This is a genomic window from Pseudomonas sp. Irchel s3b6 (assembly GCF_900187415.1).
Taxonomy (GTDB): Bacteria; Pseudomonadota; Gammaproteobacteria; order Pseudomonadales; family Pseudomonadaceae; genus Aquipseudomonas.
On record NZ_FYDM01000010.1, the window covers coordinates 57,672 to 113,796 of the forward strand.

A 56,125-nucleotide genomic window follows, 5' to 3' on the forward strand; every position below is an offset into this window, starting at 1 on the left:
GAGCCAGGCCAGAACGTCGGTGTGCTGCAACGACTTATTGGCAAAGTCATCGACAAACTGCTGCTGAATCAGTTGCCGTGAAAGCGCTGCCGAACAGGGGCAAGTGGACGAATAGGTCACCTCAATGTTCAGTTCCACGTGGAACACTTGGTTTTCCAACCGAGCCTCAATGCTGATCGGATAGCTTTTCCAGCCGGCCAACGGGCTGATCAAGGCAGGACGTTTGAGCAGTAGATCGGCGTGAATGCGCAGGTAAGCCGAAGTGGATAAGCCCGCATGGCTGTCGAGAAACCGTTGTAGTACACCTCGCATTAGCGCCGGAGTGAGGCGCTCTTGCTCAAGCATGTCCAGCGCCAGATATAGGCGCGACATATGAATGCCACGGGCTTCGTCGTTATCAAGACTGACACCCGCATCGGCTTTTGCGCTCACGCGCTGGCCATCGAGCACCACAGGAAGAGCAATGCCGCACATGCCCACCCAGTCGAGTGGCAAGGCTTGGCGTGAGGCCTGCGCGGCGATATCCGGCAGAGTCAGCGCATTCATGGGCAGGTCCATCGTTGGAAATTATTGGGTATGTTATATAATAACATTAAAGGCGACGATAGTTTTTTCGAGCTCCCAAGAACCCGATCTAGCAGCCCGTGAGCCGGCTGCAGGTAAATTTGCCGCTGGATCCGCCGGAGCTGGAAAACCGATTAAGGGTGGTCCAGCCAACGCGGCGGCTGTAGCCGACCCAGGCTTCGCCGTCGGACGCCAGCCCGGTGAAGAAGGTCAGTTGCCCGTAGCGGCTGCTGGTCTGCACCCAATAGCGTTTACCGCTGACTTCAAACCCCCGCATATAGGTCGTGTTGCCCGCCGTGGCGACGCTGTAGGCATTACCGTCCCGGTCCATACAGGCCAGCAGATTGGCGCTGCGTGTGCAGGTGGCCAGGTTAGGGGCCTGGGCGAAGGCGCTGGCCGTGAGCATGAGGGCAAGACTCATCAGTGAGTATTTAAGGGCGATGTACATCGGGTTTCTCTTGGGGGCAAGGGGGATTGGCGCATTGGTATTGTTATACTATAACATTGTCAGTTCGTTCGACTGGCCGCTCCTGATGAGGAACACCTGATGCCCAACCGTCTCCCCGTTACCGTACTCTCCGGCTTTCTCGGTGCCGGAAAAAGCACCCTGCTGAACTACGTTTTGCGTAACCGCGACAACCTTCGGGTGGCGGTGATCGTCAATGACATGAGTGAAATCAACATCGACGGCAGTGAGGTTCAGCGGGATGTCAGCCTGAATCGTGCCGAAGAAAAACTGGTCGAGATGAGTAACGGCTGCATCTGTTGCACGCTTCGCGAAGACTTGCTCGAAGAGGTTGGCAAGCTGGCCCGGGATGGTCGCTTTGATTACTTGCTGATCGAGTCAACCGGCATTTCCGAGCCGTTGCCGGTGGCGGAAACCTTCACCTTTCGTGATGACCAGGGTCAAAGCCTGGCCGACATCGCACGACTCGACACCATGGTCACTGTGGTCGATGGCATGAACTTCCTGGTCGACTACCAGGCGGCCGAAAGCCTGGCCTCGCGCGGGGAAACCCTAGGTGACGAGGATGAGCGTTCGATCACCGATTTGCTGATCGAACAGATCGAATTCGCCGACGTGCTGCTGATCAGCAAGATCGATCTGATCAGCAGCGCCGACCGGGAGGAGTTGATGGCGATCCTCGAACGCCTCAACTCACAGGCGCAGATTATCCCGATGGTGATGGGCGAGGTGCCGCTGAACAAGATCCTCAACACGGGCCGCTTCGACTTTGAACGGGCCGCTCAGGCACCAGGCTGGTTGACGGAACTGCGCGGCGAACATGTGCCGGAAACCACCGAATACGGCATCGCCTCAATGGCATACCGGACACGCCGGCCTTTTCACCCCCAGCGATTTTTCAGTTTCATCAACCGCCCTTGGGTGAACGGAAAACTGCTGCGCTCCAAGGGTTTTTTCTGGCTGGCCAGCAAACACCAGGACGCCGGTAGCTGGTCCCAGGCCGGTGGTTTGATGCGTCACGGGTTCGCCGGCCGCTGGTGGCGGTTTGTGCCGAAAACCCAGTGGCCACAGGATCAGGAGAGCACCGCAGCGATCATGGCGAACTGGACGGTTGCCACCGGAGATTGCCGTCAGGAACTGGTGTTCATCGGTCAGAATGTCGATTTCCCCCGGCTCACTGCAGACCTTGATGAGTGCCTGCTCAGCGATGACGAAATGGCGCTGGGCGTTGAGGGGTGGCGGCTGATGGCCGACCCGTTCGGTCCCTGGTTCGACGAGGAGGCCGCGTGATGCTGGCGTCGATGGCCGAGGCATACCCGATGATCCGTCAGGTCGCGGGCCAATCCCCTGAGGTCTTGGCGCAAATACTCGAAGACGGTACCAACCTTGCCCTTTGGCAGCGCCGGTTGCCGGTCCATATCGCTGATTTCGGCGCACTGGTGGTGTCCCGGAACCCACCTCTGGCCGAGTCGCTGGTGGTGGAGTTGGCGACGGACGAGGAGGAACCTGACCTGCGCAGTCTGGCGGCCTGCTTCAGTGATCTTGAGGGCTACACAGGCTTTATCGCCGATGTCTCATGGCTGATCAGCGCGTTTGCCTGTTTGCTCGGGGCCCGACGCATCGGGGTGCGTGTGCGGGTGCTGGATAAAGCCATGTGCCCGCGCTTCCACGTCGATCACGTGCCGGTTCGGCTGATCACCACATACGCCGGCATCGGCAGCCAGTGGCTCAAGGAGGACGTGATGAGTCGCCAGCAACTGGGGCACGCCCAAGCCGAGCCCGAGGCTTACCAGCAAATGCTGTGTGGCGAAGTGGCGTTGCTCAAGGGTGAGAAGTGGCAGGGCAATGAAGGTTTTGGGCTGATCCACCGGTCGCCACAACCGGCTCCCGGTGAGCGCCGCTTGATCCTGACGCTCGACTGGCTCGCCTGAGCCAGGGTGTGAGCGAGGACTTGATAGTGAATCGCCAAGGGCTCAGGCATATTGGTGTCATTCTCTTGTGACGCTCCCTCTGCTGTGAAAACGCTAACCATGCTGCAGAACATTCCCACTCATGTCATTGCCGGTCCCTTGGGGGCTGGCAAGACCAGCCTGATCAAGCACCTGCTGGCACAGCGACCGGAAACAGAGCGCTGGGCGGTGCTGATCAATGAGTTCGGCCAGATTGGACTCGATGCCGCGCTGTTGAGCACGGGCGCCGACGGTATCGCCTTGGGTGAAGTGGCCGGCGGCTGCTTGTGTTGTGTCAACGGTGCGCCGTTCCAGATCGGCCTTGGGCGGTTGTTGCGTCAGTCACGGCCAGATCGCTTGTTTATCGAACCCTCCGGACTGGGGCACCCGGCGCAGTTGCTCAGGCAGTTGAGCCAAGCGCCGTGGCAGGGTGTACTGGCGGTCCAGCCATGCATCCTGGTGCTCGATGCCCAGGCGCTGGCCGCTGGCAAGCCATTGCCACCCTCGCAACAGGATGCACTGCCAAGCGTTGGATTGTTGCTGTTGAACAAGGCGGAGTCACTCAGCCAAGGCGATCGCCAACGGATCGTCGACCAGTTGCCGCAGCGCCCGTTGCTGTGGACGCAGCAGGGGCAGTTGGCGTTGAGTGAGCTGCCGGGTGTGGGGAGCCGGGCGACTACCAGTGTGGATAACATCCCTGTACCCAACGGCCTGGGGCAGATGCCGGCGGTCTGGACGGATCCGGCACAGCCGATTTGCCTGAGCCAGCAGCAGGACGGTGGCTGGAGCATCGGCTGGCGCTGGCATCCGGGCCAGACGTTCGATCTCGAACGGGTCCAGGCATGCCTGCAGACATGGAATTGGCGTCGGGCCAAGCTGGTTATCCACAGTGACGAGGGCTGGGTTTCAGCCAATGCACTGGATAACGCGGCACTGCTGTGGAAGCCCAGTGAATGGCGTCAGGATTCGCGGCTCGAGTTGATTTTCGAGGCCCCGCAGGACGTCAACGACCTGCAGGAGAGCTTGGCCAGCTGTCGGGTGAGCCCCGAGTAAGGCTGTGCAGGCGTCAGTCACGCCACTTGTTGTGGTCCTGGCGCCACTGGCTCAGCTCGATGACCTCGGCACGGATGGGTGGCTCCGGTTTTTCTTCGAACGGAACCGGGTAGGGCGCCAGTTCGATTTGCGCGCTATGGGCACCGAACTGGGTGATGGTGCCGCAATGGCGGGTTTCACCCGTTACGGTGAACTCAAAGTTGTACACCCGGGCCAGGCGTCGTCGGCCATTGGCATCCTTGACCAAACCAATCTTTTTCAACGCAACATTGTCATCGAGCAATTCGATGTCGAGTTTGGTGCAATGTCTCTTGACCCGCTCCAGGGCCCGTTCGCGCAAGCCGTGGTTGTGCCACAGCCACGCGGCACCGGTCGCCAGCAGCATCAGCACGAAGATATTTCCCAGGGTCAGCATCAACAGAACTCCACTAATTAGCGTCAGCTTAACTGCGACATTGGTCTGTCGTACAGGCTGCGTTTAGTCGCATACTGCGCGGCTCGAATTTCAATCGGTTTACGGAAATCCCGCATGAAACGTACACCTCATCTGCTCGCCATCCAGTCCCATGTGGTTTTTGGCCACGCCGGTAATAGCGCCGCGGTATTCCCGATGCAGCGGGTCGGGGTGAATGTCTGGCCGCTCAACACGGTGCAGTTCTCCAATCACACCCAGTATGGCCAGTGGACCGGTGAAATACTGGCGCCACATCAGATTCCGGAACTGGTGGAGGGGATTGCCGCCATTGGTGAGCTGGGCAACTGCGATGGGGTTTTGTCGGGCTACCTGGGCAGCGCGGCACAAGGGCGGGCGATTCTCAGCGGTGTGGCGCGGATCAAGGCCACCAACCCCCATGCGTTGTACCTGTGCGATCCGGTGATGGGGCATGCGGAGAAGGGCTGCAGCGTGCCCGCCGAGGTCAGCGACTTCCTGTTGGATGAAGCAGCCGCCGTGGCGGACTTCATGTGCCCGAACCAGCTTGAGCTGGACAGTTTTTCCGGGCGCAAACCACAGTCGTTGTTCGATTGCCTGGCGATGGCGCGTGCACTGCTGGCCCGTGGCCCGAAGGCGGTGCTGGTCAAGCATCTGGACTACCCCGGCAAGTTGCCGGACAGCTTCGAGATGTTGCTGGTGTCTGCCGAAGGCAGTTGGCACCTGCGCCGCCCGTTGTTGGCGTTTCCGAGGCAGCCGGTGGGCGTGGGTGACCTGACGTCGGGTCTGTTCCTGGCCCGTGTACTGTTGGGCGACAGCCTGGTCGCCGCGTTTGAGTTCGCGGCGTCCGCGGTGCATGAAGTGCTGCTGGAAACCCAGGCCTGCGCCAGCTACGAGCTGGAGCTGGTGCGGGCTCAGGACCGCATTGCCCACCCTCGGGTGAAGTTCGAGGCGACAGCGATCAGCCTTTAACGGCGCCCCTGGGAAAACCCGCTTCCCTAGGATTTCTATGATGTACACCTGTGTACATCACAGAAATCCACAGTCGGAGCGGGTTTTCCCGCGAAGACTGCCTGAAGAGCGACGTTATTCTGAAGATGCGGCTAAAGCGTCGGCTTTTATTTCTCGATAACGCAGTTCCATCTCTTGTCGTATCTGGCGGCGCTGCCTGCCCTGGACAAACCGGCGTTTGTCTTCACTGTTTTGCGGTTGCAGGGGCGGCACTTGCGCGGGTTTGCGCTGATCGTCGACCGCCACCATGGTGAAGAAACAGCTGTTGGTGTGGCGTACCGAGCGTTCGCGGATGTTTTCGGTCACCACTTTGATGCCCACCTCCATCGAGGTATTGCCGGTGTAGTTGACCGATGCCAGAAAGGTCACCAGTTCACCGACATGGATAGGCTCGCGGAAGATCACCTGATCCACCGACAGGGTCACCACGTAACGGCCGGCATAGCGGCTGGCACAGGCATAAGCGACTTCATCGAGGTATTTGAGCAGGGTGCCACCGTGGACATTGCCAGAGAAGTTGGCCATGTCGGGGGTCATCAATACCGTCATCGACAGTTGGGCGGTTCCGGGTTCCATAGCACACTCACGGTTCTAGGCAGGGATTACGGGAGCGCCTCTACGGGCACTTGAACAGTTTTCAAACCATCCTTAACGGGACGCCGCGCCAGTGCTGGCCGTCACGCCCAAATCCATCTGTTTCCATATATTGCACCGCCTTTTTGCCAGAAGTCGCGGTGTTACGCTGCAAAAGCCCGCTCAAAGGGCCTTTTCTCGCGATCCGGTCATCACGAAACGGCTTTAGTAGCCCGTCATCAAGGAGCCTTCGCCATGCATGCCGTCAGTTTCATTCAGGATTTGGCAGTGATCATGTTGGTGGCGGGCGTGGTGACCGTGCTGTTTCATCGGCTCAAACAACCGGTGGTTCTGGGCTATATCGTCGCGGGTTTCATCATCGGTCCGCACACTCCGCCGTTCGGGTTCATTCACGACGAAGACACCATCAAGACCCTGGCCGAGCTCGGGGTGATTTTCCTGATGTTCTGCCTTGGCCTGGAGTTCAGCCTGCGCAAGCTGTTCAAGGTCGGCGCGACCGCGTTCATTGCAGCGTTCCTGGAAATCGTGCTGATGATCTGGATCGGTTACGAAATCGGCCGCTGGTTCGACTGGAGCACCATGGATTCGCTGTTCCTCGGCGCGATTCTGGCGATTTCCTCGACCACCATCATCGTCAAGGCGCTGAATGACCTGAAGATGAAAAACCAGCGCTTTGCCCAGCTGATTTTTGGTGTGCTGATCGTCGAGGACATACTCGGCATCGGCATCATTGCCTTGTTATCGAGCATCGCGGTCAGTGGCACCGTGAGTTCGGGCGAGGTGTTTTCCACCGTCGGCAAGCTCTCGTTGTTCATGGTCGTGGCCTTGGTGATCGGGATTCTGCTGGTGCCGCGCCTGCTGGCTTACGTGGCCAGGTTCGATAGCAATGAAATGCTACTGATTACCGTACTGGGCCTGTGCTTTGGTTTCTGCCTGCTGGTGGTCAAGCTCGAATACAGCATGGTGCTCGGTGCGTTCTTGATTGGCGCGATCATGGCCGAGTCCCGGCAGTTGCTGAAAATCGAACGGCTGATCGAGCCGGTTCGCGACCTGTTCAGTGCGATCTTCTTTGTTGCCATCGGCCTCATGCTCGACCCGGTCATCCTCCTGCAATATGCCTGGCCGATTGCGGTGATCACCGTGGCGGTTGTGCTCGGCAAGATACTGTCCTGTGGCCTTGGGGCCTTTATCGCCGGTAATGACGGACGCACTTCACTGCGGGTCGGCATGGGCCTGTCACAAATTGGCGAGTTCTCGTTCATCATCGCGGCGCTGGGCATGACCCTGCAGGTGACCAGTCACTTTCTCTACCCGGTGGCCGTTGCCGTTTCGGTGATCACTACGTTGATGACGCCCTACCTGATTCGAGCGGCCGACCCGTTGTCGATCAGGCTCGCAGCCGTCATACCGCAGCGTCTGAGCCGTGTGCTGGGGATGTATGGCGAATGGTTGCGCAGTATCCAGCCCCAGGGCGAGGGTGCGCTGCTGGCATCGATGATCCGGCGGATTCTGTTGCAGGTGGGGGTCAATCTGGCGCTGGTGGTGGCGATCTTTTTGTCAGGGGCCTTTTTCGCCGAGCGTATGTCCGCTTACCTGCAAGACTGGATCAGCGATCCGAGCTGGCAGAAAGCGTTGATCTGGGGGGGCGCGTTGCTGTTGTCGCTGCCGTTCCTGATTGCGGCATACCGCAAGCTCAAGGCGCTCTCGATGATGCTGGCGGAAATGGGGGTGAAGCCGGAGATGGCCGGCCGCCACACTCAGCGAGTGCGTCGGGTGATCGCCGAAGTGATCCCGATTCTCTCGCTGCTGGTGATCTTCCTGCTGCTGGCAGCCTTGTCGGCCAGTATTTTGCCGACCAACAAGTTGCTGGTGCTGGTTGCTGTCGTGGCAGCTGCGGTGGCCGCGTTGCTGTGGCGTTGGTTCATCCGTGTGCACACACGGATGCAGATCGCCCTGCTGGAAACCCTGGACAACCACAAGGATTCGTCCGGGCATTGATCAAGCAGGGCGTCCGGCCAATCAGCTCTCCAGCCAGACGTCCCGCGCCCAGTGCCACACCGATTCCCAGGTTTCTTCGGCGAGCAGTTCTTCTTCGGCCAGCCACAGCACTACGGTGCCGTCTTCTTCGACGCAGTAGTAGTTGTCGCCATCCTGGCAGATCGGGATCAGGCTGCGCTCCACGCCCGCGTCCCAGGCGTTGGCGGCAACGTCCGGCAGGTAGGTGTGGGATTGCGGGTCGGTGACGGTCACCGGCTCCAGGCTGCCGTAAACCACGTCACTGACCGTCAGCAGGAATTCTCTGAAGACAAACGGGATGTCGATGAACAGTTGTTCTTCGATTTCCACCAGCAGGTCTTCGTCAGGCAACTCCAAGGGCACCGGTACCGGTTCGTTGGCTTCACGCAGTTGTTCGATGATTTCTTCCACGTCCGGGATCCTCTTGCTCATTGGCGCGGTTTGGTTGGGCCGGTTTATACAGTAGCTTGCTATAGATGCAACCGCGAAATAGAAAACCCCAGCCGAGGCTGGGGTTTTATGTGCTGCAGGCAACCGCGGGAGCGGTATTAGCCGTTCTGGCGGATACCGGCCACCAGCCAAGGCTGGTTCTCGCCTTGCGGACGTTCCATGTTCCAGCTTTCGCTGAACACTTCGCCCTGGTCGAAACGCGAGGTTTTCGACACGCCGCTGAATGTCAGGGTGGCGATGGTCTTGTCGGCACGATCATCCACGCCGTCCAGCTGAACGGTGAGGTTGTCGATGTAGGTCGACTGGAAGCCGTCACCCAGGTCGGCACGTTCTCGCTTGAGGAACTCCAGCAATTGCGGGGTCACGAACTCGCTGATCTTGTCCATTTCGTTGGCGTCCCAGTGCTGTTGCAGGGACTGGAAGTGGCTGCGCGCCGCTTCAATGAAGCGCTCTTCGTTGAACCAGGCCGGAGCATTGATCACCGGACGAGCGGCAGCGGGGGCTGCTGAGCCACCGAAGATCGACCCCATGGATGGCTTCTGTTCGAAAGCTTCACGCTGCATTGGCGCGTGGCCGGCAGGGGCCATGTGCGCTTGTTGCTTGCGGCGACGAGCGGCGATGAAACGGAAGATAACGAAGGCCAGGACGGCCATGATCAGGATGTCGAGGATCTGCATGCCCTCGAAGCCACCGCCCATGAACATGGAGGCCAGCAGGCCACCTGCCGCGATACCGGCCAGAGGGCCGAGCCAGCGCGAAGCACCACCGGCCTTGGCGGCAGCGCCAGCGGCACCGGCGGCGCCGGCAGTCGCGGCGGCGCCGCCCATGCCAGGAGAAGAAGGGGCCATTTGGCTAGTCTGGTGCGTCGGCGCAGCGCCGGAGCTTTTGCCGCCACCAAAGCGCTTGGCGTTGGCGTCCAGGCTCATCGTCAGGCCGATGCACAACGCCATGGCGATGCTAAGAAAACGTTTCATAAAGGGAATTCCCATTTGTGGATGGCACGCGCGCCATGTTGCACAGGTGAAGTGTTACTGGCTAGCGGCAGAGTGTTTCGGGCTTTTGCCTGACAGGCTGTATTCAGCTCGATCGGCACAAGACGGGTATGTACTTTTGTCCATAGGACAATTGGATTGGCTCAGCGGGAAAGTCGCTTGGCGTCGTAACACCAACAGGATCACGCCTGTCGTGATCAGGCCGATTGCACCCCATTGGCGCAGGTCGAGCTTCTCGCCCAGCAGGATCACGCCCAGTACCGCCACCAGCACGACGCTGAGCTTGTCCACCGGGGCTACCAGCGCGGCGGGTCCGAGTTTCAGCGCCCGGAAGTAGCATATCCACGAAGCACCGGTTGCCAGCCCGGACAGCAGGAGAAACAGGTAACTTTTGGTGGATATCGATCCCAGGGACTGATATTGGCCCGTGGCGTACAAAATCAAGGCCAGGCTGACCAGGACCACCACGGTGCGCAGTAGTGTCGCGAAGTCGGAGTTGACGTTCTCGATGCCTACTTTGGCGAAAATCGCGGTCAGGGCGGCAAACACCGCCGATAACAGAGCCCAGAATGTCCAGGAAGAAAAGAAGCCCGAGCCCATGTCTTGTGCCTTCTACTGGGGTTGACCGTTCCCGGCCAGAGCGCGGGAACGATCAGCCATGCAGGACTAGACCGCTTCCAGCTTGGCGTAGCCGAGCATCAGCCATTTGCTGCCTTCGCTGAAGTTCACTTGCACTCGGGCCTGCGCGCCGGCGCCTTCAAAGTTGAGAATAACCCCTTCGCCGAAGACCGCATGCTGGACTTGCTGGCCGAGGCTGAACGCGGTTTCCGGAATTTCCGTACCCGCGAACAGGCTGCTCGAATTCTGCTTCTGGCCACCGCCAAACGGACGGCTGACGCTGTTGGACAGCCGCACTTCCTGGATCAGGCCCTTCGGCACTTCGCGGACGAAGCGCGACACCTTGTTGTAGGTCTCGCTGCCGTACAAGCGTCGGGTCTCAGCGTAGGTCATCACCAGATTTTGCATGGCACGGGTGATGCCCACGTAGGCCAGGCGACGCTCTTCTTCAAGACGGCCGGGCTCTTCCAGGCTCATCTTGTGCGGGAACAGGCCTTCTTCCATGCCCACCAGGAACACATAAGGGAACTCCAGGCCCTTGGCGCTGTGCAAGGTCATCAGTTGGATGCTGTCTTCATGCTCGTCGGCCTGGGTGTCGCCGGCCTCCAGTGAGGCGTGGCCGAGGAAGGCGACCAATGGCGTCAGGTCTTCGTCTTCTTCGGCGCTTTCAAAGTTGCGCGCCGCGCTGACCAGTTCCTCAAGGTTTTCTACCCGTGCCTGGCCTTTCTCGCCTTTTTCCGCTTCGTGGTAGGCAATCAGGCCGGACTGCTCAATGACCGTTTGGGTCATCAGGTGCAGGGGCATCTCGGTGGTCTTGGCCGCCAGGTTCTCGATCAACTCGATGAACGCGCCCAAGGCACCGGCCGCGCGACCGGTGAGGCCTTTGTTGGCGATCAGTTGGCGCATGGCTTCCCACATCGACACATCGCTGTGGCGGGCGTGGTCACGGATGGCCTCGACGGTTTTTTCGCCAATGCCACGGGCCGGAACGTTGATCACCCGCTCCAGTGCCGCATCATTGCCGCGCCCTTCGAGCAAGCGCAGGTAGGCCATGGCGTTCTTGATCTCCGCCCGCTCGAAGAAGCGTTGGCCACCATAGATACGGTACGGAATGCGCTCGCGCAGCAGCGCTTCTTCCAAAACTCGTGATTGGGCGTTGGAGCGGTACAAAATCGCGATATCGCTGCGGGCTATGCCGGTTTTCAGCGCGCTTTCGATGGTTTCCACCACGTAGCGTGCTTCGTCATGTTCGTTGAACGCGGCGTAGAGATTGATGGCCTCGCCTTCGCCACCATCGGTCCATAGCTCTTTGCCCAGGCGTCCGGTGTTATTGGCAATCAAGGCGTTGGCGGCCTTGAGAATCCCGGCGGTGGAGCGGTAGTTCTGTTCCAGGCGGATGACTTCCGCGTCCGGGAAGTCGGCCGAATACTGATGAATGTTCTCGATTTTCGCGCCGCGCCAGCCGTAGATCGACTGGTCGTCGTCACCCACTACCATCAGGCTGTCGCCGCCTTTGGCCAGCAGTCGCAACCAGGCGTACTGCACGGCGTTGGTGTCCTGGAACTCGTCGACCAGAACGTGGCGGAAGCGCTTTTGATAATGCGCCAACAGGCCTGGGTGGTCGCGCCACAGGTCGAGGGCGCGCAGCAGCAGTTCGGAGAAGTCGATGACGCCCGCGCGCAGGCACGCGGCCTCGTAGGCCTCGTAGATGCTGCGCATGGTGGCCAGGTACAGATCGCCGCTGGCTTGAATGTGTTGTGGGCGCAGACCTTCGTCTTTCTGCCCGTTGATGAACCACTGGGCCTGACGGGCCGGCCAGCGTTGCTCGTCCAGTCCCAGTTCGCGGATCACCCGTTTGACCAGGCGTTGCTGGTCGTCGCTGTCGAGGATCTGGAAGGTCTGGCTCAGGCCGGCTTCCTGCCAGTGTGCCCGCAACAGGCGGTGCGCCAGGCCGTGGAAAGTGCCGACCCACATGCCGGCCGGGTTGATACCCATCAACTGCTCGATGCGGTGACGCATCTCGGCAGCGGCCTTGTTGGTGAAGGTCACCGACAGGATCGAGTGTGGCGAGGCGTTTTCGACCTGGATCAACCAGGCGATACGGTGCACCAGCACACGGGTTTTACCGGAACCAGCACCGGCCAGGACCAACTGACGACCCACGGAGGCAGCTACGGCCTGACGTTGGGCATCGTTGAGGGAGTTCAGCAGAAGGGAGAGATCATCGCGCATCAGCGCATTCTAGGGTGCTGCGTCACACCGGGCAAACCGAGCGTTGCATTAACCGATGAAAGATACGCCAAGGGCGACCGGCCGGTCACTCGTCAGCAGCCCTGACAGGCCGTGGCTCTGGGGTTTCGAGCGGTTTCGCAAGCCCATTGGTTTCGTCGATTTTGTGCGTTGGATCAGTTTGGTCCGGGGCATAGCTTGTGTATGCTCCGTCGACGTTTCGGGCCTGCACGCCCACCCTCATAAAAACAAGAATATTGCCTATGACCCTCAGCTCCAGTCTGCCGGGGCCCATTGTGGAACCGCAGGTTATCCGCAAGCAGTACGCCATGGAGATGGCGGTCGAACGCACACGTCTGCTGTATCAGGGCTCGTTGCTGCCCACGTTGTTCATGTTGATCAATGGGCTGGTCTGCGCCGGATTGCTCTGGAGTCCGCAGCGCTATTGGCTGGTGAGCGTCTGGCTGGTGTGGTTGCTGGCGCTGGTGGCGTTGCGGGTGATTCAGGTTGCCGCATTCGATTCGGCGATACCCGGTCGCCAGGCGCAACCCATCTGGCACCGCATGTTTTTGCTGGGCTCGGCCGTGAGCGGCCTGACCCTGGCTGCCGCCGGTATCGCCCTGGTGCCCACCGACAGTTTCTTGCAACAAGCCTGGGTATTCGGCCTGATTGGCGCCGCCACACTGTCGGCCAGCGTCGCCTATGCGGTCAGCCTCCCGGCTTTCCTGTCCTTTACCTTGCCATGTCTGTTACCCGCCATTGGCTATCTGTTCTGGGGCGGTGATGAGCGGCAGCAGGGCTGGGGCTGGCTCGGGCTCATTCTGTTGGGCTCCCTGAGCGTGGTGGCCTGGCAGGTCAACCGGTTGATCCAGCGTGGCATGATGCGGCGCTTCCAGAATCAGGCGCTGATCGAGCATCTGCAGCAGGCGCAAAGTCGCAGTGAACGGCTTAATCAGGCGCTGGCGCGGGAAGTCGAGCAGCGCCGCCAGGCCGAAGAAGAGCTGCGGGAGGCCCAGGTCGGTCTTGAAAACCGCGTGGCTCAACGCAGCCTTGATCTGGATGCCGCCAATCAGGCCTTGAGCAAGAGCGAGGCGCGGCTGGCGCTGGCGTTGAAGGCCAGTGAGCTGGGGCTCTGGGACTGGAACCTGCAGACCGACGAAGTGCATCACACCCAGCTCAAGGAACTGTTCGGGCTGGAGCCGGAATTCATCACGGCCATGCTCCGGCACCTGAAACCGCGTCTGCACCCCAAGGACCTGCCCGCGCTACGACGGGCGCTGGTGGAACATTTGAAGGGGCGCACCGAGGATTATCAGATCGAATACCGTGTGCGTCATGGTGATGGCCACTGGGTGTGGATCGAAGACCGTGGGCGAGCCGTGGAGCGCAGCGCCAGCGGGCGGGTCCTGCGAATGGTCGGCACTCGGCGCGACATCAGCGCCAGCAAGGACCTGGAAGAGCAACGGCAATTGGCGGCGACGGTGTTTGAGGCGGCCAGTGAAGGGATCGTGATTTTTGACCCCGATTACGCGCTGATCGCGGTCAATCAGGCGTTCAGCCGGGTGACCGGCTATCAGATCGAGGACCTGCTGGGGCGCAATGTGGTCGAGTTGCCGTGCAGCCGCGATGCGCGCCGGCACTACCCGATCATTCATCAGGCACTGGAAGCCCAGGGTACCTGGCAGGGCGAGTTGGTGGAGGCGCGCAAGAACGGCGAGCTCTATCCACAATGGCTACAGCTGAACGTGGTGCGCGATTCTCGAGGAAACGTCAGTCATATCGTGGGCTTCTTCGCTGATCTGTCTGCCCGCCGCGAATCCGAAGAGCGGATGCGCAACCTGACCCACTACGACGAGTTGACGGGGCTCGCCAATCGCGCCTTGTTCCGCGAGCGGCTCCATGAAGCTCACCAACGGGTCAGGCGGGGTGGGCGCAGCCTGGCATTGCTGCACATCAATCTGGACCGTTTCAAATTGCTCAACGACAGCTTGGGCCATGACGTGGCTGACCAGTTGTTGCAGAAAATGGCGCGACGCCTGGTCAACGCATTGCCGGAAGCGAACACCATCGCGCGTCTGTCGGGCGATGAGTTTGCGGTGCTGTTTGATGCCTACGGCAACCTGTCGAGCCTGGCGCGCGTGGCGACCCGGTTGTCGACCAAGCTGCGCTTGCCACTGACCGTCGAAGGTCATGAACTGGTGGTTAGTGCATCAATGGGTATCAGCCTGCTGCCGGACAACGCCCGGGAGATCTCGGCGCTGATTAACCAATCGAACATGGCCATGCAGCATGCCAAGCACCTGGGCGGGAACAATTTTCAGTTTTACACCGACAGCCTGCAGACCAGCACGTTTGAGCGCCTGCAGTTGGAAAATCAGCTGCGCAAGGCCATCGAAGAGCATCAGTTGAAGGTGTTCTACCAACCCAAGCGCTGTCTCGCCACTGGCCGGCTGAATGCCGCCGAGGCGCTGGTGCGCTGGGACCATCCGACCATGGGCTGGGTGCTACCGGGAGCGTTCATTGGCCTGGCGGAAGAAACAGGCCTGATCGGGCCGATTGGCGAGTTCGTGCTGCGCCAGGCCTGCTGGCAGGCGTGCGAGTGGCAACGCCAGGGACTGGAACCGATTCGAGTCTCGGTCAATCTGTCGGTGCACCAGTTGCGGCGGGGTACGCTGGTCAGCCTGGTGCGTCAGGTGCTGGAAGAAACCGGCCTGGCGCCGCACTACCTGGAATTGGAACTGACGGAAAGCCAGTTGCTCGACAGCGTCGAACACATCATCGCCACCTTTGAGCAACTGCGTGACCTGGGGGTGAAGCTGGCCATCGATGACTTTGGCACCGGTTACTCGTCGCTGAGTTACCTCAAGCGCATTCCCGTGGACTACGTGAAGATTGATCAGGCATTTATCCGCGGGCTGGGCGAGGGCGGTGCCGACGCGGCGATCACCCGGGCGATCATTGCCATGGCTCATGGATTGTCGCTCAAGGTGGTGGCCGAAGGCGTTGAGCACGAGGAGCAGTTGGCGTTTCTCAAGGCCGAGCGGTGTGATGAGGTGCAAGGCTACCTGATCAGCCGGCCGGTGGAGGCCGACAGATTTGCCGGCCTGCTGCGCGACCAGGATGCTGGGCCCTAGAGCTGGAGTTCGGTGCAATGGCTGCCGGATCGTCAAGCGATCCGACAGCAGGAAAGGCAGAGTGCGTGCTTAATGGGTTTCCACGACTTCATCAATCTGCTGCAGCAGTTTGCATTCGTGGTAGATGCTGACTCCGGTGGCATCCGCATGGGTCGTATTGGTGAAGGTAACGACTTTGTCTGTCACCACCTGCGCAAAAATGCCATCGGCGCTCTCAAGTGTCAGCTCCAGCCATAGATCACATGCCTTGGCGCCGTCGGTCTTATCGATATGTTTCACTGAAATCAGTCGCAGCCTAGGAGTAATGCCCGGGTGGGCAACACTGACGGTGGCATTGACTCGAAAGGAAGGGGTGGCGCCCGGCATCAGGTCCCTGTGGGCTGTCCAGTCACGTGTTGTAATGCTCATGGTTGTTGACTCCTGTCATCAATAGTTGGTGTCCTGCACGCTCAATATCCGCTTGGTGGGCGAGAGGAGCGCGATACATAAGTAATGCGTTTGTAAGGCGCTGTGTTTGAGGAGGGAGGGACCGGACTGTTGATAGGGTCAGTCATTGTCGGTGGGGTGGGTGGTTGACTGCATTGGAGGTTTTTTGACCGCCAAGGGCTTGAGTGGTGGCTTTGAGTGCTACATCAGGCGCGCAGGGCGCAGGGTGGGGACATGGAGTTACGCATTGGGCAGGCAAAAAGCGGATTCTTGTAGTATAACTACAAGCTTGCTACATCTCCGGCGCCAGCCCATAACAATGAGTCCTGCCCTTTGAACCTGTTGCAACATATCGCCCAGTCTCGCCACCTGTTACGCAAATCGGAACTCAAGGTTGCCGACCACGTGCTGCTTGACCCTGCGGCAGTGATGCACAGCTCCATGGCCGATCTTGCCCACAGCGTTGGTATCAGCGAACCGACCATCGTGCGCTTTTGTCGCGCCATCGGCTGTTCGGGTTTCCAGGACTTGAAGCTGAAGCTGGCGCAAAGCCTGGCGGCGGGTGCGAGCTTCGGCCAGTTCGCGATCCATGAAGACGACTCGGTCGCCGACTACAGCCTGAAAATCTTCGACACCACCCTGCACACCCTGATGGAGGTTCGCGAGAAGCTCGATCCGGTGGAGTTGCAGCGGGCGGTGACGCTCATGTCGCAGGCTCAGCGCGTCGAGTTCTATGGTTTTGGCGCCTCTGGTGCCGTGGCTGCGGATGCCCAGCATAAATTCTTTCGGTTGCTGCTGACGGCAGCGGCCTATTCCGACCCGCACATGCAGGCGATGTCGGCGGTCACGCTCAAACCCTCCGACGTGGCGATCTGCATCTCCCAGTCCGGGCGTTCCAAGGACCTGTTGATCACCGCCAACCTGGTGCGCGAAAGCGGCGCGTCGTTGATCACCTTGTGCCCGAGCCAGACCCCCCTGGCCGAGCTGTCGACCGTCAACCTGGCGATCGATGTGCACGAAGACACCGAAATCTATACGCCGCTGACCTCGCGTATCGCGCACCTGGTGGTGATCGATGTCTTGGCCATGGGCGTGGCCATGGCGCGTGGCCCGAGCCTGGTGAACCACCTCAAGAGCGTCAAGCGCAGCCTTCGCAGCCTGCGCCTGTCGCCCAAGTCGGTGAAAGCGCTGGACGATTGACCTTGCCGTGCAGCTTTTGTGGCGAGGGGTCTTGCCCCTGTCGGCCAGTCCGCGCTCGGGCGCAGCAGTCGCAACCCCGGCTGACACGACCCTCCTGAGTCACCGCGTCGCATGATTTTGGGGCCGCTTCGCTGCCCAATGGGGGCAAGCTTCCTCGCCACAGGTTCGGTGTCACCCTGTGGATTTCATCAGTCTGTAACCCGCCCGCCGCCAAACCGTCATCCCCCGCGCCTATCTTGAAACTCCCGTACTCGCCTTGGGAGACTCGAAATGGCCCAGCCCTACGAAGAACGCAACAGCGCCGTCAAAACCCGTCGTCAGCAGGAAGACCAGCGCCGCATGGAGTTTCGCCGTGCGATCGAAGATCGCTGCGAACGCCGGCAGCTTCTGGCCGAGATCGGCGATTTTCCCGACAGTGGTGAGCTCAATTACTGGCAGGCAACACCGGCAGCTTCGCGTCGAAGCGCTCAACCAGCGCGCTGATCTGCACGCGTTCGCTGCGGATAAATCCCAGGAACGCATGCGCGACCGGTGACAGGCGCTTGGCTTTGGCCTGCACCACGCACCAGCTGCGAAACAGCGGCAGCTCCTCGACCGGCAGCTCCTTGAGTCCGCCGGTCGCCAGCTCCAGGTTCAGGGCGTGGCGCGTCAACAGGGCCACGCCCAGACCCGCCACCACGCATTCGCGCTGGGCTTCGGCTGACGAGACTTCCTGGGTCTGGTTGAAGTGCACGCGCTTCTCTTTGAAGTACTCCTCGCATGCCAGGCGCGTCCCGGAGCCGGGTTCGCGCAGCAGCAGGGTGTAAGGCTCAAGGTCCTGCAGGCGCAGTGGGCCCATGTGGCACAGTGGATGATCCGGTGGCGCCACGGCAACGATCGGATTGTTGAGGAACGGCAAAAACTCCAGCCCCATGTCCTGGGGCACCATGGACATGATCACCAGATCGTCACGATTATCGGACAGGCGTCGGATCACCTGCCCACGGTTGACCACCGTCAGTTGCAGGTTCACTTCCGGGTGTTGGCGCTTGAATGCGGCAAACAAGTGCGGTACGAAATACTTGGCGCTGGATTCCACCGCCAGTTTCAGTTGGCCTTGCAAGGACCCTTGCATGTCCGAGAGTTGCATATCGAGGTTTTCGAGGCGCCCGAAAATGTCTCGACTGGCACGCTGTAACGCTTCAGCGGCCTCGGTCATGTAGAGTTTTTTGCCGACGTAATCGAACAAAGGTTGACCAATCAGCTCTTCCAGCTGACGCATCTGTAGGCTAACAGCCGGTTGTGTGAGCGACATTTCGTCGGCTGCACGGCTGTAAGAACGCAAATCACAGACCTCATTGAAGATCTGAAGCTGACGTAATGTCATACGCATCAAGGACTTACGCATTTTATGCTGACTCTGGCCGGAGGCTGGTGGTTCAACTATAAGTCTTTGCTTATGCCTGACCCAATTATTATTGATTTTTGTTAATCCCTTGAGCGGGATAGTGTGACTGTGCGACTGGCATGAAACATTTAGTCACGCGCCGACCCAGTCTAGGGGTCGTGGGTAGCAACCGGCTCAAGGGAAACTCCAAGTGATAACAAAGATCCTGATCGCCAACCGTGGTGAAATTGCCGTACGAATCGTACGTGCCTGCGCCGAGATGGGCATTCGTTCGGTCGCGATCTATTCCGACGCCGATCGCCATGCGTTGCACGTCAAGCGCGCCGATGAAGCCCACAGTATTGGTGCCGAGCCACTGGCCGGCTACCTGAACCCGCGCAAGCTGGTGAACCTGGCCGTGGAAACCGGTTGCGATGCGTTGCACCCAGGCTATGGCTTTCTGTCGGAAAACGCCGAACTGGCCGATATCTGCGCCGAGCGCGGAATCAAGTTCATTGGTCCATCGGCCGAAGTCATCCGCCGCATGGGCGACAAGACCGAAGCCCGTCGCAGCATGATCAAGGCCGGCGTGCCGGTCACGCCGGGCACCGAAGGCAACGTCGCGGGCATCGAAGAAGCCTTGGTCGAAGGCGATCGCATCGGCTATCCGGTGATGCTCAAGGCCACCTCCGGTGGTGGCGGCCGTGGCATTCGTCGCTGCAACAGCCGTGAAGAACTGGAGCAGGCATTCCCGCGGGTGATTTCCGAAGCCACCAAGGCCTTTGGTTCGGCGGAAGTCTTCCTGGAAAAATGCATCGTCAACCCCAAGCACATCGAAGCGCAGATCCTCGGCGACAGCTTCGGCAACGTGGTGCACCTGTTCGAGCGTGACTGCTCGATCCAGCGTCGCAACCAGAAGCTGATCGAGATCGCGCCAAGCCCGCAACTGACCCCTGAACAGCGCGCCTACATCGGCGACCTGTCGGTGCGTGCGGCCAAGGCCGTGGGTTACGAGAACGCCGGTACCGTGGAGTTCCTGCTCGCCGAGGGCGAGGTGTACTTCATGGAGATGAACACCCGGGTGCAGGTGGAACACACCATCACCGAAGAAATCACCGGCATCGACATTGTCCGTGAGCAGATCCGCATCGCGTCCGGCCTGCCCCTGTCGGTCAAGCAGGAAGACATCCAGCATCGCGGTTTCGCGCTGCAGTTCCGGATCAACGCCGAAGACCCGAAAAACAACTTCCTGCCCAGCTTCGGCAAGATTACCCGTTACTACGCGCCCGGCGGTCCCGGCGTGCGCACCGACACGGCGATCTATACCGGCTACACCATTCCGCCGTTCTACGACTCCATGTGCCTTAAGCTCGTGGTGTGGGCGCTGACGTGGGAAGAGGCGATGGACCGTGGCTTGCGAGCCCTGGACGACATGCGTCTGCAAGGGGTCAAGACCACGGCCGCGTACTACCAGGAAATCCTGCGTAACCCGGAATTTCGTAGCGGCCAGTTCAATACCAGCTTCGTTGAAAGCCACCCTGAGCTGACCAACTACTCGATCAAGCGCAAACCCGAAGAGCTGGCCCTGGCCATCGCCGCCGCCATCGCCGCCCACGCAGGCCTGTGAGGAATATTCCAATGTCCAAGAAAATTCATGTAACTGACACTATCCTGCGCGACGCTCACCAATCGCTGCTCGCGACCCGCATGCGCACTGACGACATGTTGCCGATCTGCGACAAGCTCGACAAGGTCGGCTACTGGTCGCTGGAGTGCTGGGGTGGCGCGACGTTCGACGCCTGCGTGCGCTTCCTCAAGGAAGACCCGTGGGAGCGTCTGCGCAAACTGCGCGCGGCGCTGCCTAATACTCGCCTGCAAATGCTCCTGCGCGGCCAGAACCTGCTGGGCTACCGCCACTACAGCGACGACGTGGTCAAAGCCTTCGTCGCCAAGGCTGCGGTCAACGGCATCGACGTGTTCCGCATCTTCGACGCCATGAACGACGTGCGTAACCTGCGGGTGGCCATTGAAGCGGTAAAAGCCGCCGGCAAGCACGCCCAAGGCACCATTGCCTACACCACCAGCCCGGTGCACACCATCGACGCCTTCGTGGCCCAGGCCAAGCAAATGGAAGCCATGGGTTGCGACTCGGTGGCGATCAAGGACATGGCCGGCCTGCTGACGCCGTACGCCACTGGCGAGCTGGTCAAGGCGCTGAAAGCCGAGCAATCGCTGCCGGTCTTCATCCACAGTCACGACACTGCCGGCCTGGCTGCAATGTGCCAGCTCAAGGCCATCGAAAACGGTGCCGACCACATCGACACCGCGATCTCCAGCTTTGCCTGGGGCACCAGCCACCCGGGTACCGAATCGATGGTTGCCGCCCTCAAGGGCAGCGAGTTCGATACCGGCCTGAACCTGGAACTGCTGCAAGAGATCGGCCTGTACTTCTACGCTGTGCGCAAGAAGTACCACCAGTTCGAAAGCGAATTCACGGCGGTCGATACCCGGGTGCAAGTCAACCAGGTGCCGGGCGGGATGATTTCCAACCTGGCCAACCAGTTGAAAGAGCAGGGCGCCCTGAACCGCATGAGCGAAGTGCTCGCGGAAATCCCGCGGGTTCGCGAAGACCTTGGCTACCCACCGCTGGTGACTCCGACTTCGCAGATCGTCGGCACCCAGGCGTTCTTCAACGTACTGGCCGGCGAGCGCTACAAGACCATCACCAACGAAGTGAAGCTGTACCTGCAGGGCGGCTACGGCAAGGCGCCGGGTACCGTCGACGAAAAACTGCGCCGCCAGGCCATCGGCAGCGAAGAAGTGATCGACGTGCGTCCTGCTGACCTGCTCAAGCCGGAAATGACCAAGCTGCGCGGTGAAATCGGCGCGTTGGCCAAATCCGAAGAAGACGTACTGACCTATGCGATGTTCCCGGACATCGGGCGCAAGTTCCTCGAAGAGCGCGAAGCCGGCACCCTGACCCCCGAAGTGCTGCTGCCGATTCCTGAAGCCGGCGGCGTTGTCTCGGCCGGTGGCGAAGGTGTACCGACCGAGTTCGTCATTGACGTGCACGGCGAAACCTACCGGGTCGACATCACGGGTGTCGGCGTCAAGGCTGAAGGCAAGCGTCACTTCTACCTGTCCATCGACGGCATGCCGGAAGAAGTGGTGTTCGAACCGCTCAACGAATTTGTCGGCGGTGGCAGCAGCAAACGCAAGCAGGCCAGCGCGCCGGGCCATGTCAGCACCACCATGCCGGGCAACATCGTCGATGTGCTGGTCAAGGAGGGTGACACCGTGAAAGCCGGCCAGGCCGTGCTGATCACCGAAGCGATGAAGATGGAAACCGAAGTTCAATCGGCCATCGCCGGCAAGGTCACCGCCATTCACGTGGCCAAGGGCGACCGGGTCAACCCGGGCGAGATCCTGATCGAGATCGAAGGCTGATACAACGCCTTCATCTGCAACGTTTTACCTCGGGGGGGCATGTGCTCCCCTTTTTTTTGCCTGCATTTTAATGCGCTTCTTTTTATCGGTCGTCACTAAAACTGCATTTTAATGCGTTTATTGATGAGCGAATGTAGCGAATCTGCACTATATTGCAAGTTCAGAGCGAGCCCATGCGCAGTAGATGCATTAAAATGCAGGTTTGAAAATGTATACCCTGACCCTCCAGATATATGCCGCCGGAAATTGGCTAGACGCCATGACCCTGGTTTTTGCCGAGCCGCAAAAAGGTTTCGAAGGCCCGTGCCGGTTCGCGTACAAACGGGATTACATCACCGGGAACGTCGACTGTATCCAGTCGCCCTTCGCAAGCGCTGTCAGCGCCAGGTTGCCATTGGATTGGGACAGCGTGTCGCTGAAAAAAGCCCCTGCCTTCCTGCATGACATCGCACCAGCCGGGGCAGCCAAGCGATTCCTGATGGCGCGTATGGGTCAGGAAAAGCCTGAAGAGGTGAGTGCCGATCTGTTTTTGTTGGGTCGAAGCACTCCGGCACCTATTGGCAACATGCGTATCAAGGAGTCGGCTGACGCGCTGGATAGCCGTCCACCGATGGGGTTTCGACGGGAAGAAGTGATTGCCCGTGATAACAGCTTCCTCGAATACGCCTATGAGCAAGGCGCGGCTATTGGTGGAGCGACGGGGGCGGGTGGGGAAGCCCCGAAACTGTTGATGAGCGAAAATCCTGAGGGGTTGCTGTACCCGGACGCGGTGTTGGATGACGCAAGAACAGTGCGCCATTGGTTCGTGAAGTTCGCCCGTCACAAGGCAGGCCAGACAGATCAGGACATTCTCAGAAGCGAATTCCATTACTACAAAGCCTTGCAAGCCCTGGGAATAGAGACCATTGCGGCAGAGGGCCTGGCACTGGAGGAGGCGAACAAACCCAGTTTGTGGATGCAGCGCTTTGACCGAAAAGTAACCGGGCAGGGCGTTGAGCGTCTGGCTGTTGAGTCGATTTACTCACTGGCCGGTGTTACAACCCCCGGCAGCTATATGAACCATCTGGAGGTGATTCAGCTCCTTGCCAATCTATGGACGCAAGCTGGTCAAGCAGGGCAGATCCCGGACCTGATGGCGGATTATCTGCGACGTGATTTGATCAACAAGATCCTTGGCAACTCGGATAATCATGGGCGCAACACGGCGATCATCCGCGATGTGGATTCCTTTCGGCTTGCGCCGATCTATGACCTGGCGCCTATGGTGATGGACGAGGACGGTGTGACGCGTACGACCAAATGGCCGAAGGAACTGGAAGTTGCCGGGGAGATTGATTGGCGGGGGGTATGTGAAGCGGTGGAAGGCATCGCCAACTCTCGGCACGTGTACGAGCGTCTTCGACAAGATGCTGACCATTTACGGGCTTTGCCGGATATTCTGGCAGCCAGCGGCTTGCCTGACGTCACCCTGAATCACCCGAGTATCGCCTTGAAAAACCTTGAACAACGCTTGAAAAGCTGGGGCTTGAAATGACGCTCACCATAGACGCTCGGGCCCTGTTGATTGAGAGCATTGAGCAAGGACTTGCCGAAGGCATTCTGGAAATAGGTGAGGCCGTTCGACGCTTGCGGGTTGAGGTCACGGGGTTGCATCAGAGTCAGTTTGCAAAGATGTGCAAGATTTCAGTGCGCACGTTGGTGCATATCGAACATGGAGAAGGAAACCAGACGCTCAAATCACTCAACGCTGTGTTCCGCCCGTTCGGGCTGCAAATGGGCGTGGTGAGGATTCGCCGAACGATTAGCTGACTGATGTCAGCCAGCAAGAAGCAACATCACGGGCAAGCGACACTCTCGCCGATAAAAGTGGAGCTGCCCGTGTTTACAGAGAGATAGGCTGATCATTCAGGTGCTGGTGCAACCTGTAATCAGGGTTAGCCTCGGCACTCCACCAGCGTTTCCACCTGCCCCGAGCTCGTCTGATTTTCATCTGACAACCACTTCTCGAACCCCGCGCCAATCACCGACCACTCCGAATCCAGGATCGAATACCACGCCGTGTCGCGGTTCTGACCCTTGACCACCATGTGCTGGCGGAACACGCCCTCGAAGCTGAAACCCAGGCGTTCGGCGGCGTATTTGGAGCGGGCGTTAGCGTTATTGCACTTCCATTCCAGTCGACGATAGCCCAGGGCGAACGACTCCTTGGCCAGCAGGTAAACCGCTTCGGTACTTTTCGGCGAGCGTTGCATGGGTGCGCCGAAGGTGACGTGGCCGATTTCGATGCGGCCCTGGGCCGGGACGATCGACATCAGGCTGAGCATGCCCTGGACGTCGCCGCTGGCGCGGTCGATAACGCAGAAGAAATACGGGTCGCTGTTGGCCGCATGGTTGTTCAGCCAGTCATTGAAGGCGCTACGCTGCGGGAATGGACCGTAAGGCAGGTAGTCCCAGAGTTTTGGGTCGGCGCCAGGGCCTTGCAGGGCATTGAACAAACCTTCGGCGTGACGCGCCGGGTCGAGCTTTTCCAGGCGGATGAAACGCCCTTCGAGCGATTGGGCCGAGGGTGGCGGGACGCCTTTCCAGTCGGCGAGTGAAATCGACATGCTGTTCTCCTTGAACGTTAGAGGCTTTTGCGAAACTGGATGAAACCCGGACGTTCGGCAATGCGCTCGTAGAGCTGGATCGCTGTCGCGTTGGTCTCGTGGGTCAGCCAATGCACCTTGCAGCAGCCGTCGACCTTGGCGGTGCTGTAGACGAACTCGATCAGCTTGCGGCCGACACCGGTGCCACGGGTCTCGGGCGTCACCAGCAGGTCTTGCAGGTAGCAGGAGTTTTCGACGCTCCAATTCGAGCGATGGTAGATGAAATGCACCATGCCCACCGCTTTACCGTCAGCCCAGGCGAGGGCGGCGTGGGTCGGTTCACTGGGGTCGAGAAAGCGTTGCCAGGTGCTGCGGGTGACCGCCTCTGGCAGTTCTGTGTTGTAGAAGCGCAGATAGGCTTGCCATAACGGCAGCCAGGCGGCCTGGTCGTCGGTGGTGACGCGACGTATCTCGATCTGACTCATGTTCATTCCTTGGGCATCAAGTGTGCGAGCGCCTGGTCATGCGGGTCGGGGCTGGCGGCCAACCCCTCGCGTACGCCGGCGATGTCTGCGGTACTGCGGTTCTGGCTGAGCTTGCGCTTGCCTTCCAGACGCTGGATGGGCAATGCGAAACCGACGATGGCCTTGAGCATGCCGTCGATGTAATGAGCGGGTGCGTCGTCGACTTTCCAGGGTTGGGCACGACCATTTTCGTGGCGATCGGTCAGGGCACTGACCAGATCACGCAAGCGCTGGGCGTCGCTGAACACTTCGGCGCAGCCATAGGCATGCACGGCGATGTAGTTCCAGGTCGGTACGACTTTGCCGTGTTCGGCTTTGGTGGGGTAGAAGGACGGGCTGACGTAAGCCTCGGCCCCCGGGAATACCACCAGCGCCTCGGCACCGCCTTCCAGTTCCCGCCATTGTGGGTTGGCGCGGGCCAGGTGGCCGTAGAGCGTGCCATTGGGGCCTTGCTCGGGGCTCAGCAACAGGGGCAGATGACTCGCTTGCAATCCGTTGTCGCCATGGGTAACGAGCATGGCCAGGCGTGTGTCGAGGATCTGCCGATGCAGGGTGGTGAGGTCGTCGATGGCAAAAGCGCTGGGGGTATACATGGAAATTTTCCTTGGCGAATGCCTGCATCCTAGGCAGGCTATTGGTCTGTTGTAAGAGCCATTAATAGCTAATTTCATAGGTCCATTGCCAGGGTGTCGCGCCATGAGCAACCCGTCACTGTCGCTGTCGTTCAATCCCGCCGGCATCGAGCTTGATCGCCGTCAGGGCCTGAGTCGCCAGCTTTATCAGGCATTGCGCCTGCGTGTGCTCGACGGTCGACTGGCCAGTGGCACCCGTTTACCGGCCAGCCGCGATCTGGCGGCAGCGTTATCGATTTCGCGCAACAGCGTGGTGCGTGCCTACGACCAACTCTACGCCGAAGGCTTCATCGAGGGGCGGGTGGGCGATGGCACCTATGTGGCGCAATTACCGGCAAACACCTTGCCGGCGGAAAAACTATCCACAAAAGTATCCACAGGGTTTTCAACAGGCTTACCCACAGGGTTATCCACAAAATGCCTGGATTTACCTGTGGTTTCATCCAGTAAAGTTATCCACAGTGATGCGCTTCAACGAGTCGAGAAGCACCATTTGCCCAAGCCGCCGAGTGGGCCGCCGAGGGCGTTTCGGGTGGGGGTACCAGCGTTTGACCTGTTCCCGTTCGAGGTCTGGGCCAAGCTGAATGCGGCTTTCTGGCGCAAGCCTGATTTACAGCAATTGTGTTATGGCGCGCCGGAGGGGGATGCGCGTTTGCGCGGGATGATCGCGGCCTATTTGCGCAGTTCCCGAGGCATGCAGTGCAGCGCTGAGCAAATTGTGATCACCAGTGGCGCGCAACAGGGGATTAGCCTTTGTGCACAGCTGTTGGTGGCGCCTGATGACGGAGTGGCTGTGGAAAACCCCGGTTACCGTGCGGCCGGTCATGCGTTCGCGTTGGCAGGCGCTAAGTTGCACGGTGTTTCGGTGGACAGCGATGGTATCGATTGCGCTGAACTGGCCGGTCTAAGCGACTGCCGACTGGCCTATGTCACACCATCACATCAATACCCGACCGGCGTGATCATGAGCCTGGCCCGGCGCCTGGAGTTGCTGGCGTGGGCCGAGCGGACAGACGGCTGGATCATCGAGGACGACTACGACGGCGAGTACCGCTACAGCGGTGCCCCGTTGGCCCCCTTGGCGGCGTTGGACCGGCAGGGGCGGGTGCTCTATGTCGGCACGTTCGGCAAGGTGGCGTTTCCGGCATTGCGTCTGGGCTACCTGGTGCTGCCCGTCGGCCTGGTGGAAGCGTTCGCCCAGCGTCGTGCCGTGGATGTGCGTCATTCCGAGGTGAGCACCCAGGCGGTAATGGCCGAGTTCATGGCGGCCGGGCATTTCCAGCGGCATATACGGCGCATGCGCCGCGCCGCCCTGAGTCGACGCAACAGGTTACTGGCAGGCTGGCCTGCAGATATCCCCGGGGTGGGCAGCCTGCCGAGCGTCATGGCCGGGCTGCATATGACGGTGCCGGTGCAAAGCCTGGCCCGTGAGCGTGAACTGGTGGCAATGGCTGCCAGCGTGGGGGTGGAGATCAACGGACTGAGCAGCTACTGGCTACCGGACTCAACGACCCCCGAAGACCAGCGTGCAGGCCTGGTACTGGGGTTTGCGGCGGTGCCTGAAGCGGCCATCGACGCCGCCCTCGCGCGGCTGAATGAGGTATGGCGCAAGGGCTGAGGCGGGCAGGCCAGTTGGCCCGCCCGCTATCCGGGTGACGGATCAAGCGAAGGTGCGATCAGGTCCCGGACTTGATCTTGGTCCAGGCGCGTGTGCGTGCCCGCTCGGCATCCCGCGGCAACGGTTGCAGGGTGTACAGCGTGCCCATCGCCGTCTCGGTCGGGTACAGGTTGGGGTTGTTGCGAATGGCTGGATCGACCAACTCGGTGGCGTCCTTGTTCGGGTTCGGGTAACCGACAAAGTCACTGACAGGTGCGATCACCTGCGGTTGCAGCAGGTAGTTGATGAAGGTGTAGGCGTCTTCCGTATTCTTCGCCCCTTTCGGGATCGCGAGCATGTCGAACCAGATCGGCGCGCCTTCCTTGGGCAGGCGCATGTCGACGATCACACCGTTCTTGGCTTCCTTGGCGCGGTTGGCGGCCTGGGAGAAGCTGCCGGAGTAGCCGACCGCGACGCAGATGTCACCGTTGGCAATGTCGGCCATGTACTTGGACGAGTGGAAGTAGGTGATAGACGGGCGAATCTTCATCAGCAGTGCTTCAGCCTTGGCATAGTCCGCCGGCTGCTTGCTGTTGGGGTCCAGGCCCAGGTGTTGCAGGGCCAGCGGCAGGATTTCTGACGGTGAGTCGAGCAGGGCGACGCCGCACTGCTTGAGCTTGCTGATGTTCTCTTCCTTGAAGATCAGGTCCCAACTGTCCACCGGCGCGTTATCACCCAACACCGCCTTGACCTTGTCCGGGTTGAAGCCAATCAGGATGGTGCCGTACATGTACGGCACGGCAAATTTGTTGCCCGGATCATTGGCTTCGATCAGCTTCATCAGCTTGGGATCGAGGTGGTTCCAGTTCGGCAGTTTGCTGCGATCCAGGGGTTGGAACACGCCCGCTTCGATCTGCTTGGCGAGAAACACGTTGGAGGGCACCACCACGTCATAACCGGAGTTGCCGGTCAACAGCTTGGCTTCCAGTGCTTCGTTGGTGTCGAAGATGTCGTAGACCAGTTTGGTCTGGGCGTTCTGTGTCTTGAAGTCTTCCAGGGCCTTGGGGGTGATGTAGTCGAACCAGTTGTACACCCGCAAGGTGCGCTCTTCGGCCTGCACTGCAGTGCCGAGCGCCATGGCGCACAGGGTTGGAACGATTAAACGCTTGATTCTGTTCATGGTGCCAATTCCTCATTGGGCGCGTTCAAAACCTTCCAGAACGTTCACGGCATTGATGCCGATTTCTTCCACCGCGTAACCACCTTCCATCACGAACAGGGTCGGTTTGCCCAAGGCCGCGATGCGCTCGCCCATGGCCAGGTAGTCCGGGCTGTCGAGCTTGAACTGGGAGATCGGGTCGTCCTTGAAGGTGTCCACGCCCAGGGATACGACGATGATGTCGGCGCCGTATTTCTCGATCTCTGAGCAGGCCTGTTCCAGCGCGGCACTCCAGCGGTCCCAGCCTGAGCCTGCGGGCAGCGGATAGTTGAAGTTGAAACCTTCACCTGCGCCTTCACCGTGCTCGTCTTCGTAGCCGAGAAAGAATGGAAACTCGGCTTCCGGGTGACCGTGAATCGAAGCGAACAACACATCGCGGCGCTCATAGAAAATCGATTGAGTGCCGTTGCCATGATGGTAGTCGACGTCGAGGATCGCGACTTTTTTGTGGCCTTGATCGAGGAATGCCTGGGCGGCGATGGCGGCGTTGTTGAGGTAGCAGTAACCGCCCATCAAGTCGCTGGCGGCATGGTGTCCTGGTGGGCGGCACAGGGCGAATGCACTGTGGGCGCCATTCTGGATCGCCGCTTGTGCGGTGAGTGCTACTTGCGCTGCGCTGTAAGCCGCTTGCCAGGTGCCGGCGGTGATCGGTGCGCCACCGTCGAAGCTGTAGTAACCGAGCTGGCCGTGCAGGCTGGTGGGTAGCACGCGGCGCAGGGTGCGCGCCGGCCAGGTGTAGGGCAGCAGATCGCCGTCGGTGCCGAACTCGGTCCAACGCGCCCAGGCGCCTTTGAAGAAGTCGAGGTAGTCGCGGCTGTGAATGCGCTCCACTGGCCCCAGGCCGAAATCCTGCGGCGCTTGCACCGGGCCCAGGTCGCGGGATTGAACGCGCGCCAGAACGTGGTCGGCCCGTGAGGGCATTTCGAAGCAGGGCTTGAGCTGCCCGTCTATCAATTCGCAGCGGCCGTGGTGCAGGTGGTGATCGTCCGAGTAGATTGTCAGCATGTTCTTGTTCTCCGCAGGGCTGATTCGGTTGAACACAGTCTTGCGGTGCGCGACGTTTCAGAGAACGGCAGGAAAGGCCAGAAGGGGATCAATACGGCCAAAACATTTGACCGAAATTCGCCCGTTAGTGACGCCACAGTACACCTGGTTCGGAGCACGGAATGCTCCCGCAGGGTTATCCGTGTGGCCTGAATTGGCTCGGCGCCACACCGCTCCAGCGTACAAAGGCATGGCGAAAACTCGCGGTCTCGCTGAAGCCCAGAGCCTCGGCAATGCGGTAGATCGGTAACTGGTCCTCGCAGAGCATTTGCTTGGCTTGCTCGAAGCGTAGTTCGTCGAGCAACTCCTGATAGCTGCAACCCAGGTCTTTGAGGTGCCGGCGCAGGGTGCGCGGCGAACAGTTCATCTGCTGCGCCAGTCCCTCCAGCCCCGGGGCTGCATTTAGCTGTGCACTGAGCAATTGACGAATCCGTCCCAGCCACGCCTGACGTCCGGTGAACTCGGTGTTCTGCTTGCGGCAGCGTTCGGCCATGGCCTGATGGGTGATGACATCGGCCAGTGGCAGCGGTTGATCGAGCCAGCGCCGGTCAAAGGCGAAGGCGTTGTCCTTGGCTTCGAAGTGCAATGGGCAAGCGAAGTGTTCGGCGTACCGGTCGCGGTAATCCGGCGCCACATGCTCAAGCCGGGCGGCGAGCAGGGGCAGCGAATGGCCGAGCAAGTCATCGCAGATAACCCTCAGCGACACCAGGCAGAACTCGGCATTGAACACGGCCAGTGCCGGGTTCTCCCGGTAATCGGCGGCCACAAACCAGACTTGCTCGCCGTCCTCTTCCAGACGTAGCTCGTAAAGTGTTCCCAACAGCGCCGGATACCGCATCGCCAGACGCAAAGCGTCACCGAAGGTGGCACTGGTGAGCAGGGCATAGCCGAGCATGCCGTAGGACGATACGTGCATCCGTCTGCCCAATTCCAGGCCGATATCGTGCTTGAGGGCGACGGCGTTGGCGCAAACCTGCATCTCCTGGTGGGTGGTGATGCGCGTGTCCGCCCGGCTCAAATCCGCGGTATTGATACCGCTGCCGGCCAGTAGTGCGTCACTCGACAAGCCTTCTGCCTTGAAGACATTGAGCGCCAGCGAGACAGCGTTGAGGGTGGTGAGGTGGGAGTGGAGCATGGGCGGTTCCAGCCTTGGGGTGCTGGAACAAGAGCAAGTTGTGTGCCCAACGACGATCTTGTGGGGACGGGTCAGGCGGCGATTTGCTTGCCCGCGTAAACAGTGCGTCATTCACATCGTAGTCGAATGTGCCGCTGTCTTCGCGGGTAAGCCCGTTCCTATCGGACTTTGTGTCAGGTTTGAAGGTCAGCTTAGTTCGCCGCAGAGGTCGAGTTCGACCAACCGCCGCACTTCAGCCGTATCAAGCCCCGCCCCCAGCAGCGCGTGCAGCTTGCCGAACGCGGCCTCACGGGTCATGCCGCCGCCCGAAAGCACTCCGACGCCCCGCAGCCGACTGCCTGCTTCGTACACGTCCAGTTCGACGCCCCCTTCATGGCATTGCGTAACCGCCACCACCACAATGCCCTTGTCCCGCGCCCGTACCAGGCTCGCCAGGAATGCGGGGTTGTCGCTGGGACCGGTGCCACTGCCGTAGCACTCCAGCACCAGGCCTTGAATGCCGCTGTCGATCAGACCATCGAGTATCTCGGCGCCGATGCCGGGAAAAAGCGGCAGGACCGCGACGTTCGCCAGCTGCCTGGGTTGGTTGTGATTCAGGTGCGCGGGTATTGAAGATGCTTTCACACCACCACCCTGACGCTCCAGGCGTTTGAACGGATGCCGGCCGAAACTGCGCACTTTCGCGCAACGGGTCGGGTCCAGCAGTTCGCCATGGAAATACAGGTGCACGCCCGGTGCCAGGCCCTGGCCGAGGGCGACCAGCGCGCCGCTGAGGTTTTCCCAGGCATCGCTGTCGGTCACGCCGGCCGGCAGCATCGAGCCGGTAAACACCACGCGGGCGTGCAGGCCCAGCAGCTGGAAACTCATGGCCGCCGCGCTGTAGGCCAAGGTATCGGTGCCATGCAGGATCAGCACGCTGTCACAGCCCTGGACATCCACCGCCTCCACCACCGCCTCGCGCAGTTGCTGCCAGTACGTCGGGGTCATGTTGGCGCTGTCGATCAGCGGCGACATCTCGCGAAAGCGCCACTGTGGCACCACGAGTTCAGGTTGGCTGTGCAGGTACTCGCGCATCCGCGCTTCGAAACCGGATGCCGGGGCCAGGCCATGGGCGCTGGATTGCATGCCGATGGTGCCGCCGGTGTAGAGCACCATGACGTGCTGGGCGGCAGGGTAGGTCGAGGAATTCATGGAGGTTCTCCGAAACGATGACGGCTTGCAGTCGAGCATGACGCTGACTGCAAGCCGTGTCACGTCGGGCGCAGGGGATGCGCCCGGTTTTATACCGATCAGCGTTGCGCTGCGGTGTCGCCTTGCGGTTCAGCTTGAGCCTTGGCCTGAGTATTAGCGGCGGCTGGCGGGTTGGCCGGCCAGGCTTTGCGGTCCAGGTCCAGGTCCGGGAATTTGCTGGAATCGAACACGGGGGTCTTGATGCCGGCTGCACGCTGGTCATCGTAGTCACGCAGGATGCGCATGCCGATATTGAACAGCAGGAACAGCGCGATCAGGTTGACGAACGCCAGCATCGTCATGGTGATGTCGGCGAAGGCAAACACTGTGCTGAGGTTCTCGATGGCACCCCAGAAGATCAGCACCAGTACCAGGGCGCGGTAGCCAATCAGCGCCTTGCGGTTGTCGCCGATCAGGAAGCGCAGGTTGCTTTCGCCCAAGTAGTAGTTGTAGAGGATCGAGGTGAACACGAACAGCGCCAGCGCCACGGAGATGAACATCCGGCCCCACTCGCCGACCACGGCAGCCAGGGAGTTCTGGGTCAGGGCAATGCCGTCACCTTCGAAACCCGGGGTGTAGAAGCCCGATAGCAGAATCAGCAACGCGGTGCAGGTGCAGATCACGAAGGTGTCGAGGAACACGCTGAACGCCTGGACCACGCCCTGTGCAACCGGGTGCTCGACCTGTGCCACGGCGGCCACGTTTGGCGCACTGCCAAGGCCTGCTTCGTTGGCGAACACGCCGCGTTTCACGCCCATGATGATGGCACTGCCGATCAGGCCGCCGAAGGCCTGGTCCAGACCGAAGGCGCTTTTGACGATGGTCATCAGCATGCCCGGCACCTGGTCGAATTGCAGCACGATCACGTAGATGGTCACGGCGATGTAGGCCAGAGTCTTGACCGGGACCAGCAGGTCAGCGATGCCCGCGATGCGTTTGATGCCGCCGATGAATACCAGCCCCAGCAACACGGCTAGGCCGATACCGGTGTAGGTGGTGTCCAGGCCGAAGGCATTGTTCAGCGAGTGGGTCACGGCGTGGGCTTGCAGGCCGTTGAAGGCGAAGCCGAAGGTGATCAGCAGCAGGAACGCCATGATCATGCCCAGCCAGCGTTTCTGCAGGCCGTGCTGGATGTAATAGGACGGGCCGCCACGGTACAGGCCTTCGGAATCGCAGCGCTTGTAGAGCTGGCCGAGGGAGCACTCGAAGAAGCTGCTGGACATGCCGACCAGCGCGGTCACCCACATCCAGAATACGGCGCCCGGGCCACCGAGGGTCACGGCGATACCGACCCCGGCAATGTTGCCCGCACCCACGCGCCCGGCGAGGCTGAGCATCAGGGCCTGGAAGGAGCTGAGTTGGCCGGCGCTGCTCTTGAGGCTGTCGCGGAACACCGCGAACATGTGGAAGAAGTGACGCAATTGAACGAAACGCGAGCGGATCGTGAAGTAGCTACCGAGCCCGACAATGAGCACGATCAGTACTTTCCCTGAGAGGAAGTCGTTAATGACTTCGAGCATGGAGTATTCCTCGCTGTTTTTTGTGTAGGCAAATGCTGGCCAGGCAGACACATCGCGTTACACCCGTTTGCGCACGGCACAACAGGCGAGACGGAGGTCGTCCCGGCTTCCTTTCGCGGGTTTGTTATTAGTTCGGGTTTCGCATGGCTTGGGGTCTCGCTACCGACGACCGCTCATGCGAAGAGGGGCGGCACTATACCTATCGGGGCGCCGTCCGTCTGCACTGTTGTGGTGCGGGTGCCGAAACGAGTCCTTTGAAGCACCTGACCTTTTCGGGGTCAGGCTCTTGTCGGAGCGGGCGAACTCGCTCCCACAGGTTCCGTGTCGTTGCAAAAAATCCAAAAAAAAGGGCCTGGAGAATGATCTCCGGGCCCTCAAAAGGTGAGAGGTGTCTAGTCCCTCGACCTGGTGAGCGGTGGCTCTTCGTTGAAAGAGCGGGCGTCAGGCCTTCAAAGGCACCAGACGCGGGGCAATCATGTTTTCCGGACGCAGGATGTCGGCGAGCATTTCTTCGTCGAGCAAGCCTTCTTCGCGTACCAGTTCCAGCACGCCGCGGCCGCTTTCAAGGGCGATACGGGCGATGCGGGTGGCGTTTTCATAGCCGATGTACGGGTTCAGCGCAGTGACCAGGCCGATCGAGTGCTCGACCAGTTCGCGGCAGCGGGCTTCGTTGGCGGTGATGCCGACGATGCAGTGCTCGCGCAGCATGTCCATGGCGCGTTGCAGCAGGCGGATCGAGTCGAAGATCTTGAAGGCGATCAACGGTTCCATCACGTTCAGTTGCAGCTGGCCGCCTTCGGCCGCGATGGTCAGGGCCAGGTCGTTACCGATGATCTGGAAGGCCACCTGGTTAACGGCTTCCGGAATAACCGGGTTGACCTTGCCTGGCATGATCGAGCTGCCTGGCTGACGCGCTGGCAGGTTGATTTCATTGATGCCGGTACGTGGACCGCTGGACAGCAGGCGCAAGTCGTTGCAGATCTTCGACAGCTTGACCGCGGTGCGCTTGAGCATGCCGGAGAACAGCACGAAGGCGCCCATGTCGGAAGTGGCTTCGATCAGGTCGGCAGCGGGTACCAGCGGTTGACCGCTGATCAGCGCCAGGCGTTCAACGGCCAGGTGCTGGTAACGCGGGTCGGCGTTGATGCCGGTGCCGATCGCGGTACCGCCCAGGTTCACTTCGGTCAGCAGTTCAGGAGCCAGCGACTTCAGGCGTGCCAGGTCTTCACCCAGGGTGGTGGCGAAGGCGCGGAATTCCTGGCCAAGGGTCATCGGCACGGCGTCTTGCAGCTGGGTACGACCCATCTTCAGGACGTGGCCGAATTCTTCACCTTTGGCGGCGAACGACTGGATCAGGCTGTCGAGGCTGGCGAGCAGGGCGTCGTGACCCAACAGCAGACCCAGGCGGATGGCCGTCGGGTAGGCGTCGTTGGTCGACTGCGCCATGTTCACGTCGTTGTTCGGGTGCAGGTACTGGTATTCGCCTTTCTGGTGACCCATGGCCTCCAGCGCGATGTTGGCGATGACTTCGTTGGCATTCATGTTGGTTGAAGTACCAGCGCCGCCTTGAATCATGTCCACCACGAACTCTTCGTGGAAATCGCCGCGGATCAGACGGGCACAGGCTTCGCTGATGGCAGCGTGCTTGGCTTCGCTGAGGTGACCCAGTTCACGGTTGGCGTCGGCAGCAGCCTGCTTGACCATCGCCAGGCCCACTACCAGCTTCGGGTAATGCGAAATCGGAACGCCGGAGAGACGGAAGTTATTCACCGCTCGCAGGGTCTGGATGCCGTAATACGCTTGAGCCGGTACGTCGAGTACGCCAAGCAGGTCTTTTTCTGTGCGGAAAGATGCAGCGGAGGACATGATAGAAATCATCTCGATATGGACCCGGTCTGTGCCGGAACGCTGTGAATGCTAGGCTTGTGGAGAATTTTGGGCCAATGCTGTTAAGCACTGGCCTATGCATATTCGGCATAATGCCCATGTGACGCCGTGTGCGCGACGAACGTGTGACCTAAATTGGTGCGTGTCCGGGAGGACGTGATGAATCTGGAAAGCAAATGGCTTGAGGACTTTAGTGCCCTGGCCGCCACCCGTAGTTTCTCGCAGGCCGCCGAACGGCGCTTCGTGACCCAACCGGCCTTCAGCCGGCGGATCCGTAGCCTCGAGGCTGCGTTGGGGCTGACGCTGGTCAACCGTTCACGCACGCCCATCGAACTCACGGCCGCCGGGCAACTGTTCCTGGTAACGGCACGCACGGTGGTCGAACAGCTGGGCGAAGTGTTGCGCCACCTGCATCACCTGGAAGGCGGACAAGGGGAGGTGATGCAAGTTGCGGCCGCCCACTCGCTGGCCCTGGGCTTCTTTCCGCGCTGGATCGCGCAACTGCGCAACGAGGGCCTGAACATTGCCACGCGATTGGTCGCCACCAACGTGGGCGACGCCGTGCATGCGCTGCGCGAAGGCGGTTGCGACCTGATGCTGGCGTTCTATGACCCGGACGCCGCTCTGCAAATGGACCCGGAGATTTTCCCGTCGCTGCACCTGGGCCATACCGAAATGCTCCCGGTGTGCGCAGCCGATGCCGACGGCAAGCCGCTGTTCGACCTCGAAGGCGAGGCCAGCGTGCCGTTGCTGGCCTACAGTGCCGGCGCGTTTCTGGGGCGCTCGGTGAACATGCTGCTGCGCCAGCGCGCCCTGCGCTTCACCACCGTCTATGAAACGGCGATGGCCGACAGCCTGAAGAGCATGGCGTTGGAAGGGCTGGGGATCGCATGGGTGCCACAACTGAGTGCGCGGGCTGAACTGGCGCGCGGTGAGCTGGTGGTCTGTGGCGGACCGCAGTGGCATGTGCCGCTGGAGATCCGCCTGTATCGCTGTGCGCTGGTGCGCAAGGCCAATGTGCGGTTGTTGTGGCGCAAGCTCGAGGGCGGCGCGGCGCAGGGAGTCCCGAATACATGAGTTTCCGGCCTCGCCGTCGGGCACCTGTCTGCTGACCTTGAAGTCAATAAAACCGGCACTTGGAGCCGTATGACAGATGGTCGCGCAGGGGGCTGTTTATCTGCGGTATTACGGTATACTGCGCGGCCTTCGGCCGGCTTGTCTGGCCATAATTCGTACAATCAAGCCACGCATTCTGCGTGGCTTGTTGTTTTTTGACGCGCCTGCGGGCGCCCAGAGAGAAGAGGCGCGACGATGAGTGCACTGGTTGGCGTGATCATGGGCTCCAAGTCCGATTGGTCCACCCTTAGCCACACCGCCGATATGCTGGAAAAGCTCGGCATCCCTTACGAGGTGAAAGTGGTCTCGGCCCACCGCACCCCGGACCTGCTGTTCCAGTACGCCGAAGAGGCCGAGTCGCGTGGCATCGAGGTGATCATCGCCGGTGCCGGTGGCGCGGCCCACCTGCCAGGCATGTGTGCGGCCAAGACCCACCTGCCGGTACTGGGCGTTCCGGTGCAGTCGTCGATGCTCTCGGGTGTCGATTCGCTGCTCTCTATCGTGCAGATGCCTGCGGGCATTCCGGTTGCCACCCTGGCCATCGGCAAGGCCGGTGCGATCAACGCCGCCCTGCTGTCGGCGAGTATCCTTGGTGCCAAGCATCCGCAGTTCCACGCGGTGCTCAAGACCTTCCGTGCTGAACAGACAGACAGCGTTCTGGACAATCCAGACCCACGCATCGCCTGAGGTTGTTGACGATGAAGATCGGTGTAATCGGTGGCGGCCAGTTAGGTCGCATGCTGGCCCTGGCGGGGACTCCGCTGGGCATGAACTTCGCTTTCCTGGACCCCGCACCGGATGCCTGCGCAGCGGCGCTGGGTGAGCACCTGCGGGCCGATTACGGCGATCAGGATCACCTGCGTCAACTGGCGGACGAAGTCGATTTGGTGACCTTCGAATTCGAAAGCGTCCCGGCTGAAACCGTGGCCTTTCTGTCGCAATTCGTCCCGGTGTACCCGAGCGCCGAAGCGCTGCGCATCGCTCGCGATCGCTGGTTCGAGAAGAGCATGTTCAAGGAGCTGGGCATTCCGACCCCGGCCTTTGCCGACATCCAGTCGCAAGCCGACCTGGACGAAGCCGTTGCCGCCATCGGTCTGCCGGCCGTGCTGAAAACCCGTACCCTGGGTTACGACGGCAAGGGCCAGAAGGTTCTACGCAGCGCAGAAGACGTTGTGGGCACCTTCGCCGAGCTGGGCAGTGTCGCCTGCTTGCTGGAAGGCTTCGTGCCCTTCACCGGTGAAGTGTCGCTGATTGCCGTGCGCGCTCGCGATGGCGAGACGAAGTTCTACCCTCTGGTGCACAACACCCACGACAGCGGCATTCTCAAGCTGTCCGTGGCCAGCACAGACCACCCGTTGCAAGCCCTGGCCGAAGATTACTCCAGCCGCGTGCTCAAGCAACTGGAGTATGTGGGCGTGATGGCGTTCGAGTTCTTTGAAGTCGACGGTGGCCTCAAGGCCAACGAAATCGCCCCGCGTGTCCACAACTCCGGGCACTGGACCACCGAAGGCGCCGAGTGCAGCCAGTTCGAAAACCACCTGCGCGCCGTTGCCGGCCTGCCGTTGGGTTCGACCGCCAAGGTGGGCGAGAGCGCCATGCTCAACTTCATCGGCGTGGTGCCGCCGGTTGAGCAGGTCGTCGCCATCAGCGATTGCCATCTGCACCACTATGGCAAGGCGTTCAAGGTCGGCCGCAAGGTCGGTCACGCCAACTTGCGCTGTGCCGACAAGGCCACGCTGGAGCGGCAGATCCTCAAGGTCGAAGCGCTCATCGCCGAGCAATAATCCACAGGCCCGGTGGGAACCTTCGGTGACCACCACCCTCTGATGGCAGGATGCCAAAGTCTGGCTAGGCTTTGAGCAATCCATTTCACTCAGAGGGAAGCGCCATGGGAATTATTGGAACCATCTTCATCGGATTGATCGTGGGCCTGCTGGCTCGTTTCCTGAAACCGGGTGATGACAGCATGGGCTGGATCATGACCATCCTGCTCGGTATCGGTGGCTCTCTGGCGGCTACCTACGGCGGTCAGGCGCTCGGCCTCTACCAGGCGGGTCAAGGCGCAGGCTTTATCGGTGCCCTGGTGGGCGCGGTGGTGTTGCTGGTGATCTACGGCCTGGTGAAAAAGAACTGATTCAAGCGACAAAGCCCTCTCTGCCGCGCAGGCGGGGCGGGCTAGAATGCTCGGCGATTGACCGTCCCTTCTTACCGAGCACTTTCATGCGCCGTCTTCTGCTGACTCTTGTATTGCTGGGCACAGGCCTTGCCCACGCTGGCGAACTGCCAGAAACCGACTGGCTTGAGCTGATGCCCAAGTCGGACCAGAAGGCTCTCGAAGCCATGCCCGAGATCGACCACGACTCCCCTGAAGCCACTGGCACCTTTACCGACAAGGGTGGCCTGAAGCAAAGCAAGGGCCTGCCGGCGGTGATGTATTCAAGCAACACCGTGGCCTCGATGAACGACAAGCACATCCGTCTCGGCGGCTATCCCGTGCCGCTGGAAACCGATGGCAAGGGCCGCAGTACGCTGTTCTTCCTGGTGCCGTACCCGGGCGCCTGCATCCATGTGCCGCCACCCCCCCCCAATCAGCTGGTGCTGGTGCGCTATCCCAAGGGGTTGAAGCTGGACGACATCTACACGCCGCTGTGGGTGACCGGAACGCTGAAGATCGAGGCGGTCAGCAACGATCTGGCCGATGCAGCCTATGCGCTGGATGCGGCGCAGGTGCGGGTGGTGCAGGAAGCGGATCTGTAGGTATTCAGATGTGGGGGCGGGCTTACTCGCACCCACATGGCTGTTGCGCTATCAGAGCGGCTGGCTGCCGATGCTCACGCCCAGGGTATGACTCGCTCCCGGTGCCAGGGTCACGATGTCATCCATCACATTGGCGGTCTCGATGCACAGCATGCGCTGCCAGCCATCATCCGCCATGTCGCTGAATGCCGCCGCGCGCTCGGTCCACGGGTTCCAGATCACCGCCGAGCGCGAACCGTTGCTGGTCAGCTCGATGCGCCGCTCCCAAGCGGGGTCGACAATGCTCAGCGTCGGCGGGGTATCGAGGTAGATACGGTCAGTCTCGCCGGTAAAATGCAGGTCGCCGGATTGAGTGACAGTATTCCAGTTATCCAGGGTTTCGATGTAGCTCAGCCCGTCCAGCCCTTCGACATGCACGTTGCGCACATCGCTGACCGCGAAGTAGCTGTGCAGCGCCTGGCTGATGCTCACTTGGTCGGCGCCGCGATTGAGACTGGTCAGGTTGATGTGCAACTGTTCATCCAGACGAATGCTCAGCGTCAAATCAACCTGGTGGGGCCAGCCCGGCAAGCCGCCTTCGGGGCAGGGCAGGAGGAATTCGACGTTCAGGGCTTCGCCTTCGGCTTCTATGGCGCCCAGCTCCCAGTCCATCGCCCGCACCAGCCCGTGGGCCGTAGCAGGTTGCTCGCTCACGCGCATCGCCTGCACGCTGGGCGGGTTGCGGTCCAGATTGCCAAACCACGGCCAGCACACCGGTACGCCGGCGCGGATGCTTTTGCCCGTCTTGAACACCGCCTCGTCATTGAGCCAGATCAGTGGCGGTTGCCCGGCCAGTTGATAGCTAAGGATGTGCGCGCCTTGCTGTGCCACCAGTAGTTCGGCCTGACCGTGGCGAATACGCCAGCAATTCAGATCGTCCAGTTTCACTGTTTCAACATTGGGCGTAGGCATGATGCACATCTCGTTCAGGATCAATGACGGCAATGGACCGCAAAACGGCCGCCGGGTTTTACGCTTCCCAGGTTCAACGAGCCCTGGGCGGAACCGAACGGGTACGGCCGCTGCCATCAATGGCGACGAACACAAACACCGCTTCCGTTACTTTGCGCCACTCGCTGGACAATGGATCGTCGCTCCAGACCTCGACCATCATCTGAATCGAGCTGCGACCGATATCCAGTGCCTGGGTATAAAAGGATAGCTGAGCGCCCACGGCGACAGGGACCAGGAAGGCCATGCGATCAATGGCGACCGTGGCCACGCGACCACCGGCCACTTTGCTGGCCATTGCCGTGCCGGCCAGGTCCATCTGTGATACCAGCCAGCCGCCGAAAATATCGCCAAAGCCGTTGGTTTCACGAGGAAGTGCGGTGATTTGCAGGGCCAGGTCGCCTTGCGGAATCGGATCTTCTTGTTCGAGTTCTATCATGCCGGGGGTGCCTCTGACCCGTGACTCTTCGTTGGTACTTCAGGTGAATAGCCGTCTCCAGGAAAAACGATTCAGCCCCGAACATACTACGTTCGTCACGTTTTCCATAAGGCGAACTAGGGGGAAACTCTGCGAAATCGGCTGGTAGAGCCAGCAGCGTCTTCGCACAGCAACCCCTTCCGAGGTATTACAGACTGCGAGTATATCGAGCGGTAGACCGCGCGACGACCGTCCGGTTCTCATTTTGACCGTCAAATACGCGCTTCCATGTGCTTTTTCGAACAATTTGCTATCGTGCCAAACCTGCCCAAGCCCCTGCCAGCGTTGTTGGGGTTGCAGATCTGACTATAAGAAGAGAAGCCCTTGCCATGATCACAGCGCCATCGAGCATAGCGACACCCGCGCAACCCGCACGTCCCTTGACCCGCAACGATTACAAGACTCTGTCGCTTTCCGCCCTGGGCGGTGCGCTGGAGTTTTACGACTTCATTATCTTCGTGTTTTTCGCCACGGTCGTCGGGAAGCTGTTCTTTCCGGCGGACATGCCCGAGTGGCTGCGCTTGATGCAGACCTTCGGCATTTTTGCTGCCGGTTACCTGGCGCGCCCATTGGGCGGCATCGTCATGGCGCACTTCGGCGACCTGTTGGGGCGCAAGAAAATGTTCACGTTGAGCATTTTCATGATGGCCGTTCCGACCTTGATCATGGGCCTGCTGCCCACGTACGCGCAGATTGGCATGTGGGCCCCCATCCTGCTGTTGCTGATGCGGGTGATTCAGGGCGCCGCCATTGGTGGTGAAGTGCCGGGTGCCTGGGTATTCGTTTCCGAACACGTGCCCGGGCGGCACATCGGTTACGCCTGCGGCACGCTGACGTCGGGCCTCACGGCGGGCATCCTGCTGGGCTCACTGGTCGCCACGGCGATCAACAGCATTTATACCCCGGAGCAGGTGTCCGATTACGCCTGGCGGATCCCGTTCCTGTTGGGCGGTGTATTTGGCCTGTTTTCGGTCTACCTGCGCCGCTGGCTGCACGAAACCCCGGTGTTCGCCGAGCTGCAACTGCGCAAGGCGCTGGCCGAAGAGGTACCGTTGCGTGCGGTGCTGCGCGACCATCGCGGCGCTATCGCCATCTCGATGCTGCTGACCTGGCTGCTGTCGGCGGGGATCATCGTGGTCATTCTGATGACGCCCACGGTGCTGCAGACGGTCTACCATTTCCCGGCGACCACGGCGCTGCAGGCCAACAGCCTGGCGATCGTATTCCTGAGCCTGGGCTGCGTGGCGTCTGGTGCGCTGGCTGACCGTTTCGGTGCCGGTCGGGTATTCGTGTTCGGTAGCGGCTTGCTGCTGTTGAGCTCGTGGACCTTCTACCACAGCCTGTTCAACCACCCTGACTGGCTGTTCCCGATGTACTCCCTGACCGGACTGCTGGTCGGCACCATCGGTGCCGTGCCCTATGTCATGGTCAAGGCATTCCCGGCGGTGGTGCGCTTCAGCGGCCTGTCGTTCTCCTACAACCTGGCCTATGCGATCTTCGGTGGCCTGACCCCGATGGTCGTTACCTTGCTGCTCAAGGAGAGCCCGATGGGGCCTGCCTACTATGTCGCGATCATCTGCGGCGTGGGGATCGTGGTGGGGGGCTATCTCTGGAGGAAAGGGCGATAACGATAAGCAGTCAGTTGCTAAGGCTTGCGCCAGTGCGAAAGCCTTGCATCACATTCACCTGACGGTAAGCGCGCTCCGCGCTCAATCATGTTGTCCAAAGCTTGCGCAGCATGTGCCGGTAGAATGACTTCATGTTCGACCATCAGGTCGAGTAACCAGAGGGCGCCATACACTTGTACCCCATCTCGCTGAGCCTGGCGTCTGAGTTTGCCATCGCCGGTCAACAATGGTCGGCCAGTTTCCTGCGCTTGTTGTGTTCGACTTTGAGGCTGAACAGTTTGGCGACTCCGGACCCATCAAAGGACTCAATAATCAAACCATGAGCGAGCAATTCGTCATGGGGGAAATCTTCGAGCTCATGCAGTACGAAATCCGTACAGCATAGAGAGAACGGCAGTTTGAACATCTGCTCCAATAGTCCAGCATTTCTGAAATCGATCCAGATATTCGTATCGCTGATGTAGACCAGAGTCATGCACTCTCCAGTGAGCCCAGGAAGTTTGGATCAAGTGTGCTCACTGGTTTGCGTAAAAGTTCCGCTGCGCGGGATTTAGTGATCAACCCTTCCGCCAGTCCCCAGAACACTAACGACTCGAAACGCTGCGGTGGCTTGCAGGGCATCGGCTCGGGCTCAACCTTCCGCCAGCCATTTGCACTGAATTGAATACTGAGGGATTTGTAACCGCCGTCGCTGAGCAGATTCAGGTCCTTGAGTCGGCGCAGCGCAGCGTGCATAGAAATCCCATACTGGCGTTTAGCGATGAGCAGTTCGCGGGGATGAACCCGTGAGCGAGGGTGGCTACCGAAATCGCTGGTGACCCCTTTGGCTGGGTAGAGGAAGGCTCCCGCGAAACGATGGCAGCAGTTTTCCTTGTCCCGTTCGGACATGGCTTCAGGCAACTTCATGACCCAATGGCCGAGCTCATGAGCCGCTGTGAAGCGGATACGTTCACCTGGACGCTCGGCATTCAGCGCGATCAAGACATGGCGCCCATCACTGGTGGCGGCGCAGGCCCCGTCGAAGTCATCCGGCCCCATGAGCATCGCTACCTTGATGCTGTGCTCTTCCAGTTGTTCGGTCAGGTTGGAAATCGGATCGCTACCAATTCCCCAAAACTCACGTAATGCCTCGGCGGCATGTTCGGCTTCATCTATAGAGGAGACCGGTAGCATTTGCGCCGGGGTGGCCGGAGTCTGAATGTCCACTAGGTCGAAGCAATCCTCCAAAGCGATATAGCGCTCGAGATGTTCGCGAATCTGCTCTTCAACCTGAACCTGACGGTATTTGGGCATTTTCGCCAGTTTGCGAAACTCCAATGGTGCGAGCGGTACAGCGTCCGCACGGAAGAAGTACTCAGGATTCACCTGCAGTACCTTGGCCATTTGCAGCAACCGGGCGGAATTAGGGGTGCTTAACCCTTTCTCGTACTTGCTCAAACCTTGCTTGGTAATGTCACCAAGCTGGAGCGCCAGAGCGTCAAGGGACAGACCCCGCAGTAGGCGAGCACGGTGAATTCGGTCGTTGATCATGAGTTCCTCTCGTGGTTGACAAGAATATATTTTATGATTGATTTGTCAACCGCGCTACAAGGTATTGGTGTTTCTGCTTTTCGAGTGCTGGCCTTTCATCTAATTGTCATATTCAAGTCATAGAGTGTTCACACGGCCTGCCGATACTTGGCCCCGACTTAACACACCCTATTACCAGGAGTAAGGCATGAAACTGAAGCGTTTGATGGCGGCAATGACCTTTGTCGCTGCTGGCGTTGCGACTGCCAACGCAGTTGCCGCTGTTGATCCTGCGATCCCGAGCTACACCAAGACCACTGGTGTGTCGGGCAACCTGTCCAGCGTCGGCTCCGATACCCTGGCCAACCTCATGACCCTGTGGGCTGAGCACTACAAAAAAGAATACCCGAACGTAAACATCCAGATTCAGGCAGCCGGTTCCTCCACCGCGCCACCCGCGCTGACTGAAGGCACCGCTAACCTGGGCCCGATGAGCCGTAAAATGAAGGACAACGAGCTGCAGGCCTTCGAAACCAAGTACGGCTACAAGCCGACCGCCATTCCGGTTGCCGTGGATGCCCTGGCCGTGTTCGTGCACAAGGACAACCCGATCAAGCACATGACCATGGAGCAGGTTGACGCGATCTTCTCTTCGACCCGCCTGTGCGGTAGCAAAACCGACGTCAAGACCTGGGGTGACCTGGGTGTGACCGGCGACTTGGCCAACAAGCCGGTCCAGCTGTTCGGTCGTAACTCGGTTTCCGGCACCTACGGCTACTTCAAGGAAGAAGCCCTGTGCAAAGGCGACTTCAAGCCAAACGTCAACGAACAACCAGGCTCGGCCTCGGTGGTGCAGTCGATCAGCTCTTCGCTGAACGGCGTTGGCTACTCGGGCATCGGTTACAAGACCGCTAGCGTCAAGACCGTCGCCCTGGCCAAGAAAGGCAGCACCGAGTTCGTCGAAGACACCGAAGAAAACGCACTGAACGGCAAGTACCCGCTGTCGCGTTTCCTCTACGTGTACGTCAACAAGGCCCCGAACAAGCCTCTGGCCCCGCTGGAAGCCGAGTTCGTGAAGCTGGTTCTGTCCAAGCAAGGCCAGGAAGTTGTAGTGAAAGACGGCTACATCCCACTGCCAGCCAAAGTCGCCGCCAAGGCACTGGCTGACCTGGGTCTGCAAGAAGGTGGCACTGAAGTCGCAAAAAAGTAAAACCCTGAGTCCGGTTTGATATCTCCGGACTCACGTGAGGGGCGGCAGGAGTCGCCCCTCACACACCTCTAATTCTCTATCCACCGCCAGTACCCGCTGGAGGCGGATTTGTCGCGTCACTGCATTGTCATCTTTCTGTCATACAGGATCGCTAGGGTGTGCGCATGAATGATCTGGCCAATTCCAACATGACTACTAATCCCCCCAAGCGAATTGATTTCAATACGCCTGAGCTGCAACGCAAGCGTCGCATTCGCGCGCTCAAGGATCGCCTGACCCGCTGGTATGTCCTCATCGGCGGCCTTGCCGTGCTCGGCGCAATCACGCTGATCTTTTTCTTCCTTGCCTACGTCGTCGCGCCCCTGTTCCAGGGCGCCGAGCTGACCAGCAAGGACGCGATCACCCCGGCCTGGATGCAAGACGCCGGCAAGCCGCTGATGATCTCCCTCGAAGAACAGAACCAGGTCGCCCTGCGGGTTTCCGACAAGGGCCAGGCATTGTTCTTCGATATCGACAGTGGCGCGGAACTGCGCCGTGTTGACCTGGCGATCCCGGCCGGTGTCAGCGTGACGTCCATTGGCAAGGATCAGCCAGGTCATCCGCTGGTTGCCGTGGGCCTGTCCAACGGTCAGGCGCTGGTGTTCCGCCATACCTATAAGGTCAGCTACCCGGACGGCAAGAAAACCATTTCGCCGGCCATCGAGTATCCGTACGGCGAAACGCCGATCGTGTTGAACGAGCAGGGCGGTGCGCTGGAGCACGTCAGCCTCAACGCTACGGATTCGACCCTGTTGCTTGCCGGCTCTACCGGCGCCCAGTTGCATGTGCTGTCGCTGACCAGCGAAGAGAACATGATGACCGGTGAGGTCACCAACGAGCAGAAGCGCATCGAGCTACCGCAGATGACCGAGCCGGTGAAGAACATCTTCGTCGACCCGCGTCAGCAGTGGCTGTACGTGGTCAACGGGCGTGCCCAGGCCGACGTGTTCAACCTGCGCGACAACAGCCTCAACGGCCGTTACAAACTGCTCGAAAACGGCGAGACCGAGATCACCGCCAGCACTCAGTTGGTGGGCGGCATCTCGCTGATCTTCGGTGACTCCAAAGGTGGCCTGGCCCAGTGGTTCATGGCCCGCGATCCGGATGGCGAACAACGCCTGAAGCAGATCCGCACCTTCCAGATGGGGTCTGCGCCGATCGTTGAAATCACCGCCGAAGAGCGCCGCAAAGGTTTTGTTGCCCTCGATGCGTCCGGCAAGCTCGGCGTATTCCACAGCACCGCCCACCGTACCTTGCTGGTGGACCAGGTGGTCGACGGCCAGGGGCTGTTCGGTCTGTCGCCACGGGCCAACCGTGTGATCGTGGAGCAGGGCGGCAAGCTGCAACCGCTGCTGCTGGACAACCCGCACCCGGAAGTTTCGTGGAGCGCGTTGTGGAATAAGGTCTGGTATGAAAACTACGACGAACCTAAATACGTCTGGCAATCGACCGCCGCCAACACGGACTTCGAACCCAAGCTGAGCTTGTCGCCGCTGACCTTCGGTACCTTGAAGGCTGCGTTCTACGCCATGCTGTTGGCCGCGCCGTTGGCCGTTGCCGCCGCGATCTACACCGCCTACTTCATGGCTCCGGGCATGCGTCGCAAGGTCAAGCCAGTGATCGAGCTGATGGAAGCGATGCCGACGGTGATCCTCGGTTTCTTCGCCGGTCTGTTCTTGGCGCCGTACGTCGAAGGGCACCTGCCGGGGATCTTCAGCCTGCTGTTGCTGATGCCGGTCGGCATCCTGGTGGCCGGGTTCACCTTCAGTCGCCTGCCTGAGTCCCTGCGCTTGAAAGTGCCGGACGGCTGGGAGAGCGCGATCCTGATCCCGGTGATCCTGTTTGTGGGTTGGTTGTCGTTGTACATGAGCCCGTACATGGAAACCTGGTTCTTCGGCGGCGACATGCGCATGTGGATCTCCCATGACCTGGGTATCACCTACGACCAGCGCAACGCCCTGGTGGTTGGCTTGGCCATGGGCTTCGCGGTTATCCCGAACATCTACTCGATCGCTGAAGATGCCGTGTTCAGTGTGCCCCGCGGCCTGACCCTGGGCTCCCTGGCCCTTGGCGCCACGCCGTGGCAGACCATGACTCGCGTGGTAATCCTCACCGCCAGCCCGGGCATCTTCTCGGCACTGATGATCGGCATGGGTCGTGCGGTCGGCGAAACCATGATCGTGTTGATGGCTACCGGTAACACCCCGGTCATGGAAATGAACCTGTTCGAAGGCCTGCGTACCCTGGCTGCCAACGTTGCGGTGGAAATGCCGGAGTCGGAAGTCGGCGGCAGTCACTACCGCGTGCTGTTCCTCTCGGCGCTGGTACTGCTGTTGTTCACCTTCGTCATGAACACCCTCGCGGAGCTGATTCGTCAGCGTCTGCGCAAGAAATACTCGTCGCTTTAAGAAAGGTAGAAGTCTGTGAAACAGAACTCCCTGAAAGGATGGTTCAAGAGCGGCGCCCCGGGCGTCTGGATCAGCGGTGGCGCGGTGGCCATCGCGGTCATCATGACCATTGGCTTGCTGGCAGTGATTGCCGTGCGCGGTCTGGGCCATTTCTGGCCGGCAGACCTGATACAGGCCCAGTACCAGGTGCCGGGCCAGGCCAACCATGTCGTGGTTGGCGAAGTGGTGCAGAAAGAAGAAGTGCCACGCGAGCGCCTGAAAAGCGCTGGCCTGCCGGTACCCGACGAGGGTCCGGAGTTCATGACACGCGAGCTGATCAAGGTTGGCAACCGTGACTTGAATGGCAGTGACTTCACCTGGATCGTCGGCGAGTGGCTGACCAACCAGACCACACCGCGGGAACTGATGGTTATCGAGCGCCGTGAGTGGGGCAATTTCTACGGTTACCTGGTCAACGTCAAACAGGACGGCAAGGTCATCGCCGAAGGCGAGGCAGCATGGCCTGAGCTGCAAGCGCGAATCAAGCGGGTCAGCCAGCTGGCAGCCCAGCTCAAGACCCTGGAAAAAGTCGACATCGGCGCGATCAACGCCGGTCTGGAGCGCGTTCGTCTGCACGGTCGCAAACTGGAGCTCGACGGCAACCTCGATGCTGCTGCACAGGCAGACATGGAGTCTGAGCGTGCTGAACTGAATGCCCGTTATCAGGACATCGAAAAGCGCCTTGGCGAACTGCATGCGCAGGTCAATCGCGACAGCCTCACGGCCCGTGATGCCAATGGCAAGGAACTCGAAATCGAACTCGGCAAGGTGGTTCATGCCTTCCAGCCGAACGCGATGGGGACCTTCACCAAGATCGGCTTCTACTTCAGCAAGGTCTGGGAGTTCCTGAGCGACGATCCGCGTGAAGCCAACACCGAAGGCGGGATCTTCCCGGCGATTTTCGGTACGGTGATGATGACCCTGATCATGGCGATGATCGTTACCCCATTTGGCGTGCTGGCAGCGGTATACCTGCGTGAATACGCCAAGCAGAACACCCTGACCCGGGTGATCCGCATCGCCGTGAACAACCTGGCGGGTGTTCCGGCCATCGTTTACGGGGTCTTCGGCCTGGGCTTCTTCGTCTATGTACTGGGCGGCTCGGTTGACCGGCTGTTCTTCCCGGAAGCCTTGCCGGCGCCGACCTTCGGCACCCCGGGCCTGCTCTGGGCCTCGCTGACCCTGGCGCTGCTGGCGGTGCCGGTGGTGATCGTGGCCACCGAGGAAGGCCTGGCGCGGATCCCTCGCACCGTGCGTGAAGGCTCCCTGGCCTTGGGCGCGACCAAGGCTGAGACCCTGTGGAAAATTGTCCTGCCGATGGCTAGCCCGGCAATGATGACCGGCATGATCCTCGCCGTGGCCCGCGCCGCGGGTGAAGTGGCGCCGCTGATGCTGGTGGGGGTGGTGAAACTGGCACCGTCGCTGCCGCTGGACGGCAACTACCCGTACCTGCACCTGGATCAGAAGATCATGCACCTGGGCTTCCACATTTATGACGTCGGCTTCCAGAGCCCGAACGTCGAAGCCGCGCGACCGCTGGTGTACGCCACGGCGCTGCTGCTGGTGCTGGTGATTGCCACCCTGAACCTGTCGGCAGTGTGGATTCGTAACCACCTGCGCGAAAAGTACAAAGCGCTGGATAGCTGATAGCCCCTGTAGGAGCGAGCTTGCCCCGGGCGGCGCTCCGACGATGGTCGTCCAGGCACAGAAATTGTGTCGGTTGTTCCATCTTCGCGAGCAAGCTCGCTCCTACGGAAGAATGATGTAACCGCAAGCTTGAGCTTGCGGCTCACTGAACCGAATTTGTTAGCACAGGGAGCCTCCCATGCAGCACGAAGCACATACCCACGGCATCAACATGTCGGCCCTGGGTCGCGACAAACAGAGCCTGAACCTCGAGCAGGAAACCGTGGCCATCGAAGTGCCGGGCCTGAGCCTGTACTACGGCGACAAACAAGCGTTGTTCGATGTCAGCATGAATATTCCCAAGCAGCGCGTGACCGCTTTCATCGGTCCGTCCGGCTGCGGAAAATCCACGCTGCTGCGTACCTTCAATCGCATGAACGACCTGGTGGACGGTTGCCGCGTAGAAGGCGAGATCAACCTGTACGGCAACAACATCTACCGCAAGGGCGAAGACGTGGCTGAGCTGCGTCGTCGTGTCGGCATGGTGTTCCAGAAGCCGAACCCGTTCCCGAAAACCATCTACGAAAACGTGGTCTACGGCCTGCGTATCCAGGGCATCAACAAAAAGCGTGTGCTCGACGAAGCGGTCGAGTGGGCGTTGAAAGGTGCGGCCCTGTGGGACGAGGTCAAGGACCGTCTGCATGAGTCGGCACTGGGCCTGTCCGGTGGCCAGCAGCAACGTCTGGTGATTGCCCGCACCATTGCCGTGGAGCCGGAAGTGCTGTTGCTCGACGAACCGTGCTCGGCACTCGATCCGATCTCGACGCTGAAAGTCGAAGAACTGATCTACGAACTCAAATCCAAGTTCACCATCGTCATCGTGACCCACAACATGCAGCAAGCCGCCCGGGTTTCCGATTACACGGCGTTCATGTACATGGGCAAGCTGGTGGAGTTCGGCGACACCGACACCCTGTTTACCAATCCGTCGAAGAAGCAGACCGAAGACTACATCACCGGTCGGTATGGTTAGCAGCAGCTGCAAGCCGCAAGCTTCAAGCGGCAAGTAAGAGCGGTTCGAGTACGACACAAAACAGCTTGCAGCTTGTAGCTTGCAGCTCACAGCTATCGCGGAGCAGAAGATGATTTCGAAGGAAGGCCTTACCCACCACATCTCCCAGCAGTTCAACGCCGAGCTCGAAGAGGTGCGCAGTCACCTGTTGGCCATGGGCGGGCTGGTCGAGAAACAGGTCAACGACGCGGTGACCGCGCTGATCGAGGCCGATTCGGGCCTGGCCCAGCAAGTGCGCGAGATCGATGACCAGATCAACCAGATGGAACGCAACATCGACGAAGAATGCCTGCGCATTCTGGCCCGTCGTCAGCCGGCGGCGTCCGACTTGCGCTTGATCATCAGCATCTCCAAGTCGGTGATCGACCTGGAGCGCATCGGCGACGAAGCCACCAAGATCGCCCGCCGCGCCATTCAGTTGTGCGAAGAAGGCGAGGCGCCACGGGGTTACGTCGAAGTGCGCCACATCGGTGACCAGGTGCGCAACATGGTGCGTGATGCACTGGATGCCTTCGCTCGATTCGACGCCGACCTGGCGTTGTCCGTGGCCCAGTACGACAAGATCATTGACCGTGAATACAAGACGGCGCTGCGTGAGCTGGCGACCTATATGATGGAAGACCCTCGCTCTATCTCGCGGGTGTTGAACATCATCTGGGTCCTGCGTTCGCTGGAGCGTATCGGCGACCACGCGCGCAACATCTCTGAGCTGGTGATTTACCTGGTGCGCGGCACGGATGTGCGTCACATGGGCCTCAAGCGCATGAAAGAAGAAGTTGAAGGCACCAGCGGTGAAACAGCTAATGTTCCGGGCGAAGCTGACGATAAGTAAGATTGCCCACGTAAAGCGCCCGGCCTTTTGGCCGGGCGTTTTTGTTTGGGCCTTTGGATTTCAAAGCACCCGCGAACGAAAAAGTCCCGGCGTGACTGAAGAGTTTTGGCGAAGTGCCATCAGCCAGGCGTTATGCTGGTCGGGATTATAAAAGGGGTGTTCGATGAGTAAGGTCAGTGTGTTGGTCGTGGACGATGCTGCGTTCATTCGTGACCTGATGAAAAAGTGCCTGCGTAACTACTTCCCGGGCATACGCATCGAAGACGCGGTCAACGGCAAAAAGGCCCAGGCCTTGCTGGCACGCGAAACCTTTGATCTGGTGCTGTGCGACTGGGAAATGCCGGAAATGTCCGGCCTTGAGTTGCTGACCTGGTGCCGTGAGCAGGACGCACTCAAGGCCATGCCGTTCGTAATGGTCACCAGCCGCGGCGACAAGGAGAACGTGGTCCAGGCGATCCAGGCGGGTGTCTCGGGTTATGTGAGCAAGCCGTTCACCAACGAACAATTGCTGACCAAGGTCAAGCAGGCCCTGAACAAGGTCGGCAAGCTTGACGCCTTGATGAACGGTACGCCGCCCAAGATGACGTCGGCGTTCGGCAACGATTCCCTCAATGCCCTGACTGGCGGCAAGGCAGCAGTGTCTACCACGGCGGCTCCGGCACCCAATGCCTACCTGCAAAACACGGCCGCGCCAGTCACGGCTGCAGCGCCGGCCAAGGGTTTGCTCAACAGCCCTGCGGTCAAAGCAGCGCCATCGGTTGCTGGTGGGCGTGGTCAGGGTCAGTTGCGCCTGCCAAGCGGCATACAGCAATGCGTGATCAAGGCCTTGAGCATCAAGGAAGCGCTGCTGGTGGTGAAACGCACCGACACTTTGCCGCAAGTGCTCGACAGTGCCGTGCTTGACCTGGAGCAGGGCGACAACGCCGAAGTCGCGCGCTTGAACGGTTACCTGCACGCTATCGTCGCTCACGAGCCGAAACCTGACAGCGAGTGGCTGCAACTGACCTTTCGCTTCGTCGACCAGGACGCGCAAAAACTCGACTATATCTCCCGCCTGATCGCCCGGGGCACAGCGCAGAAGCACTTCGTACCGGGTGCATAATTTTTAAAGCCGATCGTTCCACGCTCCCGCGTGGGAATGCCTCTCTGGACGCTTCGCGTCCGTTTCAAGCTGGGGCGCAGAGCGTCCCTGGCTGCATGCCCGCCCAGAGCGTGCTAACGATCATTTGAAACATCTGCCCGCTACGCGGGTCAGTTCTGGCTGCTAGGCTCCTTTCCAGGCCTTCCTCGACAGAACTTTGCCCATGCTCGCGCGATTGCTGGTTCTTTGTGTCCTGTTCATTGCCTCCACCTCGGCCGTGGCGGTGACTATTTACAAGTCCAAGGATGCCTATGGCGTGGTGTCCTACAGCGATCGACCCTCCCGTGGCGCCAAGGTGTTTGTGTTCCGCGACCGGATGGACGAACGCCTCGAGCGTCAGGTCCATCTCTCGGTAAAGAAACACAAGGGCACCCACAGTCTGTTTGTGCGCAATGACCTGTATGCGCCGGTAGAGGTCGAGCTGAGTGTGCGCGGGCTGAACAATGTCAGGGGCGCGCCAGCGAAGCCGATCCGCCGGGTAGTGCCAGCGCGCAGCAATACGCGCCTGGTGCAGCTCACGGCGATCCGTGCCGGCAAGCCGCTGACCTATATCCCCAAGCTCAAATATTCCCTGGGCGACCCCTCAGGTACCACGCTGGCCTATCGGTATCCACTGCCGTGGCGGGGTGGGCCGTTTCGCCTGAGTCAGGGCGCCAATGGCCGATACAGTCACTATGGGCCCAAAAATCGCTATGCCATGGACATCGCCATGCCCGAGGGCACACCGATCATTGCTGCGCGCGGTGGCATCGTGGTGAAAACCGAGAACCGTCAGAGTGGGCGCGGTACCAACCCCTCGGGCAACTTTGTGCGAGTGCTGCACGACGACGGAACCATGGGGGTTTACCTGCACCTCAAGCGTGGTTCGGTCCGGGTGCGGGAAGGCCAGCGGGTAAGGGTGGGCAGCGCATTGGCGCTGTCGGGCAATACCGGCAACAGCAGCGGGCCCCATCTGCATTTCGTGGTGCAGCGCAATACCGGGCTGGGGCTGGTGTCGATTCCGTATCAGTTCAGCCAGCCGGTGGGCAGCCTGCCGAACTTTGCGCTCGGCAGGCAGTAGTCCATTCACCACAGAAACCTGATTGTGATTGGTCCCGGGCTCAGTCGAGCATCAGTACCTTGGCCAGGACAATTTTCGGACCTTTCATCTTTTTGATGATGATCCGCAGGCCTTCGACTTCCAGGACTTCTTCCTCTTCCGGCACGCGCTTGAGGCTTTCGTAGACCAGCCCGGCAAGGGTTTCGGCTTCGACGTGATCCAGATCGATACCCAGCAACCGTTCGACCTTGAACAGCGGGGTGTCACCGCGTACCAGCAGTTTGCCCGGCTGGTAAGCCAGGATGCCGCGCTCGGCTTTGCGATGTTCGTCCTGGATGTCGCCTACCAGCACTTCCAGCACGTCCTCCATGGTCAGGTAGCCGATGATATTGCCGTCGGCTTCCTCCACCACGGCGAAGTGCGAGCCGCCCTTGCGGAACTGTTCCAGCAGTTGCGACAGCGGCATGTGCCGCGATACGCGCTCCAGCGGGCGGGTCAGTTCCGCCAGGTTGAACGATTCTGGAATGTGGTCCAGGGCCGCCAGTTCCAGCAGCAGGTCCTTGATGTGTAGCAGGCCGACGAACTCCTGGCGTTCGCTGTCGTACACCGGGTAGCGGCTGAATTTATGACGGCGGAACAGCGCCAGGATTTCCTTCAGCGGTGCGTTGAACTCCAGTGTGACCAGGTCTTCCCGGGAGTTGGCCCAGTCGACCACTTCCAGCTCGCCCATTTCCACGGCCGAGGCGAGTACACGCATGCCTTGGTCGCTCGGGTCCTGGCCACGGCTGGAGTGCAGGATCAGTTTCAGTTCTTCACGGCTGTAATGGTGCTCGTGGTGCGGGCCGGGTTCACCTTGGCCTGCGATGCGCAAAATGGTGTTGGCGCTGGCGTTGAGCAAGTAGATGGCCGGGTACATGGCCCAGTAGAACAGGTACAGCGGCACCGCTGTCCACAGCGACAGCAGCTCGGGCTTGCGGATGGCCCAGGATTTCGGGGCCAATTCACCCACCACGATGTGCAGGTACGAAATGATGAAGAAGGCGGTAAAGAACGACACGCCCTTGACCACTTCCGGCGAGTCGACGCCGACGGCGCTCAGGACGGGCTCGAGAATGTGGGCAAACGCCGGCTCACCGACCCAGCCCAGTCCCAGAGACGCGAGGGTGATGCCCAGTTGGCAGGCCGAGAGGTAAGCGTCGAGCTGACTGTGCACCGTGCGCAGGATGTGCCCGCGCCAGCCGTTCTTGTCAGCGATGGCCTCGACCCGGGTCGAGCGCAATTTGACCATGGCAAATTCAGCGGCAACGAAGAAGCCGTTGAGCAGAACCAGGATCAGTGCAAAAAGAATCATGCCGAAGTCGGCGAAGAGTGTTGCGAGGGACAAGCCAGGGGAAGGGTCCATGATGGGGTTTTGCGGGTTCCGTATTGTCGAAAAAAAGGGGGATCTACGAGCCTGAAAGGCAGGCCCAAGTCAACCAATGTAGCGGCTGACAGGGGGCTTGCCTAGAGGTAAGTGGGTTGTAGGGCTAGTCGGTCAGGCTGCCGGCGCGCAATTTTGTGACCTGCGCGGGCACGAAATGGCAGGTGAATGTGCTGCCATGACCCGGAACGCTGCTGATCTCCATGCGTGCACGGTGGCGCAACAGAACGTGCTTCACGATCGCCAGGCCAAGCCCGGTGCCGCCCGTATTGGAGTTGCGGCTGGAATCTACGCGGTAGAAGCGTTCGGTCAGGCGCGGCAGGTGTTTGTTGTCGATGCCGATCCCGGAGTCTTGCACGCTCAGGTGCGCGCCGTGCTCATCGCCCCACCAGCGGATGCGGATGTTGCCTTCGGCCGGGGTGTACTTCACGGCGTTGAACACCAGGTTGGAAAACGCGCTGCGCAATTCGGCTTCACTGCCCTTGAGCTGGATGGACGGGTCAGCTTCCAGCGTGATCTTCTGATTGCGCTGCGCGGACAACGCCACCGCGTCGCTCTTGATCGACTGCAGCAGGCCGTCGATGGCGACAGGCTGGTTGTCTGACGGGTAATCGGTGGCTTCAAGTTTGGCCAGCAACAGCAAGTCATTGAGCAAGGTTTGCATGCGCCCGCCTTGCTGCTGCATCTGCTGCAGTGCGCGGGTCCAGCGCGGGTTCACGTCTTCGACGTTGTCGAGCAGGGTCTCCAGATAGCCACTGATCACCGTCAATGGCGTGCGCAGTTCATGGGAAACGTTGGCGATGAAGTCTTTGCGCATTTGCTCCAGCTGATGGATGCGCGTCACGTCGCGTACCAACATCAGGTGCTCATTGTTGCCGTAGCGGGTGATGTACAGCTGAATGCGCACCCGGTCATTGGTCGGTGACGGAATTTCCAGCGGCTCGGCGTAGCTGTCCTGCTCGAAGTATTCCTTGAAGCGCGGGTGGCGCACCAGGTTGGTCACCGGCTGTCCACTGTCCTGTGGTGTCTTGAGGCCGAGCAAGGTTTCGGCGGCGCGGTTCCACCACTCCAGGTTGCCGTCGCTGTCGAGCATGACCACCGCATCTTTGAGCGCTGCGGTGGATTCCTGGACCCGGTCGATCACCGCTTGCAGGCGTCCGCGCACACGCTGATCGCGGCGCTGCAGGTGGTAGATGCTGTCGAATACTTCGCCCCACAGGCCGTAGCCATCGGGCGGCGCCTCGTCAGGCTTGTGCAGTCGCAGCCACTCGTGCAGACGCAACAATTGCTTGAGGGTCCAGGCCAGGTAGATGCCCAGGCCCGCGGCCAGGCTCCAGCCGTAGTAGCCTGTGATCAGGCCGATTACCAGGCAGCCGGTGACCAGCAACAGCATGTGGCGGATCAGGGTGCCATGCCAGTTTTGGTTCACGGAAAATATGCGTCCTTGAATGTGGGGCAGCGACAAGTCTCAAGCAGCAAGCTACAAGCGGCATCCAGCTTTCC

Annotated in this window: 50 protein-coding genes and 1 pseudogene (1 of these 51 running past the window's edge); 26 read left to right on the forward strand and 25 right to left on the reverse strand. The window is 60.3% G+C overall.

Annotated elements, in window-relative coordinates:
* On the reverse strand, positions 1-546 hold the 5' portion of the coding sequence (folE2, locus tag CKW07_RS17365) for a GTP cyclohydrolase FolE2 (RefSeq protein WP_095146254.1). It extends 351 nt beyond the left edge of the window; only the first 546 of its 897 coding nucleotides appear in the window; it begins with the start codon at positions 544-546; its stop codon lies beyond the left edge, outside the window.
* Between the two features lie 88 nt (positions 547-634).
* Positions 635-1,012 (reverse strand): glutamine synthetase, encoded by a 378-nt coding sequence (locus CKW07_RS17370; protein WP_095146255.1) that lies wholly within the window; start codon positions 1,010-1,012, stop codon positions 635-637.
* Between the two features lie 99 nt (positions 1,013-1,111).
* On the opposite strand from CKW07_RS17370, the gene zigA reads away from it, so the two are divergent.
* The 3 genes from zigA (at position 1,112) to CKW07_RS17385 (ending at position 4,032) form a co-directional block, all read left to right on the forward strand.
* Positions 1,112-2,320: a zinc metallochaperone GTPase ZigA gene (gene zigA / locus CKW07_RS17375; RefSeq protein WP_095146256.1), complete on the forward strand. Its 1,209-nt coding sequence runs from the start codon at positions 1,112-1,114 to the stop codon at positions 2,318-2,320.
* Positions 2,320-2,961, forward strand: coding sequence for a DUF1826 domain-containing protein (locus tag CKW07_RS17380; protein WP_095146257.1), 642 nt, complete (start codon positions 2,320-2,322; stop codon positions 2,959-2,961). Before zigA ends, CKW07_RS17380 begins: the two co-directional genes overlap by 1 nt.
* A 99-nt stretch (positions 2,962-3,060) precedes the next feature.
* Positions 3,061-4,032 (forward strand): GTP-binding protein, encoded by a 972-nt coding sequence (locus tag CKW07_RS17385; protein ID WP_095146258.1) that lies wholly within the window; start codon positions 3,061-3,063, stop codon positions 4,030-4,032.
* A gap of 13 nt (positions 4,033-4,045) precedes the next feature.
* Here CKW07_RS17385 and CKW07_RS17390 read toward each other — a convergent pair whose 3' ends face one another.
* Entirely contained in the window at positions 4,046-4,447 is a 402-nt protein-coding gene (locus CKW07_RS17390) for a DUF3301 domain-containing protein (protein ID WP_095146259.1), read from the reverse strand.
* Between the two features lie 114 nt (positions 4,448-4,561).
* Here CKW07_RS17390 and pdxY point away from each other — a divergent pair, with 114 nt between their 5' ends.
* Positions 4,562-5,434 (forward strand): pyridoxal kinase PdxY, encoded by an 873-nt coding sequence (gene pdxY / locus CKW07_RS17395; protein WP_095146260.1) that lies wholly within the window; start codon positions 4,562-4,564, stop codon positions 5,432-5,434.
* A 114-nt stretch (positions 5,435-5,548) separates the two neighbouring features.
* On the opposite strand, the gene CKW07_RS17400 is transcribed toward pdxY, so the two are convergent.
* Positions 5,549-6,049, reverse strand: a complete 501-nt coding sequence (locus CKW07_RS17400) for an acyl-CoA thioesterase (RefSeq protein WP_095146261.1) — start codon at positions 6,047-6,049, stop codon at positions 5,549-5,551.
* 252 nt (positions 6,050-6,301) lie between these two features.
* Between CKW07_RS17400 and CKW07_RS17405 the strand changes: the two genes are divergently transcribed.
* Positions 6,302-8,065, forward strand: coding sequence for a cation:proton antiporter (locus tag CKW07_RS17405; protein ID WP_095146262.1), 1,764 nt, complete (start codon positions 6,302-6,304; stop codon positions 8,063-8,065).
* A gap of 21 nt (positions 8,066-8,086) precedes the next feature.
* On the opposite strand, the gene CKW07_RS17410 is transcribed toward CKW07_RS17405, so the two are convergent.
* The 4 genes and pseudogenes from CKW07_RS17410 to uvrD all read right to left on the reverse strand — a co-directional run bounded on the left by CKW07_RS17410 (position 8,087) and on the right by uvrD (position 12,375).
* The gene (locus CKW07_RS17410; protein WP_095081169.1) at positions 8,087-8,494 is read right to left on the reverse strand and encodes an SMI1/KNR4 family protein; all 408 of its coding nucleotides are present in this window, start codon (positions 8,492-8,494) and stop codon (positions 8,087-8,089) included.
* A 137-nt stretch (positions 8,495-8,631) separates the two neighbouring features.
* Complete coding sequence (locus CKW07_RS17415; protein ID WP_095146263.1) at positions 8,632-9,507, reverse strand: Tim44 domain-containing protein; 876 nt, start codon at positions 9,505-9,507, stop codon at positions 8,632-8,634.
* A gap of 180 nt (positions 9,508-9,687) precedes the next feature.
* Positions 9,688-10,125: pseudogene (locus tag CKW07_RS17420) on the reverse strand (EamA family transporter); the annotation flags it as partial.
* Positions 10,126-10,191: 66 nt separating this feature from the next.
* A complete protein-coding gene (gene uvrD, locus CKW07_RS17425; RefSeq protein WP_095146264.1) occupies positions 10,192-12,375 on the reverse strand; it encodes a DNA helicase II in 2,184 nt (727 codons plus the stop codon).
* 260 nt (positions 12,376-12,635) lie between these two features.
* Between uvrD and CKW07_RS17430 the strand changes: the two genes are divergently transcribed.
* The gene (locus CKW07_RS17430) at positions 12,636-15,506 is read left to right on the forward strand and encodes a GGDEF domain-containing phosphodiesterase (RefSeq protein ID WP_095146265.1); all 2,871 of its coding nucleotides are present in this window, start codon (positions 12,636-12,638) and stop codon (positions 15,504-15,506) included.
* A gap of 69 nt (positions 15,507-15,575) precedes the next feature.
* Here the strand turns inward: CKW07_RS17430 and CKW07_RS17435 are convergent, their stop codons facing one another.
* A complete protein-coding gene (locus CKW07_RS17435; protein WP_095146266.1) occupies positions 15,576-15,914 on the reverse strand; it encodes a hypothetical protein in 339 nt (112 codons plus the stop codon).
* A 351-nt stretch (positions 15,915-16,265) separates the two neighbouring features.
* Between CKW07_RS17435 and hexR the strand changes: the two genes are divergently transcribed.
* Together hexR and CKW07_RS17445 are read left to right on the forward strand one after the other, a co-directional pair.
* A complete protein-coding gene (gene hexR, locus CKW07_RS17440; protein WP_025131545.1) occupies positions 16,266-17,132 on the forward strand; it encodes a transcriptional regulator HexR in 867 nt (288 codons plus the stop codon).
* A 270-nt stretch (positions 17,133-17,402) separates the two neighbouring features.
* The gene (locus CKW07_RS17445) at positions 17,403-17,615 is read left to right on the forward strand and encodes a PA3496 family putative envelope integrity protein (protein WP_095146267.1); all 213 of its coding nucleotides are present in this window, start codon (positions 17,403-17,405) and stop codon (positions 17,613-17,615) included.
* Here CKW07_RS17445 and CKW07_RS17450 read toward each other — a convergent pair.
* Entirely contained in the window at positions 17,557-18,519 is a 963-nt protein-coding gene (locus tag CKW07_RS17450) for a LysR family transcriptional regulator (RefSeq protein WP_095146268.1), read from the reverse strand. The genes CKW07_RS17445 and CKW07_RS17450 overlap by 59 nt on opposite strands.
* Positions 18,520-18,709: 190 nt before the next feature.
* Between CKW07_RS17450 and CKW07_RS17455 the strand changes: the two genes are divergently transcribed.
* From CKW07_RS17455 to CKW07_RS17470, 4 genes are all read left to right on the forward strand, one after another.
* Entirely contained in the window at positions 18,710-20,125 is a 1,416-nt protein-coding gene (locus CKW07_RS17455; RefSeq protein ID WP_095146269.1) for an acetyl-CoA carboxylase biotin carboxylase subunit, read from the forward strand.
* A gap of 11 nt (positions 20,126-20,136) precedes the next feature.
* On the forward strand, positions 20,137-21,945 hold the full coding sequence (gene oadA, locus CKW07_RS17460) for a sodium-extruding oxaloacetate decarboxylase subunit alpha (protein ID WP_095146270.1): 1,809 nt from the start codon (positions 20,137-20,139) through the stop codon (positions 21,943-21,945).
* Positions 21,946-22,153: 208 nt separating this feature from the next.
* Positions 22,154-23,479, forward strand: coding sequence for a type II toxin-antitoxin system HipA family toxin (locus CKW07_RS17465; RefSeq protein ID WP_095146271.1), 1,326 nt, complete (start codon positions 22,154-22,156; stop codon positions 23,477-23,479).
* Positions 23,476-23,754: a helix-turn-helix domain-containing protein gene (locus CKW07_RS17470; RefSeq protein ID WP_095146272.1), complete on the forward strand. Its 279-nt coding sequence runs from the start codon at positions 23,476-23,478 to the stop codon at positions 23,752-23,754. Before CKW07_RS17465 ends, CKW07_RS17470 begins: the two co-directional genes overlap by 4 nt.
* A 125-nt stretch (positions 23,755-23,879) precedes the next feature.
* Here CKW07_RS17470 and CKW07_RS17475 read toward each other — a convergent pair whose 3' ends face one another.
* The 3 genes from CKW07_RS17475 to CKW07_RS17485 are packed head-to-tail and all read right to left on the reverse strand — an operon-like array spanning position 23,880 to position 25,647.
* Positions 23,880-24,551, reverse strand: a complete 672-nt coding sequence (locus tag CKW07_RS17475; protein WP_095146273.1) for a GNAT family N-acetyltransferase — start codon at positions 24,549-24,551, stop codon at positions 23,880-23,882.
* Positions 24,552-24,568: 17 nt separating this feature from the next.
* Complete coding sequence (locus CKW07_RS17480; RefSeq protein ID WP_095146274.1) at positions 24,569-25,015, reverse strand: GNAT family N-acetyltransferase; 447 nt, start codon at positions 25,013-25,015, stop codon at positions 24,569-24,571.
* A gap of 2 nt (positions 25,016-25,017) precedes the next feature.
* Positions 25,018-25,647, reverse strand: coding sequence for an FMN-binding negative transcriptional regulator (locus tag CKW07_RS17485; protein WP_095146275.1), 630 nt, complete (start codon positions 25,645-25,647; stop codon positions 25,018-25,020).
* A gap of 103 nt (positions 25,648-25,750) precedes the next feature.
* On the opposite strand from CKW07_RS17485, the gene CKW07_RS17490 reads away from it, so the two are divergent.
* Complete coding sequence (locus CKW07_RS17490; protein ID WP_095146276.1) at positions 25,751-27,304, forward strand: PLP-dependent aminotransferase family protein; 1,554 nt, start codon at positions 25,751-25,753, stop codon at positions 27,302-27,304.
* Between the two features lie 58 nt (positions 27,305-27,362).
* On the opposite strand, the gene CKW07_RS17495 is transcribed toward CKW07_RS17490, so the two are convergent.
* The 6 genes from CKW07_RS17495 to aspA all read right to left on the reverse strand — a co-directional run bounded on the left by CKW07_RS17495 (position 27,363) and on the right by aspA (position 35,297).
* Complete coding sequence (locus CKW07_RS17495) at positions 27,363-28,463, reverse strand: polyamine ABC transporter substrate-binding protein (RefSeq protein ID WP_095146277.1); 1,101 nt, start codon at positions 28,461-28,463, stop codon at positions 27,363-27,365.
* 12 nt (positions 28,464-28,475) lie between these two features.
* Complete coding sequence (locus tag CKW07_RS17500; RefSeq protein ID WP_095146278.1) at positions 28,476-29,507, reverse strand: histone deacetylase family protein; 1,032 nt, start codon at positions 29,505-29,507, stop codon at positions 28,476-28,478.
* A 175-nt stretch (positions 29,508-29,682) separates the two neighbouring features.
* Positions 29,683-30,681: an AraC family transcriptional regulator gene (locus CKW07_RS17505; protein ID WP_095146279.1), complete on the reverse strand. Its 999-nt coding sequence runs from the start codon at positions 30,679-30,681 to the stop codon at positions 29,683-29,685.
* Between the two features lie 186 nt (positions 30,682-30,867).
* Entirely contained in the window at positions 30,868-31,872 is a 1,005-nt protein-coding gene (locus CKW07_RS17510) for an asparaginase (protein WP_095146280.1), read from the reverse strand.
* Between the two features lie 98 nt (positions 31,873-31,970).
* Complete coding sequence (locus CKW07_RS17515; RefSeq protein ID WP_095146281.1) at positions 31,971-33,431, reverse strand: sodium:alanine symporter family protein; 1,461 nt, start codon at positions 33,429-33,431, stop codon at positions 31,971-31,973.
* A 441-nt stretch (positions 33,432-33,872) separates the two neighbouring features.
* Positions 33,873-35,297 carry an aspartate ammonia-lyase gene (gene aspA, locus CKW07_RS17520; protein WP_095146282.1) on the reverse strand — a complete coding sequence of 475 codons (1,425 nt, stop codon included), beginning with the start codon at positions 35,295-35,297 and terminating at the stop codon, positions 33,873-33,875.
* Positions 35,298-35,477: 180 nt separating this feature from the next.
* Here aspA and CKW07_RS17525 point away from each other — a divergent pair, with 180 nt between their 5' ends.
* From CKW07_RS17525 to CKW07_RS17545, 5 genes are all read left to right on the forward strand, one after another.
* The gene (locus CKW07_RS17525) at positions 35,478-36,395 is read left to right on the forward strand and encodes a LysR substrate-binding domain-containing protein (RefSeq protein WP_095146283.1); all 918 of its coding nucleotides are present in this window, start codon (positions 35,478-35,480) and stop codon (positions 36,393-36,395) included.
* A 234-nt stretch (positions 36,396-36,629) separates the two neighbouring features.
* Positions 36,630-37,121 carry a 5-(carboxyamino)imidazole ribonucleotide mutase gene (purE, locus tag CKW07_RS17530; RefSeq protein WP_095081226.1) on the forward strand — a complete coding sequence of 164 codons (492 nt, stop codon included), beginning with the start codon at positions 36,630-36,632 and terminating at the stop codon, positions 37,119-37,121.
* A gap of 11 nt (positions 37,122-37,132) precedes the next feature.
* Positions 37,133-38,218, forward strand: coding sequence for a 5-(carboxyamino)imidazole ribonucleotide synthase (locus CKW07_RS17535; protein ID WP_095146284.1), 1,086 nt, complete (start codon positions 37,133-37,135; stop codon positions 38,216-38,218).
* Between the two features lie 104 nt (positions 38,219-38,322).
* Complete coding sequence (locus tag CKW07_RS17540; protein WP_095146285.1) at positions 38,323-38,568, forward strand: GlsB/YeaQ/YmgE family stress response membrane protein; 246 nt, start codon at positions 38,323-38,325, stop codon at positions 38,566-38,568.
* Between the two features lie 86 nt (positions 38,569-38,654).
* On the forward strand, positions 38,655-39,191 hold the full coding sequence (locus CKW07_RS17545; protein ID WP_095146286.1) for a DUF3299 domain-containing protein: 537 nt from the start codon (positions 38,655-38,657) through the stop codon (positions 39,189-39,191).
* Positions 39,192-39,242: 51 nt separating this feature from the next.
* On the opposite strand, the gene CKW07_RS17550 is transcribed toward CKW07_RS17545, so the two are convergent.
* Together CKW07_RS17550 and CKW07_RS17555 are read right to left on the reverse strand one after the other, a co-directional pair.
* On the reverse strand, positions 39,243-40,142 hold the full coding sequence (locus CKW07_RS17550; protein WP_095146325.1) for a D-hexose-6-phosphate mutarotase: 900 nt from the start codon (positions 40,140-40,142) through the stop codon (positions 39,243-39,245).
* A gap of 73 nt (positions 40,143-40,215) precedes the next feature.
* Positions 40,216-40,620 (reverse strand): acyl-CoA thioesterase, encoded by a 405-nt coding sequence (locus CKW07_RS17555; protein WP_095146287.1) that lies wholly within the window; start codon positions 40,618-40,620, stop codon positions 40,216-40,218.
* Positions 40,621-40,988: 368 nt separating this feature from the next.
* On the opposite strand from CKW07_RS17555, the gene CKW07_RS17560 reads away from it, so the two are divergent.
* Complete coding sequence (locus CKW07_RS17560) at positions 40,989-42,287, forward strand: MFS transporter (protein ID WP_095146288.1); 1,299 nt, start codon at positions 40,989-40,991, stop codon at positions 42,285-42,287.
* Positions 42,288-42,507: 220 nt separating this feature from the next.
* Here CKW07_RS17560 and CKW07_RS25750 read toward each other — a convergent pair whose 3' ends face one another.
* Both CKW07_RS25750 and CKW07_RS17570 read right to left on the reverse strand, forming a co-directional pair.
* Entirely contained in the window at positions 42,508-42,762 is a 255-nt protein-coding gene (locus tag CKW07_RS25750) for a hypothetical protein (RefSeq protein ID WP_256577061.1), read from the reverse strand.
* Positions 42,759-43,817, reverse strand: a complete 1,059-nt coding sequence (locus CKW07_RS17570) for a helix-turn-helix domain-containing protein (RefSeq protein WP_095146289.1) — start codon at positions 43,815-43,817, stop codon at positions 42,759-42,761. The genes CKW07_RS25750 and CKW07_RS17570 overlap by 4 nt, the downstream gene beginning before the upstream one ends.
* A 187-nt stretch (positions 43,818-44,004) precedes the next feature.
* Here CKW07_RS17570 and CKW07_RS17575 point away from each other — a divergent pair, with 187 nt between their 5' ends.
* The 7 genes from CKW07_RS17575 to CKW07_RS17605 all read left to right on the forward strand — a co-directional run bounded on the left by CKW07_RS17575 (position 44,005) and on the right by CKW07_RS17605 (position 53,223).
* A complete protein-coding gene (locus tag CKW07_RS17575) occupies positions 44,005-45,006 on the forward strand; it encodes a phosphate ABC transporter substrate-binding protein PstS (RefSeq protein WP_095146290.1) in 1,002 nt (333 codons plus the stop codon).
* A gap of 413 nt (positions 45,007-45,419) precedes the next feature.
* Positions 45,420-47,453 (forward strand): ABC transporter permease subunit, encoded by a 2,034-nt coding sequence (locus CKW07_RS17580; RefSeq protein WP_176465334.1) that lies wholly within the window; start codon positions 45,420-45,422, stop codon positions 47,451-47,453.
* 15 nt (positions 47,454-47,468) lie between these two features.
* Complete coding sequence (pstA, locus tag CKW07_RS17585) at positions 47,469-49,139, forward strand: phosphate ABC transporter permease PstA (protein WP_095146292.1); 1,671 nt, start codon at positions 47,469-47,471, stop codon at positions 49,137-49,139.
* Between the two features lie 178 nt (positions 49,140-49,317).
* The gene (gene pstB / locus CKW07_RS17590) at positions 49,318-50,151 is read left to right on the forward strand and encodes a phosphate ABC transporter ATP-binding protein PstB (RefSeq protein ID WP_095081241.1); all 834 of its coding nucleotides are present in this window, start codon (positions 49,318-49,320) and stop codon (positions 50,149-50,151) included.
* A 109-nt stretch (positions 50,152-50,260) separates the two neighbouring features.
* Positions 50,261-51,022 (forward strand): phosphate signaling complex protein PhoU, encoded by a 762-nt coding sequence (gene phoU, locus CKW07_RS17595; RefSeq protein ID WP_095081243.1) that lies wholly within the window; start codon positions 50,261-50,263, stop codon positions 51,020-51,022.
* 163 nt (positions 51,023-51,185) lie between these two features.
* Positions 51,186-52,124 carry a response regulator gene (locus CKW07_RS17600; protein WP_095146293.1) on the forward strand — a complete coding sequence of 313 codons (939 nt, stop codon included), beginning with the start codon at positions 51,186-51,188 and terminating at the stop codon, positions 52,122-52,124.
* Between the two features lie 202 nt (positions 52,125-52,326).
* Positions 52,327-53,223 carry a peptidoglycan DD-metalloendopeptidase family protein gene (locus CKW07_RS17605; protein ID WP_095146294.1) on the forward strand — a complete coding sequence of 299 codons (897 nt, stop codon included), beginning with the start codon at positions 52,327-52,329 and terminating at the stop codon, positions 53,221-53,223.
* Positions 53,224-53,263: 40 nt separating this feature from the next.
* Here CKW07_RS17605 and CKW07_RS17610 read toward each other — a convergent pair whose 3' ends face one another.
* Together CKW07_RS17610 and phoR are read right to left on the reverse strand one after the other, a co-directional pair.
* Positions 53,264-54,604, reverse strand: a complete 1,341-nt coding sequence (locus CKW07_RS17610) for a hemolysin family protein (RefSeq protein WP_095146295.1) — start codon at positions 54,602-54,604, stop codon at positions 53,264-53,266.
* 124 nt (positions 54,605-54,728) lie between these two features.
* Positions 54,729-56,015, reverse strand: a complete 1,287-nt coding sequence (gene phoR, locus CKW07_RS17615) for a phosphate regulon sensor histidine kinase PhoR (protein ID WP_256577062.1) — start codon at positions 56,013-56,015, stop codon at positions 54,729-54,731.
* Between the last annotated feature and the right edge of the window lie 110 nt (positions 56,016-56,125).

What these genes read in the sequence shown, in the direction of transcription:
- CKW07_RS17370 (WP_095146255.1), bottom strand. Translation starts at nt 1,012, where the DNA reads ATGTACATCGCCCTTAAATACTCACTGATGAGTCTTGCCCTCATGCTC.
- zigA (WP_095146256.1), top strand. Translation starts at nt 1,112, where the DNA reads ATGCCCAACCGTCTCCCCGTTACCGTACTCTCCGGCTTTCTCGGTGCC.
- CKW07_RS17380 (WP_095146257.1), top strand. Translation starts at nt 2,320, where the DNA reads ATGCTGGCGTCGATGGCCGAGGCATACCCGATGATCCGTCAGGTCGCG.
- CKW07_RS17385 (WP_095146258.1), top strand. Translation starts at nt 3,061, where the DNA reads ATGCTGCAGAACATTCCCACTCATGTCATTGCCGGTCCCTTGGGGGCT.
- CKW07_RS17390 (WP_095146259.1), bottom strand. Translation starts at nt 4,447, where the DNA reads ATGCTGACCCTGGGAAATATCTTCGTGCTGATGCTGCTGGCGACCGGT.
- pdxY (WP_095146260.1), top strand. Translation starts at nt 4,562, where the DNA reads ATGAAACGTACACCTCATCTGCTCGCCATCCAGTCCCATGTGGTTTTT.
- CKW07_RS17400 (WP_095146261.1), bottom strand. Translation starts at nt 6,049, where the DNA reads ATGGAACCCGGAACCGCCCAACTGTCGATGACGGTATTGATGACCCCC.
- CKW07_RS17405 (WP_095146262.1), top strand. Translation starts at nt 6,302, where the DNA reads ATGCATGCCGTCAGTTTCATTCAGGATTTGGCAGTGATCATGTTGGTG.
- CKW07_RS17415 (WP_095146263.1), bottom strand. Translation starts at nt 9,507, where the DNA reads ATGAAACGTTTTCTTAGCATCGCCATGGCGTTGTGCATCGGCCTGACG.
- uvrD (WP_095146264.1), bottom strand. Translation starts at nt 12,375, where the DNA reads ATGCGCGATGATCTCTCCCTTCTGCTGAACTCCCTCAACGATGCCCAA.
- CKW07_RS17430 (WP_095146265.1), top strand. Translation starts at nt 12,636, where the DNA reads ATGACCCTCAGCTCCAGTCTGCCGGGGCCCATTGTGGAACCGCAGGTT.
- CKW07_RS17435 (WP_095146266.1), bottom strand. Translation starts at nt 15,914, where the DNA reads ATGAGCATTACAACACGTGACTGGACAGCCCACAGGGACCTGATGCCG.
- CKW07_RS17445 (WP_095146267.1), top strand. Translation starts at nt 17,403, where the DNA reads ATGGCCCAGCCCTACGAAGAACGCAACAGCGCCGTCAAAACCCGTCGT.
- CKW07_RS17450 (WP_095146268.1), bottom strand. Translation starts at nt 18,519, where the DNA reads ATGCGTAAGTCCTTGATGCGTATGACATTACGTCAGCTTCAGATCTTC.
- oadA (WP_095146270.1), top strand. Translation starts at nt 20,137, where the DNA reads ATGTCCAAGAAAATTCATGTAACTGACACTATCCTGCGCGACGCTCAC.
- CKW07_RS17465 (WP_095146271.1), top strand. Translation starts at nt 22,154, where the DNA reads ATGTATACCCTGACCCTCCAGATATATGCCGCCGGAAATTGGCTAGAC.
- CKW07_RS17470 (WP_095146272.1), top strand. Translation starts at nt 23,476, where the DNA reads ATGACGCTCACCATAGACGCTCGGGCCCTGTTGATTGAGAGCATTGAG.
- CKW07_RS17475 (WP_095146273.1), bottom strand. Translation starts at nt 24,551, where the DNA reads ATGTCGATTTCACTCGCCGACTGGAAAGGCGTCCCGCCACCCTCGGCC.
- CKW07_RS17480 (WP_095146274.1), bottom strand. Translation starts at nt 25,015, where the DNA reads ATGAGTCAGATCGAGATACGTCGCGTCACCACCGACGACCAGGCCGCC.
- CKW07_RS17485 (WP_095146275.1), bottom strand. Translation starts at nt 25,647, where the DNA reads ATGTATACCCCCAGCGCTTTTGCCATCGACGACCTCACCACCCTGCAT.
- CKW07_RS17490 (WP_095146276.1), top strand. Translation starts at nt 25,751, where the DNA reads ATGAGCAACCCGTCACTGTCGCTGTCGTTCAATCCCGCCGGCATCGAG.
- CKW07_RS17495 (WP_095146277.1), bottom strand. Translation starts at nt 28,463, where the DNA reads ATGAACAGAATCAAGCGTTTAATCGTTCCAACCCTGTGCGCCATGGCG.
- CKW07_RS17500 (WP_095146278.1), bottom strand. Translation starts at nt 29,507, where the DNA reads ATGCTGACAATCTACTCGGACGATCACCACCTGCACCACGGCCGCTGC.
- CKW07_RS17505 (WP_095146279.1), bottom strand. Translation starts at nt 30,681, where the DNA reads ATGCTCCACTCCCACCTCACCACCCTCAACGCTGTCTCGCTGGCGCTC.
- CKW07_RS17510 (WP_095146280.1), bottom strand. Translation starts at nt 31,872, where the DNA reads ATGAATTCCTCGACCTACCCTGCCGCCCAGCACGTCATGGTGCTCTAC.
- CKW07_RS17515 (WP_095146281.1), bottom strand. Translation starts at nt 33,431, where the DNA reads ATGCTCGAAGTCATTAACGACTTCCTCTCAGGGAAAGTACTGATCGTG.
- aspA (WP_095146282.1), bottom strand. Translation starts at nt 35,297, where the DNA reads ATGTCCTCCGCTGCATCTTTCCGCACAGAAAAAGACCTGCTTGGCGTA.
- CKW07_RS17525 (WP_095146283.1), top strand. Translation starts at nt 35,478, where the DNA reads ATGAATCTGGAAAGCAAATGGCTTGAGGACTTTAGTGCCCTGGCCGCC.
- purE (WP_095081226.1), top strand. Translation starts at nt 36,630, where the DNA reads ATGAGTGCACTGGTTGGCGTGATCATGGGCTCCAAGTCCGATTGGTCC.
- CKW07_RS17535 (WP_095146284.1), top strand. Translation starts at nt 37,133, where the DNA reads ATGAAGATCGGTGTAATCGGTGGCGGCCAGTTAGGTCGCATGCTGGCC.
- CKW07_RS17540 (WP_095146285.1), top strand. Translation starts at nt 38,323, where the DNA reads ATGGGAATTATTGGAACCATCTTCATCGGATTGATCGTGGGCCTGCTG.
- CKW07_RS17545 (WP_095146286.1), top strand. Translation starts at nt 38,655, where the DNA reads ATGCGCCGTCTTCTGCTGACTCTTGTATTGCTGGGCACAGGCCTTGCC.
- CKW07_RS17550 (WP_095146325.1), bottom strand. Translation starts at nt 40,142, where the DNA reads ATGCCTACGCCCAATGTTGAAACAGTGAAACTGGACGATCTGAATTGC.
- CKW07_RS17555 (WP_095146287.1), bottom strand. Translation starts at nt 40,620, where the DNA reads ATGATAGAACTCGAACAAGAAGATCCGATTCCGCAAGGCGACCTGGCC.
- CKW07_RS17560 (WP_095146288.1), top strand. Translation starts at nt 40,989, where the DNA reads ATGATCACAGCGCCATCGAGCATAGCGACACCCGCGCAACCCGCACGT.
- CKW07_RS25750 (WP_256577061.1), bottom strand. Translation starts at nt 42,762, where the DNA reads ATGACTCTGGTCTACATCAGCGATACGAATATCTGGATCGATTTCAGA.
- CKW07_RS17570 (WP_095146289.1), bottom strand. Translation starts at nt 43,817, where the DNA reads ATGATCAACGACCGAATTCACCGTGCTCGCCTACTGCGGGGTCTGTCC.
- CKW07_RS17575 (WP_095146290.1), top strand. Translation starts at nt 44,005, where the DNA reads ATGAAACTGAAGCGTTTGATGGCGGCAATGACCTTTGTCGCTGCTGGC.
- CKW07_RS17580 (WP_176465334.1), top strand. Translation starts at nt 45,420, where the DNA reads ATGCAAGACGCCGGCAAGCCGCTGATGATCTCCCTCGAAGAACAGAAC.
- pstB (WP_095081241.1), top strand. Translation starts at nt 49,318, where the DNA reads ATGCAGCACGAAGCACATACCCACGGCATCAACATGTCGGCCCTGGGT.
- phoU (WP_095081243.1), top strand. Translation starts at nt 50,261, where the DNA reads ATGATTTCGAAGGAAGGCCTTACCCACCACATCTCCCAGCAGTTCAAC.
- CKW07_RS17600 (WP_095146293.1), top strand. Translation starts at nt 51,186, where the DNA reads ATGAGTAAGGTCAGTGTGTTGGTCGTGGACGATGCTGCGTTCATTCGT.
- CKW07_RS17605 (WP_095146294.1), top strand. Translation starts at nt 52,327, where the DNA reads ATGCTCGCGCGATTGCTGGTTCTTTGTGTCCTGTTCATTGCCTCCACC.
- CKW07_RS17610 (WP_095146295.1), bottom strand. Translation starts at nt 54,604, where the DNA reads ATGGACCCTTCCCCTGGCTTGTCCCTCGCAACACTCTTCGCCGACTTC.
- phoR (WP_256577062.1), bottom strand. Translation starts at nt 56,015, where the DNA reads ATGCTGTTGCTGGTCACCGGCTGCCTGGTAATCGGCCTGATCACAGGC.